General features: G+C 60.0%; 57 protein-coding genes and 1 pseudogene (1 of these 58 cut by a window edge). 26 read left to right on the top strand and 32 right to left on the bottom strand.

The window, feature by feature from the left end:
• Window positions 1-120: 120 nt before the first annotated feature.
• Window positions 121-1440: a M14 family zinc carboxypeptidase gene (locus tag QRT08_RS14530; RefSeq protein WP_286046690.1), complete on the bottom strand. Its 1320-nt coding sequence runs from the start codon at window positions 1438-1440 to the stop codon at window positions 121-123.
• 408 nt (window positions 1441-1848) lie between these two features.
• Between QRT08_RS14530 and QRT08_RS14525 the strand changes: the two are divergent.
• Window positions 1849-2046: pseudogene (locus QRT08_RS14525) on the top strand (HNH endonuclease); the annotation flags it as partial.
• A 155-nt stretch (window positions 2047-2201) separates the two neighbouring features.
• Complete coding sequence (locus QRT08_RS14520; protein ID WP_286046689.1) at window positions 2202-3029, top strand: creatininase family protein; 828 nt, start codon at window positions 2202-2204, stop codon at window positions 3027-3029.
• Window positions 3030-3267: 238 nt separating this feature from the next.
• Here QRT08_RS14520 and QRT08_RS14515 read toward each other — a convergent pair whose 3' ends face one another.
• From QRT08_RS14515 to QRT08_RS14505, 3 genes are all read right to left on the bottom strand, one after another.
• Window positions 3268-3660 (bottom strand): type II toxin-antitoxin system VapC family toxin, encoded by a 393-nt coding sequence (locus tag QRT08_RS14515; RefSeq protein ID WP_286046688.1) that lies wholly within the window; start codon window positions 3658-3660, stop codon window positions 3268-3270.
• A complete protein-coding gene (locus QRT08_RS14510) occupies window positions 3657-3899 on the bottom strand; it encodes an antitoxin VapB family protein (protein ID WP_286046687.1) in 243 nt (80 codons plus the stop codon). Before QRT08_RS14510 ends, QRT08_RS14515 begins: the two co-directional genes overlap by 4 nt.
• 344 nt (window positions 3900-4243) lie before the next feature.
• Window positions 4244-4561 carry a hypothetical protein gene (locus QRT08_RS14505; protein ID WP_286046686.1) on the bottom strand — a complete coding sequence of 106 codons (318 nt, stop codon included), beginning with the start codon at window positions 4559-4561 and terminating at the stop codon, window positions 4244-4246.
• Window positions 4562-4982: 421 nt separating this feature from the next.
• Between QRT08_RS14505 and QRT08_RS14500 the strand changes: the two genes are divergently transcribed.
• On the top strand, window positions 4983-5249 hold the full coding sequence (locus QRT08_RS14500) for a helix-turn-helix domain-containing protein (RefSeq protein ID WP_286046684.1): 267 nt from the start codon (window positions 4983-4985) through the stop codon (window positions 5247-5249).
• Window positions 5250-5573: 324 nt separating this feature from the next.
• Here QRT08_RS14500 and QRT08_RS14495 read toward each other — a convergent pair whose 3' ends face one another.
• From QRT08_RS14495 to QRT08_RS14445, 11 genes are all read right to left on the bottom strand, one after another.
• The gene (locus QRT08_RS14495; protein WP_286046683.1) at window positions 5574-5993 is read right to left on the bottom strand and encodes a universal stress protein; all 420 of its coding nucleotides are present in this window, start codon (window positions 5991-5993) and stop codon (window positions 5574-5576) included.
• Between the two features lie 74 nt (window positions 5994-6067).
• On the bottom strand, window positions 6068-6646 hold the full coding sequence (locus tag QRT08_RS14490) for a trehalase family glycosidase (RefSeq protein WP_286046682.1): 579 nt from the start codon (window positions 6644-6646) through the stop codon (window positions 6068-6070).
• A 213-nt stretch (window positions 6647-6859) separates the two neighbouring features.
• Window positions 6860-8224, bottom strand: coding sequence for a glucoamylase (locus QRT08_RS14485; RefSeq protein WP_286046681.1), 1365 nt, complete (start codon window positions 8222-8224; stop codon window positions 6860-6862).
• A gap of 21 nt (window positions 8225-8245) precedes the next feature.
• On the bottom strand, window positions 8246-9409 hold the full coding sequence (locus QRT08_RS14480; RefSeq protein ID WP_286046680.1) for an ABC transporter ATP-binding protein: 1164 nt from the start codon (window positions 9407-9409) through the stop codon (window positions 8246-8248).
• Complete coding sequence (locus QRT08_RS18890; RefSeq protein ID WP_286046679.1) at window positions 9402-11492, bottom strand: MGH1-like glycoside hydrolase domain-containing protein; 2091 nt, start codon at window positions 11490-11492, stop codon at window positions 9402-9404. The genes QRT08_RS14480 and QRT08_RS18890 overlap by 8 nt, the downstream gene beginning before the upstream one ends.
• Complete coding sequence (locus QRT08_RS14470) at window positions 11489-12604, bottom strand: ABC transporter ATP-binding protein (protein ID WP_286046678.1); 1116 nt, start codon at window positions 12602-12604, stop codon at window positions 11489-11491. The genes QRT08_RS18890 and QRT08_RS14470 overlap by 4 nt, the downstream gene beginning before the upstream one ends.
• Window position 12605: 1 nt before the next feature.
• Complete coding sequence (locus tag QRT08_RS14465) at window positions 12606-13517, bottom strand: carbohydrate ABC transporter permease (protein ID WP_286046677.1); 912 nt, start codon at window positions 13515-13517, stop codon at window positions 12606-12608.
• Window positions 13518-13521: 4 nt separating this feature from the next.
• The gene (locus QRT08_RS14460) at window positions 13522-14412 is read right to left on the bottom strand and encodes a carbohydrate ABC transporter permease (protein ID WP_286046676.1); all 891 of its coding nucleotides are present in this window, start codon (window positions 14410-14412) and stop codon (window positions 13522-13524) included.
• A 22-nt stretch (window positions 14413-14434) separates the two neighbouring features.
• Entirely contained in the window at window positions 14435-15760 is a 1326-nt protein-coding gene (locus QRT08_RS14455) for an ABC transporter substrate-binding protein (RefSeq protein WP_286046675.1), read from the bottom strand.
• 238 nt (window positions 15761-15998) lie between these two features.
• Window positions 15999-17537 carry an alpha-mannosidase gene (locus QRT08_RS14450; RefSeq protein ID WP_286046674.1) on the bottom strand — a complete coding sequence of 513 codons (1539 nt, stop codon included), beginning with the start codon at window positions 17535-17537 and terminating at the stop codon, window positions 15999-16001.
• Complete coding sequence (locus QRT08_RS14445) at window positions 17534-18808, bottom strand: glycoside hydrolase family 38 N-terminal domain-containing protein (protein ID WP_286046673.1); 1275 nt, start codon at window positions 18806-18808, stop codon at window positions 17534-17536. The genes QRT08_RS14450 and QRT08_RS14445 overlap by 4 nt, the downstream gene beginning before the upstream one ends.
• A gap of 131 nt (window positions 18809-18939) precedes the next feature.
• Here QRT08_RS14445 and QRT08_RS14440 point away from each other — a divergent pair, with 131 nt between their 5' ends.
• The 4 genes from QRT08_RS14440 to QRT08_RS18885 all read left to right on the top strand — a co-directional run bounded on the left by QRT08_RS14440 (window position 18940) and on the right by QRT08_RS18885 (window position 22802).
• Entirely contained in the window at window positions 18940-20022 is a 1083-nt protein-coding gene (locus tag QRT08_RS14440; RefSeq protein ID WP_286046672.1) for a TrmB family transcriptional regulator, read from the top strand.
• A gap of 7 nt (window positions 20023-20029) precedes the next feature.
• The gene (locus QRT08_RS14435; protein ID WP_286046671.1) at window positions 20030-20842 is read left to right on the top strand and encodes a sugar phosphate isomerase/epimerase family protein; all 813 of its coding nucleotides are present in this window, start codon (window positions 20030-20032) and stop codon (window positions 20840-20842) included.
• Window positions 20839-21855: an NAD(P)-dependent oxidoreductase gene (locus QRT08_RS14430; protein WP_286046670.1), complete on the top strand. Its 1017-nt coding sequence runs from the start codon at window positions 20839-20841 to the stop codon at window positions 21853-21855. Before QRT08_RS14435 ends, QRT08_RS14430 begins: the two co-directional genes overlap by 4 nt.
• 599 nt (window positions 21856-22454) lie before the next feature.
• Window positions 22455-22802 carry a GNAT family N-acetyltransferase gene (locus QRT08_RS18885; RefSeq protein WP_369684850.1) on the top strand — a complete coding sequence of 116 codons (348 nt, stop codon included), beginning with the start codon at window positions 22455-22457 and terminating at the stop codon, window positions 22800-22802.
• 133 nt (window positions 22803-22935) lie between these two features.
• Here the strand turns inward: QRT08_RS18885 and QRT08_RS19045 are convergent, their stop codons facing one another.
• Window positions 22936-23865 carry a WD40/YVTN/BNR-like repeat-containing protein gene (locus tag QRT08_RS19045; protein WP_483299966.1) on the bottom strand — a complete coding sequence of 310 codons (930 nt, stop codon included), beginning with the start codon at window positions 23863-23865 and terminating at the stop codon, window positions 22936-22938.
• A gap of 435 nt (window positions 23866-24300) precedes the next feature.
• On the opposite strand from QRT08_RS19045, the gene QRT08_RS14420 reads away from it, so the two are divergent.
• The 5 genes from QRT08_RS14420 (at window position 24301) to QRT08_RS14400 (ending at window position 27026) form a co-directional block, all read left to right on the top strand.
• Window positions 24301-24900 (top strand): hypothetical protein, encoded by a 600-nt coding sequence (locus QRT08_RS14420; RefSeq protein WP_286046668.1) that lies wholly within the window; start codon window positions 24301-24303, stop codon window positions 24898-24900.
• A gap of 109 nt (window positions 24901-25009) precedes the next feature.
• On the top strand, window positions 25010-25300 hold the full coding sequence (locus QRT08_RS14415; RefSeq protein WP_286046667.1) for a PadR family transcriptional regulator: 291 nt from the start codon (window positions 25010-25012) through the stop codon (window positions 25298-25300).
• A gap of 530 nt (window positions 25301-25830) precedes the next feature.
• Window positions 25831-26091 carry a TRAM domain-containing protein gene (locus QRT08_RS14410; RefSeq protein WP_286046666.1) on the top strand — a complete coding sequence of 87 codons (261 nt, stop codon included), beginning with the start codon at window positions 25831-25833 and terminating at the stop codon, window positions 26089-26091.
• Window positions 26092-26240: 149 nt separating this feature from the next.
• A complete protein-coding gene (locus QRT08_RS14405; RefSeq protein WP_286046665.1) occupies window positions 26241-26645 on the top strand; it encodes a hypothetical protein in 405 nt (134 codons plus the stop codon).
• Window positions 26646-27026 (top strand): PIN domain-containing protein, encoded by a 381-nt coding sequence (locus tag QRT08_RS14400; RefSeq protein WP_286046664.1) that lies wholly within the window; start codon window positions 26646-26648, stop codon window positions 27024-27026. It abuts the gene before it with no gap.
• A gap of 810 nt (window positions 27027-27836) precedes the next feature.
• Here the strand turns inward: QRT08_RS14400 and QRT08_RS14395 are convergent.
• Window positions 27837-28229 (bottom strand): winged helix-turn-helix domain-containing protein, encoded by a 393-nt coding sequence (locus tag QRT08_RS14395; protein WP_286046663.1) that lies wholly within the window; start codon window positions 28227-28229, stop codon window positions 27837-27839.
• 94 nt (window positions 28230-28323) lie between these two features.
• On the opposite strand from QRT08_RS14395, the gene QRT08_RS14390 reads away from it, so the two are divergent.
• Complete coding sequence (locus QRT08_RS14390) at window positions 28324-28974, top strand: DUF7509 family protein (protein ID WP_286046662.1); 651 nt, start codon at window positions 28324-28326, stop codon at window positions 28972-28974.
• Window positions 28975-29217: 243 nt separating this feature from the next.
• Here the strand turns inward: QRT08_RS14390 and QRT08_RS14385 are convergent, their stop codons facing one another.
• Complete coding sequence (locus QRT08_RS14385) at window positions 29218-30015, bottom strand: alpha/beta fold hydrolase (protein ID WP_286046661.1); 798 nt, start codon at window positions 30013-30015, stop codon at window positions 29218-29220.
• Between the two features lie 163 nt (window positions 30016-30178).
• Window positions 30179-31387 (bottom strand): hypothetical protein, encoded by a 1209-nt coding sequence (locus QRT08_RS14380; protein WP_286046660.1) that lies wholly within the window; start codon window positions 31385-31387, stop codon window positions 30179-30181.
• A 537-nt stretch (window positions 31388-31924) separates the two neighbouring features.
• Here QRT08_RS14380 and QRT08_RS14375 point away from each other — a divergent pair.
• Together QRT08_RS14375 and QRT08_RS14370 are read left to right on the top strand one after the other, a co-directional pair.
• Complete coding sequence (locus tag QRT08_RS14375) at window positions 31925-32284, top strand: hypothetical protein (protein WP_286046659.1); 360 nt, start codon at window positions 31925-31927, stop codon at window positions 32282-32284.
• A complete protein-coding gene (locus QRT08_RS14370) occupies window positions 32284-32508 on the top strand; it encodes a universal stress protein (protein ID WP_286046658.1) in 225 nt (74 codons plus the stop codon). The genes QRT08_RS14375 and QRT08_RS14370 overlap by 1 nt, the downstream gene beginning before the upstream one ends.
• Window positions 32509-32727: 219 nt before the next feature.
• On the opposite strand, the gene QRT08_RS14365 is transcribed toward QRT08_RS14370, so the two are convergent.
• On the bottom strand, window positions 32728-33639 hold the full coding sequence (locus QRT08_RS14365; protein ID WP_286046657.1) for a helix-turn-helix transcriptional regulator: 912 nt from the start codon (window positions 33637-33639) through the stop codon (window positions 32728-32730).
• Between the two features lie 149 nt (window positions 33640-33788).
• On the opposite strand from QRT08_RS14365, the gene QRT08_RS14360 reads away from it, so the two are divergent.
• From QRT08_RS14360 to QRT08_RS14325, 8 genes are all read left to right on the top strand, one after another.
• Window positions 33789-35222 carry an FAD-binding oxidoreductase gene (locus QRT08_RS14360; RefSeq protein WP_286046656.1) on the top strand — a complete coding sequence of 478 codons (1434 nt, stop codon included), beginning with the start codon at window positions 33789-33791 and terminating at the stop codon, window positions 35220-35222.
• A 70-nt stretch (window positions 35223-35292) separates the two neighbouring features.
• Window positions 35293-35460 (top strand): DUF7512 family protein, encoded by a 168-nt coding sequence (locus QRT08_RS14355; RefSeq protein ID WP_483299969.1) that lies wholly within the window; start codon window positions 35293-35295, stop codon window positions 35458-35460.
• 2 nt (window positions 35461-35462) lie between these two features.
• A complete protein-coding gene (locus tag QRT08_RS14350; protein ID WP_286046653.1) occupies window positions 35463-36476 on the top strand; it encodes a sulfite exporter TauE/SafE family protein in 1014 nt (337 codons plus the stop codon).
• A 352-nt stretch (window positions 36477-36828) separates the two neighbouring features.
• Window positions 36829-37293, top strand: a complete 465-nt coding sequence (locus tag QRT08_RS14345) for a hypothetical protein (protein ID WP_286046652.1) — start codon at window positions 36829-36831, stop codon at window positions 37291-37293.
• Window positions 37294-37711: 418 nt separating this feature from the next.
• Window positions 37712-38497, top strand: coding sequence for an alpha/beta fold hydrolase (locus tag QRT08_RS14340; protein WP_286046651.1), 786 nt, complete (start codon window positions 37712-37714; stop codon window positions 38495-38497).
• A gap of 151 nt (window positions 38498-38648) precedes the next feature.
• Window positions 38649-39017 (top strand): hypothetical protein, encoded by a 369-nt coding sequence (locus tag QRT08_RS14335; RefSeq protein ID WP_286046650.1) that lies wholly within the window; start codon window positions 38649-38651, stop codon window positions 39015-39017.
• 1058 nt (window positions 39018-40075) lie between these two features.
• Window positions 40076-40438, top strand: a complete 363-nt coding sequence (locus QRT08_RS14330) for a hypothetical protein (protein ID WP_286046649.1) — start codon at window positions 40076-40078, stop codon at window positions 40436-40438.
• 252 nt (window positions 40439-40690) lie between these two features.
• On the top strand, window positions 40691-41266 hold the full coding sequence (locus tag QRT08_RS14325) for a hypothetical protein (protein WP_286046648.1): 576 nt from the start codon (window positions 40691-40693) through the stop codon (window positions 41264-41266).
• Between the two features lie 274 nt (window positions 41267-41540).
• Here QRT08_RS14325 and QRT08_RS14320 read toward each other — a convergent pair whose 3' ends face one another.
• The 4 genes from QRT08_RS14320 to chrA all read right to left on the bottom strand — a co-directional run bounded on the left by QRT08_RS14320 (window position 41541) and on the right by chrA (window position 46181).
• On the bottom strand, window positions 41541-42629 hold the full coding sequence (locus tag QRT08_RS14320; protein ID WP_286046647.1) for a putative sulfate/molybdate transporter: 1089 nt from the start codon (window positions 42627-42629) through the stop codon (window positions 41541-41543).
• A gap of 150 nt (window positions 42630-42779) precedes the next feature.
• Entirely contained in the window at window positions 42780-43166 is a 387-nt protein-coding gene (locus QRT08_RS14315) for an arsenate-mycothiol transferase ArsC (RefSeq protein ID WP_286046646.1), read from the bottom strand.
• 176 nt (window positions 43167-43342) lie between these two features.
• Window positions 43343-44758: an MFS transporter gene (locus QRT08_RS14310; protein ID WP_286046645.1), complete on the bottom strand. Its 1416-nt coding sequence runs from the start codon at window positions 44756-44758 to the stop codon at window positions 43343-43345.
• A gap of 64 nt (window positions 44759-44822) precedes the next feature.
• Window positions 44823-46181 (bottom strand): chromate efflux transporter, encoded by a 1359-nt coding sequence (chrA, locus tag QRT08_RS14305; RefSeq protein ID WP_286046644.1) that lies wholly within the window; start codon window positions 46179-46181, stop codon window positions 44823-44825.
• Between the two features lie 192 nt (window positions 46182-46373).
• On the opposite strand from chrA, the gene QRT08_RS14300 reads away from it, so the two are divergent.
• Together QRT08_RS14300 and QRT08_RS14295 are read left to right on the top strand one after the other, a co-directional pair.
• Complete coding sequence (locus tag QRT08_RS14300; protein WP_286046643.1) at window positions 46374-46943, top strand: DUF8102 family protein; 570 nt, start codon at window positions 46374-46376, stop codon at window positions 46941-46943.
• Between the two features lie 5 nt (window positions 46944-46948).
• Window positions 46949-47431, top strand: a complete 483-nt coding sequence (locus QRT08_RS14295; protein WP_286046642.1) for a ferritin-like domain-containing protein — start codon at window positions 46949-46951, stop codon at window positions 47429-47431.
• 439 nt (window positions 47432-47870) lie between these two features.
• Here the strand turns inward: QRT08_RS14295 and QRT08_RS14290 are convergent, their stop codons facing one another.
• The 5 genes from QRT08_RS14290 to hutU form a co-directional block, all read right to left on the bottom strand.
• Window positions 47871-48302, bottom strand: a complete 432-nt coding sequence (locus tag QRT08_RS14290) for a cupredoxin domain-containing protein (RefSeq protein WP_286046641.1) — start codon at window positions 48300-48302, stop codon at window positions 47871-47873.
• A 112-nt stretch (window positions 48303-48414) separates the two neighbouring features.
• Entirely contained in the window at window positions 48415-50043 is a 1629-nt protein-coding gene (hutH, locus tag QRT08_RS14285; protein ID WP_286046640.1) for a histidine ammonia-lyase, read from the bottom strand.
• Window positions 50040-51272, bottom strand: coding sequence for an imidazolonepropionase (hutI, locus tag QRT08_RS14280; protein ID WP_286046639.1), 1233 nt, complete (start codon window positions 51270-51272; stop codon window positions 50040-50042). The genes hutH and hutI overlap by 4 nt, the downstream gene beginning before the upstream one ends.
• Window positions 51265-51477: an arginase family protein gene (locus QRT08_RS14275; protein ID WP_483299965.1), complete on the bottom strand. Its 213-nt coding sequence runs from the start codon at window positions 51475-51477 to the stop codon at window positions 51265-51267. Before QRT08_RS14275 ends, hutI begins: the two co-directional genes overlap by 8 nt.
• Window positions 51474-53213 carry a urocanate hydratase gene (gene hutU, locus QRT08_RS14270; protein WP_286046637.1) on the bottom strand — a complete coding sequence of 580 codons (1740 nt, stop codon included), beginning with the start codon at window positions 53211-53213 and terminating at the stop codon, window positions 51474-51476. Before hutU ends, QRT08_RS14275 begins: the two co-directional genes overlap by 4 nt.
• An 88-nt stretch (window positions 53214-53301) precedes the next feature.
• On the opposite strand from hutU, the gene QRT08_RS18880 reads away from it, so the two are divergent.
• Window positions 53302-53952: a helix-turn-helix domain-containing protein gene (locus tag QRT08_RS18880; RefSeq protein ID WP_286046636.1), complete on the top strand. Its 651-nt coding sequence runs from the start codon at window positions 53302-53304 to the stop codon at window positions 53950-53952.
• A 150-nt stretch (window positions 53953-54102) separates the two neighbouring features.
• Here QRT08_RS18880 and QRT08_RS18875 read toward each other — a convergent pair whose 3' ends face one another.
• The 3 genes from QRT08_RS18875 to QRT08_RS14250 all read right to left on the bottom strand — a co-directional run.
• Window positions 54103-54852 carry a RidA family protein gene (locus QRT08_RS18875; RefSeq protein WP_286046635.1) on the bottom strand — a complete coding sequence of 250 codons (750 nt, stop codon included), beginning with the start codon at window positions 54850-54852 and terminating at the stop codon, window positions 54103-54105.
• 237 nt (window positions 54853-55089) lie between these two features.
• Window positions 55090-56088, bottom strand: a complete 999-nt coding sequence (locus QRT08_RS14255; protein WP_286046634.1) for a halocyanin domain-containing protein — start codon at window positions 56086-56088, stop codon at window positions 55090-55092.
• Window positions 56085-56908: the 3' portion of a multicopper oxidase domain-containing protein gene (locus QRT08_RS14250; RefSeq protein WP_286046633.1), read on the bottom strand. It continues 325 nt past the right edge of the window; only the last 824 of its 1149 coding nucleotides appear in the window; its start codon lies beyond the right edge, outside the window; its stop codon occupies window positions 56085-56087. Before QRT08_RS14250 ends, QRT08_RS14255 begins: the two co-directional genes overlap by 4 nt.

Genomic DNA, 56908 nt, shown 5'->3' with positions numbered 1-56908 from the left:
TGCTATCGACGATAAACCGTTGGGTCGATTCACCTGCTGCGAGCGACGATCCCAGTGTGAGAGCACCGAGCGATACACCTACTGATTTCAGTACGTGTCGACGGTGAAGATGTGTCCGTGTCATCGTGATTGAATCCCCTCGCCGTACAATGGGGTGTCAAAGTACGTCTCAACGCTGTAATCAGCCAGTTCGGGGTCGTCGGCGAGTGCGTCGAACGACTCGAGAAACCCGACTTTCGTGAGTTCCATCTGCCGACCAAGGCCTTTCTGACCGAGATCATCGGTCTGATAGGCGACTTCGTAGAGCATTCCCGCGACGCTATTGGCATCGTTGGCGATATTAGGACTCAAACTGTCGAGGTACGATCCCCATAGTGGGTAGTAGCCATATCGGGTGATGCTGTCGAAGATACTGTTACCCCGCTGGGCCAGTGCGTCGATCACCAGCGAGTTCAACTTGATTGAGCGTGTGCTCGTTTCATAATCAAGAAATGGGTTGACAGCATCGGTGACGGGCTCATGAGTTGCGGGATAGAACGGTGAGCGATCGAGATAATCCTCACCGTAGGCTGCCATCACGCTCATGAGGGTCTGTTTAGCAGGCTTGTTCTCATCACCAGAGTCTGGATAAAGGTTCCCGCCCTTGTGGTGATGCGTAATCGCGTAATCGGGATCGGCGTCGATAAACGATTCCGTGACGGCTCTGACTTCAGGCGCCAACCGCAGGCCACTCCTGAAGAGCGTATGTCCCTCATACGGCATATCCAGATATTGCTCATCGGACCACCACTCCTCTTCAGCGTCCGTCCGTGGGTTGAATTCTGATGGTGGCTGGATGTTGAAATCACGGTTCATGTCGTAGCCTGGATCGCCACCGGGAGAGGTAGAGTAGTAATATGGCCGATACTGTGACTCACCCTCCGTCCAAGACTGAGTATTCTGACGACGGCCAACCCACTCGGCATCACCATCACCGTCGAAGTCATAGTGGTACATCGCACCGTCGGGATTGACCCGCGGAATAATGGTGAACGAAAGGTTATCAAGGATGTGATTGACCTGCCGTGAGTTGCTCATACCGAGGCTCTTGATTACTTTGAGCGCTACCTCAGTTCCAATCGCCTCGTCTCCGTGGATCTGTGTGATGAGATGGACCTCCGTATCGCCGTTACCAACCTGAACTTCCCAGATCGGATCATTGCGTCCGGCCGAGCGGCCGATCTCTTCTAGTGAGACACGATTGCTTTTTCGATCTATGGCTTCGAGTTCTCTCGTGAGTTCCTCATTCGTGTGGAACGCATTCAGATTGATCGATTTTGAACTGCCGAGCTTTGGCCCACCTGGTCGATAGTTATCTCGGTCCGGTTTGGCGCTTGCCGTCCCAACGGTCGCCAGCCCGAACGATGCTGCTGTTGTCTTCAAGAATGATCTTCGTTTCATAGTTGATGATATTGTCTAGGGGGTCGTTGATGCCCTTCTTGAGTACTACGCATCCATCAAATATATTAATCCCATATTATTATAAATAACTATAGATATATGATATTTCCTATCCTATTTATTGGGTATCTATCGTTCCGGCGTGATATCAGTGGTCTCATCAGCCCGATCTCGTTTCAGTTCGATCACGACGAACTGTCCTGTTTCATCTGAGGTGAAGAGACACTCAGTAGGAGTACGTATGTGATATACCCGCATTTGGGTTAGCGCGAACAATCCGTTCTCGAATCTGAGCCACAGCTCACCGAGGACAGAACCGAATGTACGACGGCCCGCCGACGAACACGCGACCGAGCTTTTCGTAAACCCGTCCTCGAGACCTACGACGGAACCTATGCTGTCTGTGGTGCGAACCGTCGCCCACCCGCTGGAACACCGGTGGTTGAAGCTGCGCATATCTATCCACGCAGTAAGAACGGTCGTGACGATATCCGGACTGGAATCGCACTGTGTCGATTGCACCACTGGACGTTCGATACCGGGTGGATCGAAATCTCAACTGGGTACGAAATCGTCGTGTTTGAGAACCCGGAGTGTGACGAGTAGCACGAGTTCGAGCACGTAGATGGCCAGGAACTGCGGACGCCCGGTAACCATATACCCCATATAGATTAGTTAGCTGCCGGACGGCGGTCGTAAGCGGATTCAGTAAAATGGGATTGGAGGAATGATTTATCGAATAGCTTGGCCTACACGACACCATGCCGGACACTCACAGACTTGATGAGATGAGACATCCCGAGGTCGAATCGTACTTAGACCGCGCAGAGACACCAACGGCGTTGATTCCAGTCGGAACAACCGAACAGCACGGCGAGCACCTTGCGATGGGGACTGATGCTTTCATTCCAACGGAAATCTGCGAACGCATTGCAGAGGACGTTGACGCGCTTGTCGGTCCACCGATAAACTATGGCGCATCGGACATGCACGCCGGATACGCGGGCATCACATACCTCACGTACAGAACCCTAGCAACGGTAGTACACGATATCGCATATTCGTTGGCCGAAGCCGGATTCACTGATATCGTGTTTCTGTCCGGCCACCTCACTAATGACTGGGCAGCAAAAGTCGGGGCCAATCAGGCGTCACACGACTTGCCCGAAGAGAACTACGTGTATGCATTCCCCTATTGGGATGCGTTAAGTAGTGAAGACATGGAAGAGTACCTATCATTCGATGCCGGCTGGCACGCGAATATCGGGGAAACGGCGGCGGTACTGGCTATTGATGAGGACCTTGTCGATCTCGAAAATACGGCCTTTGACGCTCCTGATCTGCCGATGGACATCGAGAACCCTGCAGCACTATTGGATCATTTACTCATTGGCAAGGGCGCGTACTACCGGATTAGTGAAACTGGCGTCTGGGGCGATCCAAGTGATGCAACTGCAGAACTCGGCGAAGACTACTTCGAGACGATCACCCACGCTGTCGCCGAACTCATCAACACGTTCCAAGACGTTCGCGACGAGATCTACCAGCGCCAACGCCCAGACCGTGCACAAGAGCAGTGGGATACTTGAGGCCAGATCGGTTCAACACATAGTTGCGACGTTGGTGTCGATCGCAACTAGACTCCCCGAAAAGGAGTACTTCGTTCCCAATGCCGGCCACTACGGTGGCGGACGACTTATCTACCACACCGAAGACGGGACCTTGATTGGCGGCTCGAACTCCGGCGAGACGGTCAGGCAATCGGGTTCTAATACTCACCGTTAGAACCCTTATACGGTGGTGACTTCACGGGGTACTCACTAGAGATCAGTATGTTCGTACGTCGAGACCATCGATGCGTTCGAAGTGGTCAACGTTCCGGGTGACAATGGGCTCGTCGTGGAGAAGAGCGGTAGCGGCGATGATGCAGTCTTCGCGGTCGATTTCTTGTCCGGATGTGATAAGTTCGCCTGAGAGTTTCCCAGCCTTTCGCATTACCTTTGCGTCACCGGGGATGGCGTGGCGGGAGTCGAGGACAGCGAGTATCTTCTGGCGGCGCTCTTTCGGGGCATCCAACTGCGGGACGGCCTCGTAAAGTTCGAGTACGGTAATGCTGGCAAGGCGTTCTGGTCGGTGTTCGGACTCGATGATATCGAGAAATCGGACGGCCTCGGAGTCATCATGAAGGATATCGATGATAAACGAGGTGTCCTCGATCATTCCTTGCCCCGAAGGTCGTCAGCGAGGCGGTTACGGCGGTCGCGGGAGCGTTCCCGTCCATCCTCGATGATTGCTTCGAGGTCGTCCGCCTCGTCCTCAGAGAGGATGCCTGCGACCTCGGCCCAAGACCGTTCGCCTGCGATTCGTTTGACGACCTCCGAGAAGGATTCTCCCTCCCGTTTGCGGGCTTTGAGCCGTTCGTAGGCCTCCTCGTCAAGCGAGATCGTTTTGGTCGCCATTCCAATACACAGTTGTGTGTGCAGACTAATAAAGAATGGGAGGAAATAGCACGATCGTACGAAGGGTTCAGAAAACGGTCTGATTGCAGGGGAGTGAGGAAGTAGAATCGGCCCCAGATCCCATCTCGCCGCGATCGTCAGAGAAACTCGGACGAGCCACCAGCGTTCGTCGACGGGTACGCCCACACGATGCCCCCACAGAACGCTTTCTTCACGACGTGAATTGCAGAACTGCCGATACTCCTGGTGGACGTCTTCTGCTGTCAGCGTTGCACAGTAACTCGCGTATTTGATCGCCTGCAGATCGGTTGTTTCGTCGGCTGCTGAATACTCCCGCTCCGAACTCAGCCTGTCGTGATGCGGTCGAATCCCTCGTGCAAGTCGTGTATCGAGACACGCCCAGTCCCCAACGTCGATGCCTTTTCGCGCAACCGTTGGAGGAGGTCCTCACCAGGGTCGCCGTACACATCGATCGCCTCAAGCTCAAGGAGTTCACCAACCGGGGAGAATTTTGGACCGGCAGCGTCCACGTGATATTCAAGCGTCGCTGGATCGGAGTGCATGTGGACGACTGTCATTCGGTCCCCGTCACCGCTGAAGTAGACTTCGTACGAGAGGATGTCTGACTCGTTGGCTTCGACGAAGTCGGTCAGCCCCGACATGGCCGCCTTGAGTTCATCCAGTTTCCCGTCGCGTATCGCTGATCGGTCGACGGAGAGGATGAGATCAGTCGCGCGGGCACCACCGGCGGTCGACGATCCGTGAGTCGAAACGAGTCATACACGACCATCCATCATGCTTCGTCGACCTAACTACTAATTCCTCCTCATCTCCCAGGAAACTACTAGCTGAACAGTCTTATTCGCGAACTCGCTCCCCGATCTACCACGCCGTAATGAGAGGGGACCTGAGCTGTCTTCTAGATGCTATTGATATCTCCGGAGCGGAGCCAACTGCTCTATCCCCCTCGTGTTGAATATTATAAGAGGCTAAGTGGTCGTCGCTTGAGAACATAGTTGAGACAAGAGTAGTACCCAGCCCCATCAAACCATCCCACACGTCTCCTACCCAAATTCCAACGCCATGAACTCCCAACAGCCCACTCTCAAACAGTCAGTAGCGACTGTCGAACCGATACCACCTCGTCTGGACTCAAGTACCTCTAAGCTCGTGTACCTGTACTTGTGGACCAGCGAGTCGGCAACGATTGACGAACTCCACGCAGTACTTGGCCTCGAGAAACTGACGCTGTATCCCGTCCTGAACACTCTCATAGCGGCGGATCTCGTTACCCAATCCGAGGACAGCTACCGCTGTCAGAAACGCCTGCCAAACGAGACGAGAGCATGACCGCTGACACACTCTGTGTCGTCGTGCGTCTGCGGACGCTCGTTCCCAACGGACTCAACCGGAATCAAGCCGAGCAAGTCTCGGCAAGGCAGAAGGATCGAACGCGGTCCAGTCGCACTGTTCGCGGTGGGACCACGCGGCTGCTCGTTGCTGGGACGGGCCAACGGCCACCTTGTCCCCGGAATCGGGGACGATGACCACACCATGTCCGAGACGGTCGTCGTGAAACCCTACACGGGCGCGTAACAGGGATGGCTTTTGATGCCGTCTCGATGTTGCCCACGGTTCGAAACCGTCCTTGAGAACGGAGCCAACATTCCACTGTCACCGGACGATCGTTACCGGAATCGATGACCGCCGCGTAACAGCCTCAGCAACGCTCCCCAACAGCAGTCGCGAAATGCCACCTCTACCGCGACTCCCAAGCACGATCTGGTCAGCCTGCTGTTCGTCTGCATATTGTAGAATAGTTGTTGGCGTATGCCCCGTTAGTTGCTCGGTTGTAATCGTTACTCCGTGACTCGCTGCGATTTCCGTTGCTTTCCCAAAGAGCTCGTTAGCTTTTCGGCGTTCTTGCTCCATGATCTGCTCGTAGCCGACATACCCCTCTACTCCGTATTGATATCCCGGATTGATCACGTGAATAACTGTGAATTCTGCATCCGGGAAATTCGTGATCGCATACTCTAATGCTTTATCCGATTCCTCGGCATGGGTCATCGGCACAAGGATGTGTTTTTCCATACGTAATCCATGCGTTTGTACATGATTAATTTTTATAGATATGACCAACACACCGTTGCGCGGTTGAGATCAAGCTACCGGCCCGCAATTATCTCTGCGAGTCGGTCATGGCCATACCGATAGAGACCGACGACTGCCATCCAGTGAAGTGGGACCCACCCATTCGGGTAATCCCACTGTTCGCCTGACTCCGCCAGCGTCGTTGCCAACCCGCCGGGGTGCAAAAAGCGTTCTTCAAGACGGGTTGCGATCGCAGCTGCTTGGTCTTCCGTTGCCATCCCGCAAAACAGCGGCGCAACTGCTGCAAGCGACCATGTCTTGGTCCGTTGACCCTCAGACCAGCAGTAATCGAAGTAAAAACCCGCTTTGTCGTCCCAACATAGTTCCTCAACTGCACGTTGTCGTTTCTCTCCGGCTTGAGTGTACTGTTGGGCACGTTTTTGATTCTCAACCGCTCGTTCCCACTGTGAGAGTTCAGACTCTAGTGCATAATAGAACGTATTCAGGTCGTCCGGGGGATCGTTGACATTGCAGGTGATCACCTGCTCACGGATGCACAAACACGGAAAGGCCTCGTAATCCTCGATAACGACTCTTCGCTCCTCTAGACGGGTATCTTGACCTGTTTGAGAGAGGTCAAGAGTATCCGTCACTTGTCAGATCCACAGTTTCCACTAATAAAAATAGGATCAAGAACGCCAGAAGAAAATTATCACTCCCATTAATCACCCGTAAATAAGAGAAACCTGATTCGTGTGTCGTGCTCGTCGATGATCTACTGCCCTTGTGGCGCGCCAGTCGCGATTGCCAGTGCGGAGAGATCCGAGTACATGCTCATTGTCGAACGCGCATATCGAACCCCCTGCTTAAGCGCACTCGTCGCGCTTCAGCAGAGCGGTTAGGAACTCCGCATGGCACCACGCGAGCGGCGCCGCAAAGGCGATCACCTCTCGGTCCTCGAGCGCGGTCGCCATCTCGTCGTAGGCCCGGCGCATGTGACCGAGTTCCTCGGCGATCCGGTCGAACGGGACGTCTCGGAGCACGTCGGCGTCGAACTCCTTCTCGAAATCGACGCCGGTATTCCACTCCTTCTCGATGAACTGCTCGAACCGGTCGCGCGTCGAGAGGTGTTCCGGAATGTGGCCGTCCGCGTCGGCGTGGCCGGTGACCGTCGAGAGTACCTCGTCGCCGCGTTCCCGCTCGCCGAGGTCGTAGCGGAACTGCGCGTGCCAGGCCGTGTACTGCATCCAGGGGCCATTGCCACCATGCTGGTGGACGTCGTGGTCGCGGTGGAAGCCCCAGAACCGTTGGAGGCCACCCAGCCGCGGGTCCTCGAGGCTCGCCGTCGCCCGCTCGGCGGCGCGTACGGCATGATCGCCAAACACGTCGTCGAGTTCGAAGTAGGCCGGAGCCAGCAACGTAATGTCCGGACGATCGTCGCGTTCGCCCTCGAGAGTGTACCGACGCGGGACGGTCGTTCCGTCGACGGCAAAACAGCGTTCGACACCCGGCTTCAACAGCGAGCGCAGTTCGTCGACCTGCTGGATAGCATCATCGACAACGATCGGCTCGTCGTTGGGTCGGTCGCCAGCCTCTATCCGGTCGAGCGCGTCAGCCGTCTGTGTCAGCGCGGCGAGAAACGCGCAGTTAACCCATAGCGTGTAGCCGGACTCGATCGCACCCTCGTGGATGCTCGTCGTGCTCTCGATCAGGTGGGCGTTGGCGTCGTACAGTTCCGATCGGATGACCGTTACCGCCGCCTCGATACAGTCGACGACATCCATCAGGAATGCCGTCTCCGCCGATTCGAGATCGTCGGACTCGTCGAGCGCGAGTACCGCGTGCGAGAGGATCCTGATCCCGTGAGCGACGTTGTCTTCTTGCTGATAGATCGATTGGTCCTCTCCATCGAGTCCGTACCGCTGATACCACCAGCCGTTGTCCTGCGCGGCGATCAGAAAGCGGGCCACCTCGACGATCCGGTCCCGACACTCGTCCGGTCGGACGCCGCAGCGGAGCGCTGTAAGCCAGGCCCGGGTGATCGAGGCGACGTCGCGGGGGTAGACGTAGGGGTACCGGTTGTCAGGGTTACTGGCTAGTGGTACCGCGCCGTCGACGTCGGCGTCGTAGCTGAGTTCCGCCAGCACGTCGAGGTGGAAGGCCGGATCGTCGATCGGCGCGTCAACGTGCTGTGGGACGATGCTCGTTGTCGTCTGTTGAGAGTGAGTCATCAGTAGGGGAAAGCGGGGGAGTTAGCCGTGAGTGATCGGTTGTGTATCGGTGCATTCGCCGCTGACGCCGCGAGTTTTGATCGACGCCGTCGTGTCGGGGTCGAACAGGAAAACGTCCTCCGCAGCGACGCCAACGGGCAACTCGTCGCCGGGATCGGGATATACGCGTGGCGGCACGCGCGCCGTGAGCGATCGCCCGGCGACGTCGAGATAAACGAAGTTGTCGTTGCCCTGGTACTCGGTGACCGTGACGGCGGCCCGGAACTGGCACGATTCCGATGCTCTGGCCGACGGATCGTCGAGACGGAGGTCCTCCGGCCGTACGCCGAAGCGAACCGCCTCGCCATCGAGGTCGTCGTCGACAGCGTCCCGCGGGATTCGGCCGAGCGTCGTGCCGTCAACGTCGATCGCGTAGGCGTCACCATCCTCGCGGGCGACGGCGTCAAGGACGTTCATCGACGGACTGCCGAGGAACGCCCCAACGAACTCGTTGTTCGGGTGGTCGTAAGCGACCTCCGGTGGATCGACCTGCTGGACGACGCCGTCATCCATGATCGCGATCCGATCGGCCATCGTCATCGCCTCGGTCTGGTCGTGCGTGACGTACACGGCGGTCACGCCTAGATCCTCCTGGATACGCTGGAGTTCGGTCCGCATGTGCGATCGGAGCTTCGCATCGAGGTTGCTCAGTGGCTCGTCGAGCAGGAACACGTCCGGGTCACGGACGATCGCCCGCCCGAGCGCGACGCGTTGTTTCTGCCCGCCGCTCATCTCCGCGGGCTTGTCGTCGAGCAGTTCCTCGATTCCGAGCAGCTCCGCGCTCTCGCGGACTCGTCGGTCGCGCTCATCGCTCGACATATCGGTCGAATGTTTGAGCCCGTAGCCCATGTTCTCGCGTGCAGTCATGCGCTTATACAGCGCGTAGCTCTGGAACACCATCGCGACGTCCCGCTCGCTGGGCGCGAGGTGGTGGACCGCTCGATCTCCGATCTCGATCTCGCCGTCGGTCACCGTCTCCAGCCCGGCGATCATCCGCAGCGTCGTCGACTTGCCACAGCCCGAGGGGCCGACGAGGACGAGAAATTCGCCGTTCCTGACCGTTAGGGATGCCTCGTCAACCGCGGTCTCGGTTCCATCGGCGTCGTCGTAAACTTTCGTAACATTCTGGAGCGTGAGTTCAGCCATCGATGGTCACCTCAGGGTGGTCACTGTCGCGCTCTGGATCATCGGTCGCGGTCGCCGACGGACTGCACGATGGTGCGACAACCGCCGAGCCGTCGCCATACCGAACCGTGTATCGCCGTCCGCGGCAGTGCAGTGTTGCCTCCATCGTACCGTCGAGGGATGCTGCCGGGTCCGCGACTGGGGTGCCGTTCTCCACGTCGAGGCCGAGCGCGGCCTGCGCGAAGCCGAAGGCGCTTCCGGCACTCCAAGCGGCCGGTTCGCACGAGTCGGGGTGCTGGACTCGGCCGGCGTCGACATCAGTGCCGTCGAGGCCGACCAGCAGCTCGGGAAATCCCCACCGGCCGGGATCGGTAGCACCGGTCGCCAGCACGTCGAGGCCGCGGTCGACGAGCGCGCTCGCGGCGTCCTCGCGGCCGTAACGCGCACACCCCATTGCAGCGATGCTGGTGTCGTGGGGCCAGACGCTACCGCGGTGGTACGACAGCGGATCGAACGCGTCATGGGACGCCGAGAACGTGCGGAGTCCGGCGTCGGTCAGCATGTCGGGACGCAGCAGCCTGTCGATCACGTTGTCGGCGCGCTCCGCCGGGACGATCCCGCCCCAGAGCGCGTGGCCCTGGTTCGACGCGACGGCATCGACCGTGCCATCGGCGTCGAGCGCGAGCGCGTAGCAGTTCTCGTCAGGGAGCCAGAACTCGCGGTCGAACGCCCCGCGGAGCCTCGTCGCCCGCTCGTCGAGTCGGGCTCCGAACTCGTCGTCGCCGCGGCCTGCCGCGAGCTCCGAGACGCCACGGAGTGCACGATAGGCGTACCCCTGTACTTCCGCGAGGGCGATCGGCGGCGCCGCCGCGGTTCCGTCGGGTCGGGCGATCGCTCTGGCGCTGTCTTTCCACCCCTGGTGGGTGAGCCCGTGCTCGTGATCGTGGGGTTCGTACCACAGTACCCCGTCCTCGTCGCCGACCGCGATCGTCCACTCGACGGCGTCGACTGCGGCGGCGTACAGCTCGTCGGTGATCGCTTGCTCGCCCGCCCACTCGCCGTAGGCGGCGACGAGCGCCGCGAACAGCGGCGTCGCGTCGACGGTGCCGTAGTAGGGCGAGCGGATCGACCGGCCGAGCGCCGGCAGGTCGCCGCGGCGCCCTTCGTGGGGGATCTTGCCGGGTTTGGCGAGCGTGTCGGGGTCGGCCGTCGACGCCTGCCGCCCAGCGAAGTACGTCAGCGCGCTCCGGGTCAGGTCGGGCGCGAACGGCAGCGTCTGGAGGCCGACCAGCAGCGCGTCCCGTCCGAACGGCGCGACGAAGCGCGGCGCGCCGGCCCCGGGAACGCCCTCGGGGAGCATCAGCGCTCGAAGTGTGTCCTCGGCGGCCGCGAACAGGTTCGGGACCGACGCCATCGACACCGAGGGGTCGAACTCCAGATCTACCCGCTCCCGAGTCGGTCGAAGCTTCGCCGTCGCGACGACGGACACGCTTTCGCCCGACGGGATCTGCAGCGTGCGCTCGGCGGTCGTCTTCGCGATCTCACAATCCGCCTCGACCGCCGCCGTTCGGGCGCCGTCCAGTTGGATCGTCGCGCTCCGGGTCGTCCCGTCCGGGGACGTCCCCGCCAGCCTTGCGCCGCTCTCGCGGTCCGCGGCGGTGACTTCGCGCTCGACCGGGTCGCGCGCGACGAAGTATCCTGGACACTCGAAGACGTGTCGAAACGCGGACGCGGCGGTCAGTTCGACGTCGACGGCGCGCTCGTCGGACGTGTAGTTCCGGAGCGTCGTCTCGACGATCACTCCATTTCCGTCCACGGAGACGGCTTTCTGCAGCAGGAATCGTCGGGCGTCGCCGCGACCCTCGCCGGGTGCGCCGCCGACCAGTACGGTCGCGACGCCGTCGCTCCCGACGCGGCGGTCGAGCCGGTCCCAGCCGCTCTCGGGCGCGTCCCGATCGGTCACACGGACCGAGAACTCCTCTAGGTATTGTGTATCGTTGGCGTAGAGGCCGGTTTTCAACCGATCGGGGCGAACGTCGCCCGCCTCCCCGACGACGCAGACGACGCCGTCGCGAACCGCTAGCGCGCAGCCGTCGGGAATCACCCGTCGATCACCTCGCCGTCGGCAGCGAACCTGTGGATCGCGTCGGCCGGCAGCCGAAGCGTCACGGCCGAGTTTCGACTGATCGTCTCCGGCCGGTCACGCAGGCGCGCGGTGATCCGGTCGCCGCCGTAGTCGACCTCTACCTCGTAGGCGTTGCCCAGCGGCTCGACGACGAGTACCTCGCCATCGAGTTCGTACGTCCGGCCGCCGTCGGCCGTCTCGTCGGTCTCTTCAGCGATTACGACGTCCTCCGGACGGACGCCGACGGTTGCCGCCTTCGTGAACCGGTCGTCGCCCTCGTCCTCCGCCAGTCGATCGGGGTCGAGGAAGTTCATCGCCGGCTCTCCGAGGAAGCCGGCGACGAACTCGTTGACCGGATTCTCGTAGACCTCCTTCGGTGTGCCGACCTGCTGGAGTTTGCCGTCGTTCATCACCGCGATCCGGTCGGCCAGGCTCATCGCCTCTTGCTGGTCGTGCGTGACGTAGACCGTCGTCGTGCCGAGTCGCTGCTGGAGACTGCGCAGCTCCGATCGAGTCTGGACGCGCAGCTTCGCGTCGAGGTTCGAGAGGGGCTCGTCCATCAGGAACGCCTTGGGTTCGCGGACGATGGTCCTGCCAAGCGCGACGCGCTGGCGCTGGCCGCCGCTGAGCTGCCCCGGCTTGTTGTCCAGCAGGTCGTCGATCTCCAGCAGTTCGGCGGTGCGGCGGATCCGGTCCTCGGTCTCGTCCTCCTCGACGTCCATCTTCCCGAGCGGGAACGCCAGGTTCCCCCGAACGGTCTTGTGAGGGTACAGCGCGTAGCTCTGGAACACCATCGAGAGATCCCGCTTCTGGGGGAGCGTTTCGGTGACTTCCTCGTCGCCGATCTCGATACGCCCCTCGGAGGGCACCTCTAGCCCGGCGATCATCCGCAGCGTCGTCGACTTGCCACAGCCCGAGGGACCCAGCAGAACGAGCAACTCGCCGTCCCGAATCGTCAGGTCGAGGGCCTCGACGGCCACGAGGTCGCCGAACCGCTTGGTGACCCCGCGGAGCCGGATCGATGAACTCTCGTCCGAACCGAGCGCGTCGGCGTCGACACCGTCGGTCGTGGAGGAGTGATCGACCGCCATGTTACCCCTCCACCGCCCCGAAGGTCAGTCCTTCGACCATGAACTTCTCCAGGTAGGTGAACATCACGATCAGCGGGATGCTGGTCAGCAGCGACGCCGCCATGATCTGGCCCCAGACCTGCCGGAAGCTCGAGGCCAGTGCCTCGATACCGATCGGCAGCGTGTACACGCCCTGGGACTGGAGGAAGATGCTGGCGAACAGGTACTCGTTCCACGCGATCATGAACGTGAAGAAGAACACGGCCACGATCGCGGGCGCCGACAGCGGGAGCGTGATCTTCCAGATCACTTCGAGCCGGGAGTAGCCGTCCATGATCGCCGCTTCTTCGATCTCCTCGGGGATCGATCGGAAGTAGTTGCCCAGCATGTACAGCGACACCGGGAGCGTCTGCACCAGGTACGTGATGAACAGGCTCGCCAGCGAGTCGACGAATCCGAGCCAGACGATCACCTGAAACATCGGGACTACCAGCAGGATCCCCGAGAACATGTACACCATCAGCACGCCCCGGGAGATAATCCCGCGGCCCCTGTAGTCGAGCCGTGAGAAGCTGTACGCCCCGAACGTGGCGACGAGCACGGACGCGCCCGCGGTCGTCGTCGCGATGACGAAGCTGTTCTTGAAGTACGTCAGGAACGGGAACGTCTCCGGCCCGAACACGATCCGGTAGTGCTCAAGCGTCAGATCCTGCGGGAGCAGCGTCGGTGGCAGCGTGTACAGGCTCGACTCGGGCAACAGGCTCGCCAGGGCCATGTAGTAGAACGGAAACAGCGTGACGAGCAGCGTCAGACCGAGCGCGACGTAGAACACGACGCGTTCGGCCAGCGACGTCTCGAGCGTGTTCTCGCCGACGCCGAGCGCGGTCTTGAATGAGTCGACGACGTATCGGTGTGTGGATTGTTTCGTGCTCATCGTATCACCAGTCCAGCGCCCAGGCGACGTACGCGAGGACGAACACGATGAGCGCCAGGAATAGCACCATCGAGATCGCGGCCGCCTGTCCGTGCTGGTAGTTTGCGAACGCTACTTTGTACGCATAGATCGGCAGCGTGTCGACCCGGCGGGTCAGCAACCAGATGTCCGCGAACTTATTGAAGTTCCAGATCCACCGCAGCAGGAACACCGTCGCCAGGATGTACTTGAGCTCCGGTAGCGTGATGTCCTTGAACTGCGCGAACTTCGAGGCGCCGTCGATCTTCGCGGCCTCGTACATGTCGCCGGGGATCGCCTGGACCCGCGCGATCAGCATCAGGAACGCAAACGGGAAGTACCGCCAGGCGTCGATCAGAATTACCGTCCAGATCGCGGTGTCGCCGTTGCTCAGCAGGTCGATGTTGCCACTGTACAGTCCCAAGAGGTCGCTGCCGATGTACGGGAAGATCCCGTACAGCGGGTCGAGCATGAACCGCCAGACGAACGCGACCGAGATCAGTGGTGCGACGTACGGCAGCAGGACCATCCCCCGAAGGTACCGTCGACCGCGAAACGAGCGGTTGAACAGCAATGCCGTCCCGAGACCGCCCAGTGTCGCGAGCGTCGTGCTGAAGAACGTAAACACGATCGTCGTCCGGAGCGCCGACCAGAACTGGCTGCTCTCGAACAGGCTGTAGTAGTGGCCCAGACCGATCCACTCGGGCGACTGGTCCGGACTCAGCGGCACGACGGTGAAACTCAAGTAGACGTTGTACAACACCGGATAGAGGATCACCGCCCCGATCAACAGCAGCGCGGGGGCGATCAGCGCGTAGCCTAGCAGCGCCTCCTTCTCCTCGATCGTCCGATCGCCGCTACGGGTGAGTGTGGCCATTGTGCGAAATACTCCTGAGAGGTCAGTTGACCACGTCGCGCATCTGGCCGGCCACGTCGTCGGCGACCGACTGGGCATCCTCCCCTTCCGACACTCGTCTGACGGCCTGCGCGATGAGGTTGCGGCTCGTGATCTCCCCGAATACAGGGATCATTTGACCGTCGACGTAGCCGAACCGCTCGATGTTGTCGAACGCACCGGAGATGTTGCTCAGCGTCTCCTGGCCCCACTCCTGAAGCGTTTCATTGTCGCGGTAGGCTTCGCTCTCGACCGTCGACTGGAGCACCGGGTTCATCCCACCGGGCGCCATGTGCAGGAAGTCGACGTATTGGTCGCCGGTGAGCACGTGTTCGATGAACGCCTCGGCGGTCTCGCGGTCCGAATCCGAGGCCGAGTCGAGAACGTTGAACAGCACGAGCTGCCCGAACGAGCTGCGCCGATCGCGTTCGATGTACGGTGCGAACGACGTGTCGCCGGCCATTCCCTCGGCGTTGCTGGAGATGTCGCCCATGATGTACGACGAGTACATGACCAGGTGGCATTGCTCGTTGAGGTACGTGTTATTGGCAGTGTCGAACGTGTCGGCACCCGGCGGACTGTACTGCGCCAGCGAGCCGTAGAACTCGAGCGCCTCGACCATCTCTGGGCTGTCGAACACGACCTCCCCATCACCGTTCAGCACCCGTGCGCCGTTCGAGCGCGCGTAGGGAGTGAAACACTGGCGAGCGAACGGTGTCTCGTCGGAGCCGACGACGACGCCGTACTGGTCGTTGTCGGGGTCGTGTAGCGTCCGGGCGGCCTCGAGGATGGCGTCCCAGGTCGTCGGTGCGGACAGTCCGGCGTCATCAAACGCGCTCTGGCGGTACCAGAACCCCTGCACCCAGCCGTGGGCTGGCACGGCGAGCAGGTCGTCCTCCGAGGACGTTGCCAGCGACAGCGCGCCCTCGTAGAAGTCGTCGCGACCGACGCTGTCGACGACTGCCTCCGCGGATTCCGTCGAGAGTAGGCCCTCGCTACCAAGGTTCTGCATCGGGTCGAGTCCCCACTCACCGAAGGCCGGAAGCGTCCCGGAGGCCCGGGCCGAGGAGATCTGCGTCGGTAGGTCCCCTTCCTCGACAGGGACCATGTCAATCGTGCCGTCCCCGTCGGATTCGTAGCTGTCGATCAGGCTCTCCAATACTTTCTGACGGTCCTGTTCGACGTTCGTGGTCCAGTACGTCGTTCCCTCGCTGTCACCTCCGCCGTCCCCTCCACCACCCATACAGCCCGCGATACCGCCAGCGAGCATCGTCGTGCCGATACCTTTCAGCACTGTCCGCCGTTCGTGCCCGATCTCCGGATCTGTCATGGTAATCCATCTCACTATGGATAAATATAATACTTAAATCTTTCCTACTGGATTTTCACTGGAGTAACTATACTATCTCACCGCCGTGCTGGCGGCGCTTTCCAAGGGGGTTGTCCGGTGCGGAGCTATAGCTGGAGCGAAACGAGAACCGTTACGTACCCGCTCGTCAACACCGTCAACTGACGGTTGCGTCTCGATCGGAGTGCTGTCCTCCGATTCCTTGGCCCCGTCGGGGTCGCTACCGGGTGGCGCCGGACGAACAGCGCAGTCGGACGGTTCGTAACTCCCGCGGGGAGAGTGTTAGTTCGGCGACGCCGTCGGACAGTTCGACCATTGCGGACGATCCGTCCGCATCGGCGCTATCGATCGAGAGGATACCGGGGCCGATCGTCGCTCGTCGCTGCGTGTCGCTGGCGTTACGGAGCACGATGGCCATCCGATCAGACTTGCCCTCGTTTCGATTTCCGTGGCATCCGATCGGGGCAGCATCCTCCGGTCGGACGTGGTGGACCAGCACCGGCGGTCCTGGAAGGTCGAGAAAACTCCCTGTGGTCGGGGCGTCCGCACGCTCGCGGGATCTCGCTTCACTGGTCGTCTGTACCAGCGGTTCGTGGTGTTTAGCCGTCAGTCCGACGCGGTGGGCGACCGCCTCGTCGAACGGGTTCTCGTGGAGGTGGACGTGGTACCGCGCCCGGACGAGCCCCGGCTGGCGAGCCCTGAAGTTGGTGTCCCAGTAATTGCTCGTGACCCAACCCAGCAGCGACGCCCGGTCCATGTTTACGGTCGACCGGTTGGCCGCGAAGGTGAAGTCACCGAACTGCCAGAGCGGGTTGATCGGACAGCCGACCGTGACGCTCCGCACGTCGCCACCGAGTCCGGCCCAGGACTGGGCCGTGTAGTAGTCGTGACATGACCCCAACAGTTGGTCGGACCCCGGGCGCATCGCTTGCCCGCCGACGTCGACGTACGGCGTCGGATCGTCGAGCGCGAACGGGAACGTCACGTACGTCGACTCCGGGCGGGTATTTAGCCCCATCTCCCAGGCGGCCTCGACGACCATCGACGCGCCGGACTCATCGAGGACCATTCGCAGCGAGACGGGCGAGGGCAACGACGGCACCGAGAGCCGCTGGCTGACCTCGTACCCGCCCGGGAGCTCGGCGACGCGGTGATCGAGCACGTCGGTCGGACGCTGACGACGCGCGCACCAGTCCGACTGGAAGCCGTCGTACGGCTCGAACGCGCCAGTCGCGACGAGACGCCGGTCCACGTCGTCGCCGTAGCGGTACAGCAACTGCCGCGGTCGGTCGTGATCTTCGTCGGCGACTCGCTCGTGGACGACCCCCGCGAACTGGTTTTCGTCCGAACCATCCACCCATTCGCGACCCCGGGCGACGTTGTACCAGCTCGCGACGCCGCCGCGGTCCAGGTCGAACTCGACTCGGTAGTCGCCGGTCCCGACGACGTGCCGCTTGTCGAATCGGCTGTCATCGAGCGTCCGAAGGTCGGCGGCGCTCACGATGGCGTAGCCAAATCCCGGCAGCTCCGTCGGGGGGAGCCAGTAGCCATTCGTCCCGAAGACGGTCGACTCATCGCCATTGTCGAACGCCGCAGGGGTTGATCGCGAGCGATCCCGATCCTGGAAGTGCCGCGCTGCGGTCGGGTCGTCGTCGACGCCGCGGGGCCGAACGACGTGCTGGGGCACCGGCCCGGACTGGGTTCGACGCCACGGCAGCGGGTTCACGACGAGCAGGTCTGTCTCCGGATCATCGCTCATTTCTCGTCCTCCATCGTCCCCTCTCGGTCAGGGACTCTCGCATCGCCCATGACGACGTGTCGCGCGATCTCCGCGACGGCGTCCCGCCGCAGCGCGTTGCTGTGGGTTCTGGCGGCGTGGGCGCAGTGTGCTTTGTGGCTCCACTGCGTTCGCGTGTCGTCGCCCTCGGGGACGCTGATGGACGTGTCGGCGCCCCATGTGTGTTCGTCGTAGAGCGCGAGCCGGCGCCACGCACGCCGGCGGGTTCCCGGTTTAGTCCGCCGTTCCGGCGGTCGCTCTTCCTTGCCGTCACCAAGCGCGTCCAGTACCGCCTCCATCGCGTCGGCAGTCAAGAGTCGTCGGCGACTCTCGCGACTAGTCGCGGTTTCGCGGGCGCTGCTCAGGCACCCGAAGTTCCAGTAGTCCGTCCAGTCGCCGCGCCGGATCGGCGCGTCGTCGATCCGCTCGTCGATCGACCCCCACCAGAGTGACGGCGTCGACAACCGTAGCATCGGGAGGTCACCACTCGACACCGCGGGCTGGGCGTTCCACGTCTCGACGAACTCGCAGTACCGATCGAACGGCGGCCCGTTGTCTCCAAACGGGTGGTACGTCGGTACGGGTAGTGTCGGGAGATCGTACCCGACATCATCGAGTCGGTTCTCAAGACTCCTCCAGTGCTCGCGGAATTCGTTGACGTCCCGCCCGACGCCAAGGTTCCAGCCGGCGGAGTAGTGGTAGCCATCCAGCGTCGGGATCGTCCGTCCGCTCGGACCCTCCCAGCGAAACAGCGTCGGCCGATCGGTCGGTGCCGCGCCGAAGTGATTGTTGATCCCCATCCAGAACCCCTCGATATCGGTGTCGAGCAGCGCGTCAACGAGGGACCAGTTCTGGCCATTGACGTCGAAGTTCATCGCGTACCGGATGTCGAGGCCGTACTCATCCCGAAGGTGTTCGACGGGACGAAGCGACTCGATCGTCTCGGCGGGACCGTACAGCGGGGTAATGTTCGCAAGCATCGCCGTAATCTCGATTCGGCCGGCCACCGACAACCGTCGTAGCGTCTCGACGCGCTCCGGCGGAGCGGACTCGAGCCAGGCCAGCAGCGGCGCGGTTGTCTCCACGGTCCAATGGAACGCCGAGGATCCGTTATCGTCGGCGTCCCGCTCCGCTAGGTCGATCGCTCGATCGAGAAATCGTCGCTGCAGGTCCCACAACGTCGGTTGATCGTGGGTGTACCCGATATCGGTGTGACAGAAGTGAATCAGGTGGATCTCGGAGACACTGCTCATACGGGCGCTACCTAACGAAAATATATAAGTATTTGCTAGTAGTTATTCACTACAGTGAATTCTACAAACGAACCCCTGCGGGCCGTGAACGGGACGGCACCTACGCTCCCAGGCGGAGGTAAACGGCGAGTATGAACGAAGACGAATTGCGAGCCGGGTTGCAAGATGCCGGGCTCTCGCAGTACGAGGCCGACGCGTACCTTGCCGTACTAGAGCGGGGTACCGCGCCGGCCGTCAAGATCGCCGAGCAAACGGGCATCCCGAAGTCTCGGATCTACGACGTTCTCGAGGATCTCGAACGGGACGACTACGTCGAGACGTTCGAGCAAGACTCCACGCTGGCGGCCCGTCCGCGCGACCCGACGGAGGTGATGACGGACCTACAGCAGCGCGCGAATAGGCTCGCGACGACCGCGGAAGCGATCGAAGACCGCTGGGAGCGCCCCGAGATACGGGGGCACAAAATCTCGATCGTCAAGCGGTTCGACTCCGTTGTCGAACAGTTCCGGGCCGCTGCCGCGGACGCGACCAACCGGATCCAGATCGCAGTCTCACCCTCCCAGTTCGAGACCGTCCGACCGGCGCTCGAAGACGCCGTCGATCGCGGCGTGTTCGTCAAGCTCTGTGTGGTGACGGGGCTCGAAGATCCTCACGTCGTGGATGATATGTCGTTCGGGGACGTCGCGACCGAGGTTCGACACCGGACGCTCCCTGCCCCGTTCACCGCGCTCATCGACCGATCTCACACGTTCTTCTCGTCACAGTCCCACCCGAGCGACCAGTACGGGATCATCATCGACGATCTTACGCTGACGTACGTGTTCCACTGGTACTTCCAGGGTGCGCTCTGGGGGACTTGGCCGTCCGTGTACGACTCGATCGGGGAGGGTACCAAGCTAGAGTACGTCGACGTCCGCGAGTGCGTCCAGGACATCGCGCCGATCGTCAACGACGGGACGGCGATCCCAGCTACCGTCCGCGGGTTCAACGTCCGGACGGGCGAGGATATCACGTTGTCTGGCGATATCACGGAGATCATCTCGGTGAGCACGCCCGACGACGACGGGGCGCTGACGCTGACCCAGCTCGCGGGCCAGGCGACGATCGTGCTCGAATCCGACGGCCAGGAGTACGGTATCGGCGGCCGAGGCGCGACGCTGGAAGACATCGAGGCGACTCGGATCGTGCTCGATCAACCCGACGACTGGGGGTGAACTGACGATGCGCTACGGACTCAACCAGTGTGGATTTCCCGTCGACGAGTTCGAGCATACGTGCGCGATCCTCGCGGAAATCGGCTACGATGGCGTCGAACCGAACGTCGAGCGTGGAGGCCCCCTGACGACCGAACAAGGACGTCTAGAGGCCGCCGAGATAGTCGAGGAACACGACCTACGCGTTCCCGCCGTCTCGACGATTAGCCACTGGGAGTATCCGCTCTCGAGCAGTGATGATGAACTGCGTCGGATCGGACTGACTATTAGTCGCGACATGATCGACGCCGCTGCGATGCTGGACGCTGAAGACGTCCTGATCGTCCCTGCCGTGATTACTGACGGTGCAACCTACGACGCCGACTACGAACGCGCCGTCGAGGCGGTCCGCGAGATCGCGAGCTACGCTGCCGAGCGCGATGTCCGCGTGTCGATCGAGAACGTTCAAAACAACTTCCTGCCCTCGCCCGACGAGTTCGCAGCGTTTCTCGACGACGTCGAGGACGCCGACCCCATCGGGGCGTACTTCGATGTCGTGAACGCGCTCCGCTCGGGACTGCCGAGCCGGTGGCTGCATGTGCTCGACGGCCGCATTTCGAAGATCCACGTCAAAGACTGGCTCACGGACGCCCACTGCGTGACGTACCCGCCCCAAGGCGACGTGAACTGGGAACGCGTGCTTGATGCCGTCGACGCAATCGGCTACGACGGCTGGATCACCGCTGAGGTACCGGCCTACCAGTCGTTCCCCACGCGGATGCCCGTGGACATGCTCGGGACCATGCAGTTCCTCTTCGAAGACGGAGGTGACCAGCAATGACCCAGGTGATCGTCGTCGGCCCGCTGTTCGAGGATGTCTGGCCGCTCGCGGCCGACCACCTTCGGGAACTGTGGGCCGAACACGGCTCCGTCGAGTTTCGGCGTCTCAACGAGATGCCGGATCGGCTCCTCGACGCACTGGACAATCCGAGCGAAGTAACCGAACTCGCCGCGCTCGGCGTTCCGGTCACTGACGAGTGTGCCGACCGGCTGACGGCCCTCGAATCGGCGTTCGTGATGACTGACTCGATGTACGCGGTCGATGCTGCCGCCCACGAGCGCCTCGACGAGCGCGACGTCGCCGTCCACGACCACACCAACGAAGGGTTCTGGGCGCAGTCGGTCGCCGAGTTCGGCCTCGGTCTGACAATCGATGCTCTCCGGCAAATCCCCCAGAAGCACACCGGGATGATTGAGAGCCACGATCCGCGGGATCTTGATAAGCTGGATAACGAGGTGCCGGGCGCGAACGGCCACCAGTTCGCCGACGACCCGAACTTCACGAACGGCACCGTCGCCGGCACACGTGTGCGGGTAGCTGGCGTCGGCAACATCGGCAGTACGTACGCCGACGCCGTCGGCTCGTTGGGTGCGGACGTCGTGGCCTACGACCCCTACGCCGACGAGCCGTGCTTCCACCGATCGGGCGCCGATCGAGTGTGGTCGCTAGAGGCGCTTGTCGAGGACGCCGAGGTGTTCGCGCCGACGGTACCCCTAACCGACGCCACCGAGGGACTGATCACGGACGATCATATCCATGCGCTGCCGGACGGGTGTATCGTGGTCCTGATCACCCGCGCGGGCGTGGTCGACATGGACGCCGTCCGTGAGCGCGTCCTCGCCAACGAGATCGCTCTAGCCGCGGACGTCTGGGATGAGGAGCCCCTGCCGCTCGATGACCCGCTGCTCAACCGACACAACGTCGTTCACACCCCCCATATCGCAGGGCGGACGCGTGACGCCAACGAGGCGTGGGCTGAACACCTCAACGCTCACTTTAGAGCGGCCGAGTAACGTCAGTCCCGACAGTCATCTGATTTATTCCCCTCCGTGAGGAGGAGTGAGATGGGTGAGTGTAAACTTCCTCACGTAGTCTCGCTACCAGTAGTGGAACACTCACTAATACCCCCATATACTGACTGTGCCAGCGAAATTTGACTGTCCATCTCTTCAGCGGGGCGTTCTTAGCAGGCCTTCCTGACGCCTCGGATCGACGCTCCTTGGTTCGTGAGGCGATGTTGGACGGCTATCGAACAGTGACATCGGACCGCGTTGACGTGCTCTCGACTTCAGAACCACTCTACGAGGCGTTAGCAATGACCCGCATCATGAACGGCTTCCAACTTGGACATCCCTGCTGAGCCTGAGCCAGCCGTGATAACGCGCATCAGTAACGATCTACGAGATCTCCTTGACTGAGACCCTGTACTCGAGTGGGCTTAGTACCAAACTCACTGATACAACTGTCATAACCTCTCTATATGTCCTATCCAGCTCACATCTAGTACCATACGTGAGGCAACACTCTTGGATACAGATTCCATTCGAGAAGTCCATCAGGAATCGATCAGAGGACTCGGACAAGAAGCGCACAAGCCAGAGCAAGTCGATGCATGGGCAATCGCTGTAAGTCTGCTGATTACACGGCACCGGTCAAAGCAGGAGAAGTGGAAGCAATTGTTGCCGAGCGCGATGGTACGATTGTCGGATTCGGGATGGTAAAGATCGCGCCTCCTGATGAGTACGAAGCTGCCATTGATGCGGAGGTGACGGCCGTCTACGTACACCAAGCAGTCGCACGACAAGGAATCGGGGCACGCATCTACACAGCCGTAGAGCAGCATGCACGAACGCACGACGTTCAACCATGGTCTCTGGGCGTCCCTGAATGCGGGTCCATTTTACGAGACACAGGGATACGAACGAATCACAGACCACAGCCACGAATGTTCGAGTTATGAATCAACCAGAGTAACTGGGACCGTTGTTGAGATGTAAAAAAGAGCTGTAGATCTGGTAGTGTTTTGTTCCGGATAATCTACCAACATAAATGGCGATTTAGTTTTTATTCTCCACTAGAGAGCATACGATGGCTTACACCATACAAAGTGAGTGGATACCCGATGGAACGCTCCCACTCTTCGCCCACTCGCCGTCTACGCGGCAAAGTACATGACCACCGCGTGTCCCCGCAAAGACGTCACCGGCGTCATCACTTACCGTCCATGCAAGGATGAATTCCTCCGGCTGTCCAGGATATGACACGGATTCGAGTGTGTTTCCACCATCGGGTGACTCGAATAGCGCTGCGTCCGGACCGTGTTCGCCACCCCACGATGGTGGCGACGAACGCGCCGCTGCCGCGTATAATCGTCCACCAGTGGCAAACGACTCTCGGAAATAGGTATGATCCACATCGACGTCGAGGCGTGTCCACGACCGGCCAGCGTCATGCGTGCGGTATAGTCCGCCGCCACACGACGCGATGAACGTTTCACTATCTTGAACGAGGACATGGTGAACGTCATCATGCAGTCCATCGCGTCGTTCAGTCCATGTGTCTCCGTTATCATTGCTGACGTGGACACCACCGACTTCGATGCCCGCGATAACCCGTTCAGGAGCATCAGAGTGTGCACCCAGACTGCGGACGTGGGCTTCATTCCGATGGCGGGGAAGACGCCACTCCTCGCGCGAGGGCAGGTCTTGCAAGCCCTCCAGTTCGCGCCACGAATTGCCCTCATCAGTGGAGATGTACAGATGAGCAGGATGCGTGCCCGCGTAGAGCCGCTCACCATCGGGGCTCATTAGGACGGAGTAGACCTCATCTCGAGGGACACTGAGATCAGTCCATGTCGCGCCACCGTCGGTTGAGCGGAACAGCCCCGATTGCGTGGCTGCGAAGACTGTGCCACCGAATTTACGGATCCGTAGGACGCGCTTGCTATCGAGGACGCGCGTTGCGTCGTCAATTTCGTCTATCGGTGCACGGTAAATTCCCTCAGTCGTTCCAATTAGGAGCATACCCGTCCTCCATGGGGTAGTTGGTTTTCCCCGATCAGTCGTTTGAGGATCACGCCACCAACGGAACTGCTGTCGTCTGTGCGGTCGTTCTCGATGGTAGAGTCACGAAGAGGCGTGTCTGTCACTATCATCCACTTCATGAATTCTCTTCGGCAGAATCAGCCATAAAGGTTCACTGAAACGAATTTTGGTAGAGTAACCGGCCAGATAACGGCCGCCTCGAAAGGGCTCTCCGGCCCGATATACTGGACTGGTCCGGCAAAGTAGACTACATCGACTTCCTCGAGAAGGACTGCTTCGTTCGCATCAGATTCGATCGTCATTGACAGTGAGAGAACGAGCGAAGGCTGGGCCGATTTCGGTCTTGGTGATCTACCGAGAATTATTCTGCTTGCAGGGAGTTTTGCGATCGAGATCCCAGCTCCGGTGACGTGGTTGATCGAGGAATACGGGATAGCAATCACCTGTGTTCGAACCGAAGCCTGCGTAGACGATAGCCGAATGTTATTGAACAGCCAGCAGGAGCTCTCCATTCCGAAAGCCGAGGAACTCGGCTCGTCGACGGGAGAACCAAGAGGTGCCGCCAGCAGCGTGATCGCCAGGCAGCGACAGTTCGACCGGTTCAAGGCGAACACAGCCTCTGGTGGAATCCACGCCATATTCGCGTTCGGTGATCACCTCGAAATCCCGACACCGACTGGTTCTTTTTCACCGTATCACTGGGGGCCACCTCCGATGGCTGACCACCCACGAACGAGCGTCCTCCTATCAGTGACAAGGTGGACCGACGTCTGTAGGGAGCTGGCCGCCCAACCTGGGGACCACGACGACCTCGTTAAGCAGGATCTCATCGAGAAAAGCGAACAAACCAGTACGAACTCACCGATGAGGGCTACGACCTCCTCCTTGGAGAGTTCAATTGGCGTTTCTCGAAACTCGTATCCGGCAACGATCGAGCACGCGCTATCGAAGCTCTCGTTGAGTAGTCTTGCTCACGAGCCATGCAAAGTGGGTAACCCTGTAGTTCGGAAATGAAATTGCGGTCGCTGTTTTCGGTGGCACGAGTCGATCTGGTATTAAATCCGATACTCTCGTCGGGTATACCATGCAATAAGTTGACAACCACACTGACTAATATACTGGTATGTATGATCTCACCGGCTTCCAGCGGGATCTGCTCTACATCATCGGGGGATTAGACGATCCTCACGGCCTCGCACTCAAAGACGAACTCGAGGAGTACTACGAGACAGAGATTCATCACGGCCGACTGTATCCAAACCTCGATACGCTCGTCGACAAGGGACTCGTCGAGAAATCGGCGATGGATCGACGAACGAACCTCTACACGCTCACGGCGCGTGGCCAGCGGGAACTCGAGGCACGACAAGAGTGGGAACAGCAGTACCTCCGTGATACGCTGAGCGCGGCTTAGTCACGAGAGGGCTATCGGTCGGGAGACCCCACAGCACTCGCTGACGCTGCCTCGTCGGTGAACATCAGCGCGAGCTGGTCCATCCGCGTCGAATCGTACGCGGTGAGGTCGTATCGATTGCAATTGCTTCGATGAGCATGTACCCGTAGGATCCCGAGATCCGCAGCGGTACTGAGAAGCTGACCGAGAGTCTGTGGCGGGAACGGCGGGTCGTCCCACGTCGAATACAGCTGTTTCGCCGAGACGTATGGGTTGACTGTTCAAGCGAGATAACGGAGATACGCAGAACACGCGGTAGCAGACACAGTTGCCGAGAGGCTCCGTGGAGTCACGTGTAGTCGCCTCTGTAGGACACCCATCAATGGTTTCGATTCCAGACCGTCTTCAAGCGATGAGTACGTGTCAGACAGCCGAGAAAGGCGGAAGACTGCAGATCGAGATTCCAAAAGAGTTGGTCGAACGAGCGACGGTTGACCCAGGAGTGGTCTATCGAGTTGCCGTGCTTCCGACTGAGACAGAGGACGCAGCAGATGACCGCCGCGACACAGCATCCTCTGACGCTTCAGCGTCTTCCTCAACGGGGGGAGAGGCCAGAACCACCCGTCAAAGAAGGCGAGGTCCGAACGGTGACGATCGATACACTCGGCGGGCAAGGGGATGGAATCACCCGTGTTGAGCGTGGATTCGTCGTGATCGTGGCGGATGCCGAACTCGATGACGAAGTAACGGTCGAGATCGATACCGTTCAATCGAACGTCGCCTTTGCGAGTATCACTGAACGAGACGAATAGACGAGACCGGCAGTTAGCGATTCCGTAAACTAACTAGAGTACATTATTTATCGATGTAGATCCCGATATTGGCCATCTTGCCGCAGTAGAACGAGATTTGTGCCGCCAACGGCAGTAGATACTTATCCGTTCGTGCCGTCCTAGGCAGTATGAGCGGGCACTCAACATCCGGACGAAAACCGCGGGTCACGGACGACGAGGTCCTCGCCGTTTTTCGACGCACCGATGACCCGGTGCTGTCGACGGTAGACGTCGCTGATGAGCTCCCGATCAAGCGTCGTGCAACGCTCACCCGCCTCCAGCGCCTCGCCGACAGTGGATCCCTGAAGCGAAAGGAAGCTGGTGGCCGGAATACGGTCTGGTGGCTTGCCGACGACGAACGACTCCGAGGAGGTTCAGCGGAGCCACTCCGAGAAGTAGTCGGGCTTGTCGACAAAGACGGTGCCCAGCGAGTCAAAGAGCGCTCGAAAGCGTTCCGTGAAGCATTTTCCGACCGAATGGACCGACGGCGAGATGCCCGTACAGAACGGGAGACGAGCGGAGAGTCGGAGTGAATGATACTCGACTCAACGTTCCTAATTGACCTCCTTGATCGTCTGGATGCGGCGGAACATACGCTTGAGGAGCTCATCGAGACGGAGACTCCGGTTGCTGTGTCTCCACTCTCAGTCTATGAGACGGGTCTTGGTCTCCGTGAAGACGAATACGAAGCGTTTCATGAGATACTCGCATCGATCACCATTCTTCCACTTGGCCTCGCTGAATCACAACGCGCGCTTGGAATTCAACGAACGCTCTATGGGCAGGGGACACCGATCGGTGACCTTGACGCGTTGATTGCGGCAACGGCGATCGAGAGCCCGGACCCAAGAGTACTCACACGGAACGTCGATGAGTTTGACCGCATCGAAGCGATTGAGGTCGAATCTTACTGAGTAGCTGACTAGGTGACTGCTGCTCGGGTTCGTCCGGTAAAGTAAAGTTAAGTAGAATTGTGTACATAACTATATCCCATTTCAGTTCTATTTTTGGGAACGCCGCTAATCAACTACCTCTATATCGAACTTCCCATGCCACCGATAGCGACGTCCACCCCAGACAAAGGTTCGGCGGATAATCCCATAGCTTAAGAGTGGGACTTGGGCAAGCGTTCCTGGATAGGCCAGTAAAAACGTCCATCGGCGGACTCCGAACGCCGTATAAACCCCCAACTGAAGAAGTGTCAAGAGTATCAGCGCTGGAAGGGGGTAGAGAAGAGCGCCAATCGCAGACAAAGTTGCGATGGCGCACATACCTGCGAACCCCGCAGGATCGTGCCGCCGCACGATCTGTGTAAACCGGACATGACCCTCTCCGGCGAACACGAGTCCGACCCCACGTAACGTATTATCACATTGGTCTATCACAGGATCAGAGTCGTCGTCACAAACTACAAGGAGTTCATCTACCTGGCTGAGCTGTTCAGCGATTTCCTCACAAGCGGTGGTCCACTGCGTCGTAGGGAGAATAACAGTCGTCGGTGGGGGCTCGCCCATGTTAGTCCATCATCTACCAAATATATGAATCGTCTGAGTAGACCCAACTCACCACTCAATCGAGGGGTTATCGACACTGATCGGTAGCTTCTCTGTACGTAGGCTCGAATTTGAGCGCACCCGATACAGAGATCATGCTGCATATGTGCCTTCTATTCAGCACGGCACGTGAGACACATCTTTCTTCATGGACGGAAACGCACGTTCCTGCTAGTCGCTATACGCGTCAAGGAGATCCCACTCCTCGCGTATCAGTTCTCTGACGCCGTGTTCGAGTATCCCCTCTCCGAGTGAGGTGGCCTGATAGTACGAATAGAGGCCTCCGCTGTCGGGCGTCTTCCGTTTTCTATTCTCGACGAGTCCCACGGTAACGAGTGCGTCGAGGTGGTAGTGGAGCGTGTTCGACGGGAGGTATAGTCCCTGTTCGAGTTCTTTCGCACTTTGGGCTCCCTTTTCGGTGAGGAAATGGAGAATCCGAAAGCGGGTTTCGTTACCGATCGCTCGCTGCATGTCCAGATACTGTTCGAGAGAGAGGAGACTGTGTTCCGGCAGGAGTCCTGCCAAATCGTCCGCATCGGGGGACGAACGATCGGTTTCGGACATACTCAGAACTTACGCAAGCAGACCCATAAGTGCTTGCTGACTCAGTACTCACAGAAAAGCAGCTTATTTATATATGGGCGCGGATGCTGGTGTAATGCGCGACCGACTAATCGGCGAACTCGGCGAGCTCGCCCATTCACGCTTTCTCGTCTATCTGATGGGGCCATACAAGACGTTCGACGTCGATGCACTGCTTGACGCGGCGGAGAACGACGACCGCGAGACCCTGAGTTCGATCCCCGAGACGGTGAATTTCGGTACACTTGTCGGGTCGGATATCGATCTCGACCGGCAGGAGGCAGTCCTCGATCTCCTGCTGTACGCCCGTGATCGACTCCGAACTGATCCGGGCGTCAACGCGTTTCTGGCCATCGATATCGACATCCCGTTGGAGGAGATGGACGCTGCAACACAGAGCATCGAATTCGCGCTCGCAAGCAACGCCGTCGTCTATATCGTCCCGAGGATCGGGGATAACCTCGGTGTCGGCATCGAAACCGGATCCGTTCTCGAGGCGATCTTTCGTCAACGCGATGAGCGAACGCCGACGACCGCACATCAAGAACGGGTCCTGTTCATCCACGAATCCGGTGTCAGGAGTGCAATGATCGCTGCAGTGCAAGACCGGTGGGACGCTCGCGTCTACTCGTATGACGACCGCGATGATCTCGTCCATCAGCTCCGGTTGTTCGTCCGTGATCTCGCACGACGAGAACAACGTGGCGACCTCCCACAGCTCGATTGACAGCCTCCCCGCCCTACTCGCTCCCTCCCCTCTTGCGACAGTCGATCACTCTGCTGTTGGCGCTTGTGTTTCTCCCGCTGACGGGCCATGTACTGCTCGGCTTCTGGAACGGGGATCTACTATCCAACACCGGTGCCGCTTGTTAGATAAGAACCGTGTGCGAGATACAGAGGCTGTATTTAGCATGGTGAATACGTTATTTATTTAATCAGAGTCGACCGTTTGAGAGGTCGTGGGTCGTCGTCAGATCGCATTGAGAAACTCGGTCAAGACGCGATTGAAACGCTCGGGTTCCTCAATGGTTATACAGTGTCCGCTCTGTTCGAAGAGTTCGAATCGAGCGTCCGGAATCAGCTCAGACGCGTATTTCACGTTGGCAACGCCCCGCCATTTCTCGTCCGCCCCCGCACAGACGAGGGTTGGGACATCGACCTTGGGAAGCACCTCTCGATAATCTCGCATCAAATCGAGGAGCATTGACCCCCGCACCGACGGTGGCGTTCGGGTTTCTTCGTCGAACATCATGTTCCGGAGTTTCCTCGACGGTGGGTCTTTGAGTAGTGCCTCGATCGATTCATCGGTGAGTTCCACTGGGTTTGATTGTATCCCGTCGAGAACCTCGCGCATCCCCTCTATCGTGTACGTCCCGAAGTCGTACCCCTCCCGCTGAAACGGCGACGGTTCCATGTCGATATCAACCAATGCCCGTATCCTCTCGGTGCCGAACTGATCGACGTACTCCCACGAGACGAGCGCCCCCATCGACCAGCCGACGACCGCGACGTCTGTCAGGTCGAGCTGTTCGAGAAAGGCTCGCAGATCGCGGGCATGTTGCGCGAGCGTGTGACCCCGTTCCGTCTTCTCCGATCGCCCGTGTCCCCGAAAATCGAGCGCCACCGTATGGAAATCCTCGTCGAATCCGACCAACTGTGGTTCGAAGTACCTGAGACCGGCAAACGCGCCGTGGAGAAACACGATCGTTTGTCCTGCTCCCTGCTCCTCGTAATACAGATCGGCTCCGTTACACTGAATGACTGGCATGGTCCTACAGAAACCGATCACAGATAAATAGGCTCTGGGCACCATCGGCTTTCGGACGATACGTTGGCGACCGATACGCGCCCTCTATTCAGCAGGTGAAGGGTTCGTTATCGGCGACCTGATACGAATGCCCAGAGTAAGCGCCCCCGACCGTAAGAGGCAATCAAGACGGGGTTTCCGCTTCGTGCCACCGCTGCAGGTGCTCGGCGTGGGTATCGAGGTACGCACCGGCTTTGAAATGCGCGTCGTAGTAGTCCGTGTCAATATGGTGTGCCTGGACGCAACCGGGCAGCACCATCGTCGGTACCGTCCCCGGGAACTTCCCGTGCTTGTCGTAGACGTACTGGGCGATCTCACCGAGGCACTCGACCGTCTCGTCGGCGTATGGCTCGATCGAGCGCTTCACCGCCTCGCTGTCCTTCCACGGGCCCGGTGTTAACGGGTCGTAGGTGCCGCCCGGACCGAACTTCCGCTCGACCAGTTCATCGACTGCCGCGTGCATGTCCGGGTAGTACGGCGGACAGAGACCCTCGTACTGGTCGTCGAGACCCACCGGGTTTGGTGCGGTCCAGTCCTCATTGTCGACGAACCGGAATCCGAGCCCGTCAAGGTCGTCGCGCATCGGAGCGCCAACCAGGCTCAGCTCGTTGATCCCGGCGAAGTACAACCCGCCCAACCCCATCGCCTGCATCGTGAGCACCATGTTGTGTGCCATGAACGCCAGCTCGGCACAGTTCTGTTCCAGGGTGGCGCGTTCGAGGAAGGACAGCGGGAACGCCTTATCGGCGTCCAACAACCCCGATTCGATGTACGGCCCGAGGTCGCCGGCCGGTTCACCGATCTCGTCATCCATGATCACGTAGCCGTTCTCGACGAACAGACAGAGGAGCGCCAGCATCTCTTCGCTGGCGTCGCCGACGGGCATGAACAGCGTCGACCCCGGCGTGTTGGTCCACCAGTGGTTCGGTTCGAGGATGTGGCCGGATTCGGCGGGGATGTCCACCCGCTCGTCGGAGAGTTTCTCAGTATGCGCTCCGGCCGCTGCCATAATGCGTTCGGCGTCGTCTTCGAGGTCCATTGCCTCGCGGAGCCGACTCAGTTCGACGCTCCGGGTGTTCGTCAGGTATGTGCCGTCGTCGTCGGTATAGAAGAGGACCGGTGTGCCGATCCCGGCCGCCGTCGGTGCCGTTCGACCGGTCAACCGGACCGAGAAGTCGGTGTGCTCGTCCGGCCGATGCGGGCCGAACGGAATCCCGTAGTGCCACCCACTCACCCCGGTCCCGGCGGCGACGAGGACCGATTGCTCGAGGTCGGATAACGGAAGCGGGTCAGCGTCCGATTCGAACGCCAGCGGCCCCGAAGGGATCGACAAGCCACGACCGAACCGACGAGATCGTCGCCCAAAAATGGCCTGAAGCAGTGGATACTCGAACAGTTCGGTAAGGGGTTGTGCGGTGTCAGGCATGGTGACCCCTCGATGTGTCACCAGACATCGACCGTGGTGAGAGCACTTGCAGGTGTGGCGATGTTCTGTCTGCCATGGGTTGGTTGATCCCGTTCTACTATGGGAGCGGGTCACATAACGTCACCCCGTGAAACAACTGCAGGAATTGAACGAAATGCACTCTTTGGCCTGGAAACGGTGTGCTACGGGTCGGTCCGTTGGTGAACGATATGCGCGCTGTATTCAGCACGGCAAATGAAACATATCTTTCTTTGAGGATTTCAACAGAGCCTGGGGATCAATAGATTCCATCTCGTTGTGAGAAAAAACCTTGTGCAACTGTATCCTACGGAAGACACGGCGTTGCACAAGGGTTTGTCTAACTGATCACATTGTGGTGTGTTACAACCCTCAGTTGAGAGATGAACAGATCGCTCAGGGGGGATCTGAGAAGGAGATAACACCATGAACGTTCAAAGAGAGTCTATGGGATTGGACACACTCTTGGTAGCTATTGGAGAAGAGGACGAGAACCGCATCGACGCATTCGCCAAAGCGATAATCGATGTCGCCGCTCCAGCGAAAGCAACAGTCACAGTCGCCCATATTCTCCCTGAAAAGACGTATCAGGATGCTCTTGAGGAGGCAGATGAGGAGACAAGATCGGTTCTCGAAACCCGATTCAAGGAGGGGGTACCCACTCAGCCAGGAATCGAGGGTGATGTACCCGACTGGATTCAGCGCCGTTACCGGGTGAGGGAGGCTGACCGGCCGGAGGTAATCGAACGGGTCCTCAACAGAAAAACCTCATTCAAAATCTCGTGATGACCCTTGATGAGGCTGGTATCGAGTATGAAGTCCGGGGTGCTGTCGGTGATCCGGCTGACCGCGTCACCGCGATGGCTGAGGACCACGATGCTGATTTCGTCGTGGTAGGCGGGCGAAACCAGTCATCGGCTCGGCGAACACTCTTCGGGAGCGTTTCACAGGAGATCCTTGAATCGGTGCGCTGTCCCGTGATCTCTGTTCGTGAAGGCGTCTACGAGTGAGGACAAACACAGTCATCACCGCTCAGTGGCGCCGACATCTCTCGCGCCATATTTATTCGGTGGTTGTTGGAAGGAGACGAGAACAGAAGACAAATAGAGAACTCCAGGTGCCGTTCGCCACCGTGATATTGTCCCACTTTGAGACATTCCTGAGATCCCCAACAAGGGTTCTGATGGAGCCGAGAAATAACAGGGATTGTCCGTCCTGCCGAGAGCGTGTCACGAGGACAAATCGTTTTGCTCGTTGAGCGGGTCTGAGTCCGCTCTAACTGCAGTGTAGACGCGCTCGGCCCACTCACACGCAATCGGGGCATCTGTATCGACGAACACCTGCATGAGACCAGTAGTCTCGTCGTAGCCCCCGATCCCGGCGCGGTCGTCGAACAGCGCGAGACCGTACGGCAGGTCCTCGCGTGTCCGGAGAGTCAAGTGTCCGCGCTCGATCGCCTCCCGGGCGCGTTCGGGGTACGTTTCGAAGAGTTTCTCAACAATGTGTGGCAGGTAGATGATTTCGGTATCGGTTTCGTCGAACACCCGCTGGTGGAACTCGCCGAGGACCAGCGGTGCCATGTGCGTCGTGTTGAATCCCCGGAAGGACTCCGATTCGTTGACGAGTGCGATGAACCGCTCGACCGGCCGGTAGGGATCGTCGGGTTCGGCGACAGTGACCATCGCATCCACAAACGGTTCGACGACAAACTCCCTGTGGTCCTCACAGATGGCCTCGAGAAGTGGGGTCAGTCTGTGGGCGGTCCGCACGTTCGCCTCGAACCGGAGGACCTCCTCGGCGATGACTGCGCCACGCCAGGTCAACTGAAATCGGCCATCGACCTTCTCGACGAATCCTTGCTCATCGAGCCATTGCGTGTAGCGGTGACTCGTCGCCCGCGAGACGTCGAGGCACGCTTCAATTTCCCGGCGATCTAGTGGCTCCTCCAACAGTACTTCGAGGATCGGGCCGTGCCGGACGATGTCGCCAAGCAGGTCCGTGTCGATGCGGTCGCCCGCAGCGTCCAGACGCTCGCCGAGATAGCGGCGGTTCCGTTCGTTTTCCAAAATGGCCTCGAAGACCGGAGAGCCGGGTGGGGGACGACCATCGTCATCCAATCGATCGTCTGGATCAGGCACCATGTGACTTACTCGCTAGACAGAGGCTGTCATCGATAGTAACTCTATCCCGTACACGTTCTGAAAATCTTCTCACTGCCTGAAACGGTGCTCTCGACACCGACCACTGCTCGATAGGTGAGGCCAACACCCGCGCTGTCGTACGTTTTTGTATGGCACAACACGTCCTTCCCGCCGAACAGATCGAACAGTTCGAAGTCGGATTCCACGGCGACCTGATTCGTCCCGATGACGTCGACTACGACGACGCGCGCGGGGTGTGGAACGGGATGATCGACAAGCATCCGGCCCTAATTGCCCGATGTCGAGGCGTCGGAGACGTCATCAGCGCTGTGAACTTCGCGCGCGAGAACGGCCTCCTCGTTGCGGTACGTGGTGGCGGCCACAACGTCGCCGGGACTGCGGTCTGCGATGACGGGCTCGTCATCGATCTCTCGGAGATGCGGGGTGTGCGGATCGACCCCGACGCACAGAGGGCGTGGGTCCAGGCCGGTGCCACGTGGGCAGACGTGGATCACGAGACTCAGGCCTTCGGTCTCGCAACGCCAGGCGGGGCCGTCTCGGAGACGGGCGTCGCAGGACTCACGCTCGGCGGCGGCATCGGTCACCTTCGTTGTAAGTACGGACTGACTTGCGACAACCTCAGGTCAGTCGATTTAGTCACCGCGGACGGCACGTTCGTGACCGCCAGCGAGGACGAGGCTCCGGACCTCTTCTGGGGCCTTCGCGGTGGTGGCGGCAACTTCGGGGTGGTTACCGGCTTCGAGTTCGACCTCCACCCGGTCGGACCCGAGGTGGCGACCTGCCTCGTGTTCTATTCAGGAGACCGGATGGCCGAGTGTCTGCGGGCGTATCGCGAGTACGTCGCGTCAGCGTCCGTGGAAGTCAGCACACTCACGTTGTCTGGCGTGATGCCCGACGAGGAACTCTTCCCCTCGGACGTGGTGGACGACACCAAAATCGCCATCACGGGCTGTTACGCGGGATCGGTCGAGGACGGTGAGCGTGCGCTCGCACCCTTGGAGGAGATCGCCGAACCGATCGCCGACTTCAGCGGCCCGATGCCGTACGTAGACTATCAACAGCTCTTCGATGAGGACTACCCCGATGGAATGCGCTACTACTGGAAGTCGCTGTACCTCGACGGCCTGTCGGAGTCCGCCATCGATCGCATCGTGTACTGGACCGACGTGGCACCCTCACCGCTCTCGACGGTCGACGTCTGGCAGTTAGGGGGCGCAATCGAACGGGCTGACACCGAGGACAGCGCGTTCGCCGGACGACACGCGCCCTTCCTGCTTGGCGTCGAAGCGAACTGGGAGCGCCCGGAAGACGACGACGAGAACGTCGAGTGGGTGCGCGGCTGTCTCGACGATATGCGCCAGTTTTCGGACGGTTCGGTGTATCTGAACTTCCCGGGATTCCTCGAAGAGGGCGACGACATGATGCGGACCACGTTCGGACCGACGTACGAACGATTGGTCGCCCTGAAAGACGAGTACGACCCGGCGAATCTGTTCAGCCTCAACCAAAACATCACACCGTCCGAAAGCGCTGAGGCTGACGGCGGGGCATGCCATGAGTGACTGGGACGCTGAGTTCTCAGCAGGTGGGTGTCAGTCATCGATAGCCTGGATCGTTCCATTGAGCATACTGATGATACCGCTGAGTGTCCTGCTGGTCGCTCCCGTATTCAGTGAGTCCGGGCAGGCTGTTGCCACAGTCGGTTACGTTCTGGCGGAGGCGCTCGTGTTGTACGTCGGATACGGGGCACTGGTACGAATTGCTAGCCCGGCCGCCCGTGAAATACTCGAGAGTACCTGACCATGGAACTCTTCGGTCTTGGTATCGTGATGATTGGTTTCTTCGTCGGGTTCGGCCTGCTCATCGGTATCCTTTTTGGATTTTTCGGGATGGGGGGATCGTTTCTCGTGACGCCAGCGCTGTTGGTGCTCGGATATCCGGCACCGGTGGCTGTCGGGAGCGCATTCGCGTTCGTCTTCGGCACCAGTGTCATCGGTGCGCTCAGACACCGTGATCACGGCCAGATCAGCTACACACTGGCGGCGGTGATGATTCTCGGAATGACGTTCGGTATCGAAGTCGGTACCCGAGTCGTGTTCGTGCTTGCGAATCTCGGTAACGCTGACTTCGTCATCAGCGTGGTGTACGTCGGCCTTCTTGGAGCGGTCGGGCTCATCGTCCTCCGAGATACCAGTACCGACGGTATCGATGTGGGAACGGGCCGAGTCGCTACCAAGGTTCAGGCCATCACGCTCCCACCACTGGTGTCGCTACCTGGCGGTGCTACTGTATCAGTGTGGGTTATCCTTGTTGTTGGGTCGGGCATCGGCATTCTCTCTGGCAGTCTCGGTGTCGGTGGAGGATTCCTTCTACTCCCCGTCATGGTCTATGGATTCGGCATTCCCACTGCAATTGCTGCTGGGACCAGCATCCTCCAGATCTCGGTTTCGGGCGTGTTCGGGACGTTCGTCTACGCCCAGTCGAACGCCGTCAATGTATCCGTTGTCGCCGCGCTGCTCGGCGGGAGCGCTCTCGGCGCTCGCATCGGTGCAAGTGCGACACGGCTGGTAGACGAGGCTGACGTCAAGGGATACTTCGCTGTAATGCTGCTCGCGGGGGGTATCGCCACCGCAAGTAAGCAGGTAGGTGTCGCATTCGGCGTTGAGATGCTTGAGACCATGAGTACACGTCTCATCTTCGGAACCGCAGTCCTGGTCAGTGGTGCGATCATCTACATGTCGATCGCTGCACTCAGAGAGAATCGAGAGCATAGATCGCCACTGATCCGCAAACTACCGGTACGGCTTCGACAGTAGCTGCTGGGATCCAAACGGTAGACTGTCCTCTGGTCTTGGGGTTTTCTCTTGAATCCGTTTCGATTGCCGTGTTGAATAGCGATCCGCGAGTAGGCGAGGCCACTTGGATTCTGAGACTACTAGTTAACCCCTCATGATGGTGGTCGGATTTCGACTATTGATGAGGACATCGCTATTCAAGACATCAGTTTCGACAGTAGTGGTGTGAGTTGCTCGAACATATCCAGAGTTGTCTTCGGCCATTTGTACAACGGTAACGGCTAACGTGATGCGCGACGTAGCCAAATAGTGGCGCCTGCTCCGCCGTCTCGGTACTCAAGGACGTACTGTTGTGTTGGACGCAACGACTGGAGTGACCGATGACATCAACAGTAACGACCAACACAAGCGATACAGCGTGGTCACCACGTCACACATCGGATGCGGGATGACTGACTTCGTCGTGTACATCGACCAATCTACGGTGCGCGACGGAACGTTGAAAGAACTCAAATCGGCGATGCGGGAGTTAGTGGACTTCGTCGAGGCCAACGAGCCGGAGGCACTGGCATACAACGTCTACTTCAGCGCCGATGGAGATCGGATAGCCGTGATACACATGCACACCTATCAAGCCCCTTTGGAGTTTCACATGGCGGTTGCGGGTCCGAAGTTCCCGCCGATTGGCGAGTTCATCGACCTCGAATCTATCGACGTGTATAGCCACATGAGCGAGGATCTCAACCAGTGCTTGAAGGACAAAGCGTCGGGGTTGGGAAGTGGACGTGTGTTAGTCCATGAACGTCACCGAGGTATCGATCGAGTTACGGACAATTGAGGCGAAAAGAAGGTCGGACGGTTGGCGAGGTACGGTTCGATTGCGCGGAACGAATCCAACGATGTCAGCAGCTCATCCGGACCACCGAGCGTCGGGGCGACCAGCACAATACCCAGTAGAACCTGCGCGAAGAGTAGGACGCGCTTGAGGAACTCTCACAACCCGGCGAGCAGTTCGATTGCGGCCGCCTCGAAGCGTAACATCCGCAGATAATCGAATATTTTCCGGACTGAACCAGGTTCACGTACTAGGCCGCACTCAACACCAGGCGTTGGAATTATGAGACGCCCTTATACGACTTATCGTTACTGTGAGTTGACAGTAATGACCATGTTTTGCGCTGTGTTGGGACTTTAGACATGGTAATCAATCACACGCCAGCACAGTATCTAAGGATGTTCTCACCGTTGATCATGCTATGAGTCAGATCAGCGAAGAAGCCGCGCTTCACGGAGTCGATATTGTTGGACCCACAGACGGGCAACCAGTCGTCTTCGTTCATGGGGCGATGTTTACCCGTAAGCTGTGGGCCCCTCAGCGCGATGCGCTTTCAGACGAGTACCGGGTAATCGCACCGGATCTTCCGGGGCACGGTACGCGGTTGGATGAGACGTTCCGTCTGGAGCCAGCGATAGAGCTGCTTGACGATCTTATCGAGACGCAAGCCGATGGCCACGCGATTCTAGTCGGTCTCTCTCTGGGTGGATACGTCTCAACTGAGTACGCCAGTCGGTATCCTGAGAAGGTTGATGGACTCGTTGTCGTAGGAAGTAGCGCGAACCCGGTTGGCCGGATGGAGGCCGTTACACGAGTAGTAGGCACAGTATCGAGGCTCGCGACCAGAAGTGACCGTGTTGAACAGGGTATTCGACGTGCCGGTGAGAAATGGGTTCGAGAGCGTGATCTCTCCCCAGAGATTAAAGAGGAGATCATCGATTCCGGAATCTATCCACGACAGTTTGGGGAAGCTGGCCCAGATCTGAGAGGGAAAGATTTCCGAAGCGCCTTATCAACGTATCCCGGCCCGACGCTTGTTATTAATGGGGCACGGGACCTCATCATGCAGAGAGGTGCAGAGGACCACGCTGCAGCCACGAACAATGCCTATATAGCCACTATGGATGGGGCCGGTCATATTTGCAACCTTCATCGACCGGATGCATTCAGTGCGGTCATACGGAAGTTTAGCAGTGAGATCGTCTAAGCAGAGAGTGTTCGCTGATTCTGCGCGGCTAGATTTAACGGGGGTAGATGAATCGAGGTTCGATGGTGATCGAGATTCTCTCTTCGAATATCCCAACCGGAGCGTTATCCAATTCACAGACGTCATCCGGTCGCTAAAGGAGACAGACGGCATGGACTCAGAAATCGACGAGGACGAACTCAACGAACGTCTTAACCTGTACTTCGAACACGACAGGCTGATTCGGCAGGTCGAGAAGGCAAACTGGCAATTCGAGAGCGATTTCGAGGATCTGAGCACCTACCTGAAGGTATCGTCTCTAGACGCACGCTTCTCGATACGATCAGTGGAGCCCGGAGTTGGGAAACGAACGGCTACGTTCAGCGGGCACGCTCACTGCTTGCTGATTCGTGACGTCGCAAGTGCTGATCTATACCTCGCTACGGACGGAGACGATAGCAGTCGTTTCCAGAGCCGTCTCAGAGACCATCTGGCGATCCACTTGTGCTTCACTTTCACCACGGTTGGCGCGTGCTTTTGACGATAGGGGACCTCTAGTCAGGTGGAGCCCGTCACACGCTCCATGATCCTTCGATACCAGCGCCAGAGCTGCCCTCAGAGGACTGAACGGCCCAGTCTGTGAACGGAAATCCAGAGCGGAATTCACCGGCTACGTACGGACGGTAGTGACGTAAATTGAGAAGGCGATGGAACGATGCTCCGCCGTCCAGCACACGAGGAGAGATACACGGACGGTGGTTGCTGTTGCTGCGCGCCACGAGCGGTTTACCACTGATCAGAGATGAGCACGAACGCGAAATTCACACCATCCAGAGAACAGACGCGCGATCACAACCATAGGGTCTGCCGTGCCCCTAGCTGCTTTAGCTGCGAGGACGTGCAGCTTGTTCGGGCGTTTGGCGAATCAGCCCCGCTTTGTCGCTCCTGCCGACGGGCCTATTTGAGGGTAAGTTCATGAGCTCAAAAGAGCTGCCGTCCGAGCGAACGTCGCTTGAGCGCTTTCCGCAGTGGGAGCAACAAGCAGATCGACGCCCAGCGGACTGTGATTGTCTCCCGACGTTCGACGAACTCCCTTGTTGGCCCTGCTACCGAGACGGCTTCAGGACGCCGAATCCTAACGCCAAATCGGATGAGTAAGGGGCCGTGTTCAGTTCTCGTCTCGATCGCTGCGTACTCATAGTGATTGACATCCTCCCACCCTAACGGGGCAAGATTCCTCCGATGGGGGTTTGGGCTCCTGGCTCACGGAGACAACTTGCGGCCTCTCACTCTGTTCGTTGAGATAAGCGCGTGATGACGTCTCCAGAAATCGAAGATTTCTAGTGTGCAGACGAGACGCGTCTCGTTCCTTGGCCCGATCACAACGATCGTGATACCGATCGGCCGCTTCGGGCTTGATAACGACGAGCTACTACGACTGTACGGTCGAGGAGCACCTCCGTCACCGCCGAGCCATTTCGGCGCTCCCTTCGAAACCGGGCTTCGAGGGAGACTCGTGGTACTCGACAAGAATTACCACTGGAAATGGATATTGGGCCGGTGAAAAGCTATACGTACCTCCGTATATCATAATAAATCATGTTTAACGGACCGAGCCAGCCACGACTGCCGGACGAACCGCCCGAACGGGGCGAGAGCGCCCACCCCGACGTCGTAGACGGGCCCGTGACGGGCGTCCCGACTGCGATCGAGATCGACCTCGGGCTCGATCCCGTCGCCTACCGATACGAGAGCTGGTCCGGGATGGCCGACGGGTGGGTGGAGTTGCTCCGATCGACGGCCGCGACCGTGCCGGATCCCGATCACGAACGCATCCAGAACGTCACCCCGTTGGTACCGCTCTCGGACGTCGAGGCCCTAGTGGAACGGATGATGCTGTCCGGGGAGGTCACCGCGCCTCGCGAACGCATCGACGCCACGAAGGACTCCCCGCCGCCGTGAACGAGCGGAGACAGCAAGCCGCGGCCCGGGAATCGGTCTCGCCTGCCGGACGGGTGAGCCACCAGAGAACTCGACTCTCAGGATCGAGATACGAATCGGACGACTGATTCGCTATTGACAGCGGCATCCCGACGCAGTCGCTCATTCTCACCCGTCACGCTGTCAGTTCAGGCGCGCGTGTGCGAGGCGGGATCTCGGCGATCACACTACCCTATCAACCCCATAAGAGAGGGGACAGAGGAGGGAGGGTAGATGTCCTCGCCCTCGTCCGTCGCGACCTCCGCGTTCATCTTGACGGCTGCGTACCGACGTGATCTCCTCCCGCTCATCGCTGTCGTCCTGCTCCTAGTCCTGAATCTGATCGTCCTGCTGGGCGTGGTCGGAACCAGTCGATCGAGAGGAGGTCCGTATCCGTGTCTGTTGGGTGGAACCCCCCGATTTGTCAAGGATATTCTTACCGCCTACCGTGTTGCAGAACCCGAATCCGTCCTGGTTGACGATCTCGTTAGTGAGATCACGAACGTGACTTATCGAGTAGGCGTCGTCGAGAACCGAGGACTGAATCTCGGAGGCGGACATAGCAGTCCGAGCGCCACCTATCAGGACGGCGCGTGCAAGCACCAGCGCCGCGTCGAGATGGCACTCGGCCAGCGCGACGTGCCCGACCTCGACGAGGAGACGGACGTCGAGATGATGATCGCCGCTCGCGAGCAGTACCGCGGGCTGGGTGATTCGACCGTCGAGCACCGACCGGCCGACGATGCCGTGGTCGTGACCGACGGTATGTTGCGACCGAGACCGCCACGTAGGACGACAATGAGACGCTGATCACCGGCCCGCACATCGAGCCGCCGGAGCAGGGTGGCGCAACGTAGTACCGGGGCGAGGATTGCGGCCGCGAGTCGCTCCGTCGCGGGGACGGAGAGCGCTCGGAGTTCCACGCCGAGGGATGCGCGCTCCGATGAGTCCCCAGGGCGACGACTGAGAGGAAGTAGCGAACGTGTCCAGCCAGTGGTTCTCTTTACTCGCCGGCAACTGTCAGAAACGTCGTGCGAGATACAGGGCACGCATCTCAGACAGAGGGACGTGACCCGAGAAGGGCCTACGACATGTGTTCAAGGAGAAGGTACCCTAGGGCACCCACCACAAACGCAATACCGATGTTTGTCACCACGCCAAGCACGCCGATTCCAAGCGTGAGTGGCAGGTGGTCCGTCTCAAGACCTGCCCGTCCGAGTTCAATAGCGATCAGACCGAGGACAACCCCGAGCATTGGCAGGGGGAACGCAGCCACAATACCGACCGCCAGTACGGCGGCAACCGCGTAAATCACTCCGAGAATCACGTTCGATCCGGCGGTACGGGCACCGAAGGCATACTTTCCAGCGACGCCCCCACTCCCGTGACACATTGGCATCGCCCCAAGTGGGATGGCGAACAGATTCATCACGCCCATACTCGTCGAGAGCTCGTCGGCAGACACGTTTGCGTCGTAGTAGTCCGAGAGAAGTAACGAGGTGGCGACGGCAGCGTTTCCGACAGTCATTGCGAGTTGTGCGACCGTTCCTTCAAGCGCCGCCACAGAGACCGACGACAGACTCGGAAGACGAACTGTAAACGCAGGAAGCTGCGGTGTTGGAACGCCAACCTGTGTAATTGTGAAGACGACCCCGAGACAGAGGACAACGAGCGCGCTCGCCTTCTGGTAGCCCGCGACGATCACAACCGCTGCGATGCCCATCGATAGGAGTGCGAGCGTCAGCCCGTCGAGACTCAGTTGGATACCGGTTTCAAGGAGAATGAGCCCTACCCCGAGTTGAACGCCTCGAATCACTGGCTGACCCACGTACTGCTCGATTCGGCCGAGCGTACCCGTCCATCCAACCACGAGAAGAACAATGCCGGCGAGGAGACCGGCGACCGCGAGTTCGCTCGCTGTGAGAGCGCCTGCGATCACGAGCGCGGCGAGTGCCTTCATCGGCTCGACCGATACCGGAAGGCCGTAGTAGAGCCCCCAGACGATCTGGAACACTGCGAACCCGAGAAGGAGATGGGCCAGCGAGAGTTCCGTGAGGGCAGCGATAGCGACGACCATCGGAAACACCGTGACCGAATCCCCTATCGCCCCAGTAAATTCACCTGTGGAGAATTTGGCCGAATGCTTACGCCAATGATCGCTTGAGAACGCCACTAGTTCGGCTCAAGCGCTCAAAGGCCATTAAACTGTCCAGCAACGATATATGGCTATTCTACGGGTTGTCAGTAACCGATATCAGTTTCGCGTAATACAGCTGTGACTCGTCAAATTGGAAAGAGAGGCACACTACAGTACTCGTTCGTGTCATTCGAGATCGTCAAAGAACTGTTCAATGCGGTGACTGAGTTCAGCCCGCTGCTCACAGGTATCACCAGCCTCCAGTTCCCAGACGAAACTTTCGCCGTCCCAATCGTCTGGGCGGAATTGCTCAACCGAACAGCCCATCGTCACGACATAGTCCACGTCCTCGATGTCCTCGGGCGTGATCTGCCGTGGCGTCCGGTCACTGATGTCGATACTGATCTCGTCCATCGCTTTGATAACCTCGTCATGGACGCTTTCAGCCGGATCAACCCCGCCGGTGATGATCTCGACATCCATACCCCGCTCAGCCCGCTCGCGCTCTGCAAGAGCGCTTGCCATCTGGCTTCGACCTGCGTTACCAACACAGATGAACGCGATTTTCGTCATCGTGGCATCCGTATGGTATGGATGCACAAGAGCGTACGGCTCGCCACCCATATGTTACGTACAGCCGTTCTGTTTTACGGACCGACACTGACAGTTTCTGGAGAGTTCGGGCCAGGATTACGAGTTGGTTGGAACCTGCCTTGGGCCAAGAGTACGTGCTGTGTTCACTGTCTTGCTCATACGTATGCCTCGAATTCCTCGCCGAAGACGAGGAAGTAGCCGGTCCCGACAACGCCAATCACTGCTGCGAGTGTGAACGCGATTTCCGGACTCACGAACTCCCAGAGGTAGCCGCCGAGAGCGGCACTCGGGATGACGATCGTGTTCCGCAGAAGATAGTACGTGCCTGTGACGCGCCCGCCGGCCTCTTGCTCGGCAGGACCGACAATCAACGCCTTGTGCGAGGGAAGGCCCGCGAAGCGGAGTCCAGAGACCGCGAAGATGAGAATCATCGCCCACGAGAGTGACATCAGTGGTGCGAGGACTTCCGGTCCACTGATGAGTACGACGGGAAAGAGGGCATAGACTGCAAAACCCAGCGCGACGACTGGCTTGAGACCGACGCGCTCGGCGGCTTTCGCAGCGGGTGCCATCGTGAGGAGCGCGATCAGCATCTCGACACCGAGTAGATAGCCGAAAAACGCCTCCGGCGAGAGATCGATGCCATATGAGAAGCCGGCCAGCGAAACCGTCGTCTCGAATCCGACCTCGTAGAACTGCGTGATCACCAGCACGAAGAAGACGTAGACCATTCCGTTCGCGAATCGGACGAGCGTATCACCCACCAGGAGTGGGCGAAGTGGCTCGGGCATCTCACGCAGGTCCCGTCTAACTTGAGCAAGCTCCTCGAACGAACCCCCGATAGAATCCTCGCTTGCGTCATCAGAACTCTCTGAGTTCTGATTGTCCGACGAGCTCCGCTCGTCGACGTCATAGAGGACGTGCTGGGCGACGGTGCCGACAACCCCAAAGATGACCGCCACGGCAAGGACGTACTGGAAGCTTACCGTGAAGTCTGGATGGAAGCCGATCAGGACCGCTGCGAGCACTGGACCGATGAGGAACGCCGTCCGGCGGAACGTCTCGGTGCTGGCGAAGCCGGCAGCCAATCGTGAGGGATCAGTCGCTTGTTTGACGACCGCAAACGTCGCGCCCAGCCCGAACGACTTCCAGCCCTGTGCGAGCAGCAGGCCGACGAAGATCCAGATCCAGGGTTGGACCGTGACGCCGGCGACGGTAATCACGCCGAGGTTCGGCGCGACCAGCCAGACCCCGAATCCGACCGTCGAGATCAACCCGAACAGCGTGAGTGCATACCGCGAGCCGATGCGGTCCGAAATAGCGCCGCCGGGATACGGGAATACCGCCGAGATGATGTTGCTGACAGTCCCAAAGAGGCCAACGACGAATCCCGACGCGCCCAGTGCAACCATGTACTCCGGGAGGAACCGATTGGTCATCTGGAAGCCGAGGCTGAACGCGAACATCGCCAGCGACAGTACCAGTACGTCCCGTTCAAGGGCGAAGAACTGCCGAAACGTATCTAACGGTCCCGATTCGTCCGTCTCAACCGTAACTTGCTCCTGACTCATAATCAAATTCTTTCCGAACTCAGTCGTGCGTTTCCGTTGCCGTGTTTGGTGGGCTGTGCTTGCGTCATAGGACGAGGAAGTACCACGCCATGCCGATCCCGCCGCCGCCCAGAATCAGATATGCAGCGTGTGTTCCACGGACGAACAGTCCGAATGTGACGACGGCGAGGACGACGGTGAAGACGTCGACGAACGATTCCACTGCGAGGGTGACGGTTGCACCGAGGATGGCTCCGACGACGGCGGCGTTGACGCCGGTGAGAGCCGTTTGGATGACGTCGTTCTCACGAACTCGGGCGAAGTACGGGAAGAAGCCCATAATGAAGACGAACGACGGGCCGAAGGCGCCGATCATCGCGACCAACGCACCCACGACGGCGACCCATACCAGTCCCCCGGAGACGTCAAGCAGGAGTTTGTAGCCGACGAATGCCGTCGTCATCACGACGGGACCGGGCGAGAGCTGGCCGATCGCGATACCGTCGACGAACTCACGGGCGGTCAACCACGCGAACTCGTTGACGACGTACTTCTCGATGAACGGGATGAGGACGAGGCCGCCACCATAGATGAACGAGCCTGTGTAAACCATGAACAGAAACAGCTTCACCCACGGGTTTGCCCAGAGAGCTAGGGCGATACCCCAGAGGGGGCTCGCTTCGATGGCCGCCCGAATTCGGGGGCCGACCAGATCGAGAAACCGACCTCGGAGCGTGTAGAGGCTGCCGATGCCAGCAGTCACGATACCCGCGGCAGCGATCCGTTTCGCATTCGCTCGTACCCAGTCTGACCGATAGATGCCAACGGCGATCAGGCCTGCAACGATGAATTCGAGGACGGGGTTCGGGTTCAGGGTGGCCGTCGCGACGGTTGCGGCAACGAGGAGCGCAACCAAGAGGAAATCAACCGACCACGTGTCAGATCCGATGTCGAACTCGGCGTGTGATCGCCCATCGGCGAGGGCACTCTGTGCCATTGAGTATGTCGCGCCGACGATGAGACCGATGACGACCGGATTGATCCCGTAGAACGCGGCTTCGACGGCCGGGAGCGTCTGATACGCGAAGTATAGCCACGAGAAAAACACCACGAGGATGAACGTTGGAAGCATGAAGAAGAAGCCGGCGACGAGGGCACCGGGATTGCCCGCGCGAATCCAGCCCATGAAAATTCCCAGTTGCGTGGATGCGGGACCGGGAAGCATATTGCAAATCGCCAGTCCTTCCATGAAGATTGACTCGTCAGTCCAGTTGCGAGAGTCCTCTCCGACGAGATCGTCCTCCATCATGGCGATGTGGACGAGTGGCCCGCCGAACCCGACGATTCCGATAAAGAGGAAGTAGCGGGCGATTTCGACGAGCTTTGCAGGGCTCGATCGTCCGCTGTATTCCTCTCCAACGCCGGTGGCTTCGGCGTCAGCCATCGTACTGACAGAGGCCATCTGATTTTCTGGCAGCTGGGAGTGGTACTGTGGACACGATACAATGCATACGCAACTATCCTTCCTTGGGGTAAATAATATTTCTATACCCGTGTACCTTTTCCGATATACTTCCGACCTGTTTTTACCACTCGGCCATCCATCGAGGTGTATATGACTGGTCGAAAAAACGCGATGCTGACGACTGAAGATCGTCGGTGGTTGACCGGAGAGAAGGTATACGATGGGCAACATGCCAAACAACAACGATATCAGCGGCGAAAGGACATTCGTGAGCGGATCTATAATTCGATGTTGGATTTTTCCATCCTTCTAGAAGAACTCGATGAAGATGAACGGCGAGAAATATTCGGGGAGGTAACCGATGATGGACAGCAATGGCGGAACGGGGATGAAGACCTCCAGGCTGGTGTTCGAGACGGACTCGCCTTCCTCCTCCGAACCATCGGTATCGTCTCGCTGATGCGAGAAGCAACTTCGACGGACAGTATGATTCCCGTGCGGATGTTTACGACAGCGCTCTGTCGAGCCGGGCATCATGACGGGCTGCTCGTCGAGTCGGTATCCTTGGATATCGACGCGACTGATGTGGGTGTTCCCGAACTTCTCGCCAATCTCGAATCAGGTGAGACCATCTCCCCGGGAGGACTCTATTTGCTCATGGAATGCGGGGCCTTCGATAGTGGTGTCGTACAGGATTGCCTTCGCGAGCAACTACTGGATGAGCAGCCCGAGGAGGTGTAACAACGATGTCGATCACATCGAAACGCGAGTTATTCGACCGAGAGCTACAGAAACTCTATCACGCCGAGATCGAAATTCTGGATCTGCATGGTGATCTCGCGGACGCAGCAGCGAGCGACGAGGTACGAACGATTTTCGCCGGCCATGAAGGCGACACGGTCGATCAGATCGACCGCATCGAAGAGATTTTCGCAGTTCTCGATATGGAACCCCGTGAACAGGGGAGTCCAATTATGGAAGGCTTGATCGCCGAGAAAGACCAGTTCGTGGTTGAGGTAGAGGATGATGATCTCCGAGATCTTGACGTAATCAATATCGGGATGATCAACGAGCGGCTCGAAATTACTCTCCTTGACCGGCTGATTCTCTTGGCAAACGAACTCGGTTTTCCGGAATCCACGACGATGAACTTGGAAGAGAACCGATCGGAGGCGCAGACCGCTCTCGAACGTATGCAAGAGTTCCTTGAATACCAACACGTTAGTTAGATCTAGATTCGGCGGGAACAAGAGTTCTACATCGAATTTAGCGTTCAATCGGTATGAGTGACGGACCTGTTCACTCTGAGACCGACCCATGATTGTGGGATCGACTATCAGGTGGGTATATCGTATGCCGAGGGTGTTTCAGAAACCGGGGTACCCGGAAACACTCACTAACACTGTTCCAAATACCGTTCCTACTAACGGTGTTGCAGTAGGTGCCTCAAACCACTCGAATCACAGTCAACCAAAACGGACGATATCAAACCACGGTTCCCAAGGCGCTCGGTCTCGACGGCAAACACATCGAATGGAAGGTATCAACCGGGTTGGTCCACGATTTCGGCCGTATCACTATCTATGTGCGAGGCAATTACTGAGACAGTGGCGCAGATTATGGACGTGGAGGAGAATCTACAACGCTATCTCGTTACCGATGATACGTTCATTCGTGAGAGTTATGCGATACAGGCTCCTCGCCGCCGCGAATCTCGATGAGGAGCTGCTTGCTCTCGTCAGCCACGCCGTCCCACGATACTGAGCCCTCTTCGACGATCCGCTCGGGATCCAACGCTTCGTCGCTAAGCACAAGTGCCGCAGTGAGCGTTGGTGGCCGGGCTTGCTCGTCTTCGCTCTCCATATCGATCGGCTCCGCACCAGGTCCCGTAGCTGAACCAGCGACGATTCGACCTGCCATCCCGAAGGCTTCGTGCGGCGAGCAAACGTAATCGTAAACGCCCTCCTCCTCGAACGTGTAGAGCCAGTACGTTCCGCCTGCTAATACCGGAGATGAGAACGGCGGTACGTCCTCCGGTACTCGCTGCTGGTAGCCAAACGCCGTGTGAATAGCGTTGATGTTGTGATGCGGCGTTGCCATCGTAAAGGAGTGCGCCTCCCTATTGGACAACCATTCAACGGTTGTTTGATCGCGTCGGCTGTCCAGCCACTCAAGCCTGCCAGAACTCCGTCGGTGGATCGATTTGCCACTTTTAGACGATTGGTTCATTAGCTCCCCTCTCAACCCGGGCTTCGAGCGTTCCTGTGGCTATCAACTCTGCTGCGATCTCGATTTCGGCGTGGAGTGGTCGATCGTCGTCGAGTGGTGGTATCACATCTCGAATCGTATCGTAGGCCACGCCGGTACCGCTGCCGGGTGCGAGTCCGTCGTCGACGAACTCCATCGCCTGTGCGCCACACAGTAGTTCGATACCAACCACCGTCAGCGCGTTCTCGACGGCAGTACGGGCGTTGAGTGCGCTCTGGGCGCTCATGCTCACGTGATCCTCCTGTCCGCCGCTCACGGGCGTGTTGTCGATCGATGGCGCACCGAGCGATCGATTCTCGTTGACGAGCGCGGCAGCACTGTACTGGGCGATCATGTAGCCCGAGCAGACGCCGCTGTCGGGGGTGAGAAACGGTGGGAGATGGTCCTCCTGGAGGTTCGGGTTGAGCAGCCGATCGACGCGGCGCTCGGCGATGGCGGCGAGGTCTGCGAGTGCGTTCGTGGCATAATCGAGCCGGAGCGCGAGCGGCGCCCCGTGGAAGTTCCCGCCCGAGAGCACGCCCACGTTCTCGGTGCCGCTCGCGCGGTCGTCGACGGAGTCGCCCGCGAAGATGAGAGGATTGTCGGTTGCGCTGTTGAGTTCGATCTCGACTGCCTCACGGAGATGAGAAACTGCATCACGTGCCGCGCCGTGGACTTGCGGAAGACAGCGGATCGAGTAGGCGTCCTGAACGCGATCGCAGTTGCGGTGGGACTCGACGATTTCAGACCCGGCAGTGAGGTTTCGAACGTTGCGCGCACTCGTGGCCTGTCCCGAATGCGGGCGCACGTCCTGGATCGCCGGGTCACAGGCGGCGGTGGTGCCCATCAGGACCTCGGTCGTGAGTGCGCCGGCGATGTCGGCGCCCCTGAGCGCGCGTTCGGCATCGACGACGCAGAGTGCTCCCAGTCCGACGGAGAGTTGCGTTCCGTTGATGAGCGCCAGCCCCTCCTTCGCGGCGAGCGAGAGTGGCTCGAGACCCGCCTTCGCGAGTGCGGCCTCTCCGTCGAGCCGTTCGCCGTCCTCGTCTCGCGGGCTTCGCCCGCTCGACCGTTCCGTGTCGCGTGGCGACACGCGGGCCTCACCCTCACCCAGCAGCACGAGCGCCTGGTGGGCCAGCGGCGCGAGATCGCCGCTCGCGCCGAGGCTGCCGCGGGATTTGACGACCGGGTGGACCTCCCGATTGAGCATCGTCACGAGGTGGTCGACGACGACCTCGCGGATGCCCGAATACCCCTTCACGAGCGCGTTGATCCGTGTGAGCATCATCGCGCGCACTTCTTCGCGTTCGAGTTCGCGGCCCACACCCGAGGCGTGGCTCCGGACGAGGTTGGTCTGGAGCCGCTCACGATCGCGTGCGGGGATCCGTTCGGTCACGAGCTGGCCGAAACCGGTGTTCAGCCCGTAGACCGCTTCGTCGCCGTCGAGGACCTCCTCGACGCGTTCCCTGGACTCCCTGACGGCCTCGCGCGCGGAATCGCTGATCGCCACCGGGCGACCGTCGCGGGCGACCGCGGCCACGTCTTCGGGAGTGAGCGACGCGCCGTCGAGTACGACCGGTTCGCTCTCGCTCATCGCTGCCCTCTCTGGACGGGTTCGCCGCCCTTGAGCACCGTCTCGACGGTGTTCACGCCGAAGTTGTAGGGAACGTGGACGTGCGATGGCGCGTCAACGATCGCCACGTCGGCGGGCATCCCCTCACGGAGCGTACCCGCCTTGTCCGTACGATCGAGAGCGCGTGCGCCGCCGTGCGTGCCGGCGATCAGCGCCTCGGCGGGCGTCATCTTCATCCCGACGCAGGCGAGCGCGATGGCGAAGCCCATGCTTTGTGAGTAACAGTTCGGGTTGAAATCGGTGGCGACGGCGACCCACCCGCCGTCGTCGAGGAAGGCCCGCGCATCCGCATAGTCAGCCCCGAGCGAGAGGGCCGTCCCGGGGAGGAGCACCGGCGTGACGCCCGCCTCGGCGAGCGCCGCGCGGTCGTCCTCGTTCGCGTGGAGGAGGTGGTCGGCGCTCGTCGCACCCACCTCGGCTGCGAGCTGTGCGCCGCCGAGCCGGACGAACTCCTCGGCGTGGACTTTCGGAGTGAGCCCGTGTTCTAATCCGGCTTCGAGCACCCGTCGGGACTGCTCGACCGAAAAGACGTCCTCCTCGCAGAAGACGTCACAGAACTCGGCGACCCCTTGATCGGCGACCGCGGGGAGCTGCTCGTCGATCACCCGGTCGGTGTACGCGTCGGCGTCTGTTTCCTCGGGCACGGCGTGGGCACCCATAAACGTCGGCACCACGTCCACGGGATGGGATTCGCCGGCTCGACGGATCACGTCGAGCATCCGCAGCTCGGTCTCGGTATCGAGACCGTACCCGGATTTGATCTCGACGGTCGTGGTGCCGTGGGCGAGCATCGTGTCGAGGTGGGAGAGGACGTTCGCGAGGAGTTCGTCGTCGCTCGCCTCGCGGACGGCGCGCACGGTCCGGAGAATGCCGCCGCCCTCGGCCAGGATCTCCTGATACCGTTCGCCACCGAGTTTCGCCGCGAACTCGTCCGAGCGGTCGCCCGCGAACAGAGCGTGGGTATGGGAATCGACGAATCCGGGGATCACGCTCCGTCCGTTCGCGTCGATTGCGTGCGTGGCGTTCTCCACCGGATACTCGTCGGTGATCTCTCCAGTCGGGCCGACCGCGGCCACGCGGCCGTCGGTGACGGCGATGGCGGCGTTTTCGTACCGTTCGAGCGGTGCGTCCGTTCCCGGTCCGACGACGATCTCGCTCGCGTCGTGGACGATAGTCGTGAGTTCAGTCATGATGGATCTCCGTTGTTACTACTGAGTGGGTGATCGTCCGTGTGCCCGCGGCAGTTCGTCCATCGGTGTCGAGTAGCGGCGCACGCTCGACGGCCTCGAAGCCCGCCACCTGGTCGTCAGTTGCGACCGCCCGAAGCATCTGAACCGGTTCACGCGTCGGGACACCGGCGGGAATGGGTGCGATTACACCCGCACGCGGGCTCATCGCCGGTCCCACATTGGCACGGGCACGTCAGATCGATCGGCTTCGTCGAGGGCGTCCTCGTAGCCCGCGTCGGCATGGCGGATCACGCCCATCCCCGGGTCCGTCGTGAACACTCTCTTTGCCTTCTCGGCGGCGAGTTCGCTCCCATCGAGGACGACGTGATTGTTCGAGTGGAGCGCGTTCCCGATGCCGACGCCGCCGCCGTCGTGGACGCTGACGATGTCGGCGCCCGCCGCGCAGTTCAGTAGCGCGTTGAGGATCGGCCAGTCGGCGACCGCGTCGGTTCCGTCCCGCATCGCCTCGGTTTCGCGGTTCGGGCTGGCGACGCTGCCGGCGTCGAGGTGGTCCCGAGTCACGACGATGGGCGCGGCGATCTCGCCCGAGGCGACCAACTCGTTGATCCGAAGCGCGAATCGGGCACGTTCCGTGAGTTCGTCGTCGCCTTCGCCCTCCGTGTTGTAGCCGAGCCAGCACACCCGGCTCGGAAGCCCCTGGAACTGGATCCGCTCCTGTGCGAGGTCGATCCAGCGCCGGAGATGGTCCTTCTCGGGAAACAGTTCGAGTACGGCCTCGTCGGTCCGATGGATGTCGTCGGGATCGCCGGACAGCGCGACCCAACGGAACGGTCCCTTGCCGCGACAGAACTGCGGGCGGATGTACGCCGGGACGAATCCCGGGAACTCGAACGCGTCGGACCGCCCACGGTGTTCCTCGACCTGTCCGCGGATGTTGTTCCCGTACTCGAACGCGATCGCACCGCGATCCTGCAACTCGAGAATCGCATCGATGTGTCGCTCCATCGTGTCGAGACTCTCCGTCCGATACTGCTCGGGGTCCTCCGCGCGGAGTTCGTCGGCTTCGGCCACGGAGTAGCCGGACGGGTAGTATCCCTCGAGCGCGTCGTGGGCGCTCGTCTGGTCAGTGACGACGTCAGGGACGAACCCGCGGTCGAGCAACGTCTCGAGCAGGTCCGCCGCGTTCATGTGAACGCCGACGCTGTAGGGTTCCCCCGCTTGTGCCGCCTCCGTAGCGCGTTCGATCGCGTCGTCGACGCGATCGGTTTTCTCCATGCAGTAGCCCGTCTCGATGCGCCGATCGATACGTGCTTCGTCGACCTCGGCGGCGATGCAGACGCCCTCGTTCATCGTGACCGCGAGCGGCTGGGCGCCGCCCATCCCGCCGAGTCCCGCCGTGACGACGACCTTGCCGGCAAGGTCGCCCTCGAAGTGCTGGCGAGCCAGTTCCGCGAGCGTCTCGAACGTTCCCTGAACGATCCCCTGGGTGCCGATGTACGCCCACGAGCCGGCGGTCATCTGGCCGTACATGATCTTGCCTTCGGCCTCGAGTTCGTGGAAGTGCTCCCAGTTGTCCCACTTGCCGACGAGGTTGGAGTTCGCGATCAACACGCGCGGCGCACGCTCGTGCGTGGCGAATCGACCGACCGGCTTTCCGGACTGGACCAACAGCGTCTCGTCGTCCTCGAGCGTTCGAAGCTCCGATAGGATCGCGTCGTACGCGTCCCACGATCGAGCGGCGCGACCCGTGCCGCCGTACACGACGAGGTTCTCCGGATCTTCGGCGACCTCCGGATCGAGATTGTTGTTGAGCAGTCGAAGTGCGGCCTCCTGTCGCCACCCTTCGCACTCGAGGTCGGTACCCGTCGGTGCGCCGCGGTACTCGCGCCACTGTTCGCTCGGTTCGCCTCGTCCGAGGACTGGTTGTTGGTCACTTCCCATGCGCGTGCCAACAACCCCCAGCACCAATATCGAGGTTGTTCCGTTCGGAAACTGATTTATAACCCAACGGGCTGTGTAGTGATACCGCGTGTACGAAGCTACCATCGCGATTTCGGACTCGAGCGCGTACACCAAACCGACCGACGGCACCGACTGTCGGATCGAACTCTGGTGTAACGAGCACGCCGATCTCCTGTACGTCACCGGGTCGACGATCGAGCCGGTCATCTCGCAGGTGGTGACGGATATCGGAATCGACGAACTGGTTCGCGGGGACGGGGAAGCCGTCGTTATCACGAGTTCGTGTCTGAAACGCCACGAAACGACGTACATCGAACGCTACCTCGAGTCGCACAACAGTCTGCTTTTGCCCCCGCTGCGGTACGAAAACGGGGCGAAACACTGCCGAATCCTCGCGATCGAGTCGGAGAGTCTGTCGAATCTCTACGCCGAATTAGTCGACGATGGGTTCACCATCGACGTCCGGAGTAAACGCGAAATCGACGCACCGACCCGGTCGTCGCCCCTGTTGACCCTCGATCAGGTGCTCCCGGAACTCACGGCTCGACAACGAGAGACGATGGTGCTCGCCGTCGAGAACGGCTACTACGAACTGCCCAGGGAAACGACGACCGAAACGCTCGCCGACGAACTAGGAGTGAGTCGACGCACGGCGGAGGATCACCTTCGCCGGGCCGAGCGCAAGATCATCACGTCGCTCGTTTCGTATCTCTACTGACGGTCTGCGCCACCTCTCGATCCGGAACGGTATGTTCGTCGCGTCGACGATCGAACAACACGAGCGAATCGTTGCCGTCGAACTGCCCTCTGCGGCTCGACGGTCACTTCCGACGCGGAGTCCGGACTTCCCTCGCCTCTCGAGGCCCCGTCAGATCTCTCGAATCGCGTCGCCGTCCGGCTCGAGTGAGGCAATATCCTCGTCGGTAAGGGGCACTTCGATTTCGATCTCCAGAAGGTAGTCTTCGTGGGCGAGTTGATGCGCGCCGAGTACCGTGTGGCACGGATACGGCTCGTCGAACGTCTCGAGGTACACCTCCTTGTACCCGTCGTAGTAGCGCTCGTGCGGTTCGATGATGTGTGTGGTGACCTTCACGATGTCGTCGTACGATTTGCCGATCGTCTCGAGCAGCGTCCCGACGTTTTCGTAGGCTTTGCGTGCCTGCGCCTCGATATCGTCACCGACGATATTCGAATCGGCGTCCATCGCGACCTGGCCGGCCATGTAGAAGGTGCCGCCCGCAATGATCGCGTGATTGTATCCGATCTCTCGTGCGTCCTTGAGCTCCGGCGGATTGATCGCGAGTCGTTCCATAGGGGAAGAGACACCGTCAACAGCAAAAGTAGCCCCGCTCCGGATGGTGCCCGGTTCATTACATCCTCGGGATGCTACGCCGGCGACGATTCGCTGATTCCGTCCGTACCTGACTCGAAATCCCGCTATGAGCGGGGATTTACACCATGGACGACGTGGCGAGTTGAGCGGTCGTTTCCGCGAGGACGCGCGTCGCGGTCGCACAGCCATCCCAACCCGGTCCACCTCCTCGGCGCCGACGGTACGGTCGGCGATTTTGGCGGTCCGTCCTTCGCTGGTTCCGTAGAAAAAGAGGATCGATGACACGGCAGTCTCTATGATGGGACAGCACTCAAACGGCTATAATCGGGCGTCTCAATCCTCACGTCGAGAGAACTGTGTCTGACGTGAAAATGAGTTATCAGGAGTCTACGGCACACCCGGACGGATTCCCCATTCCAGAGATCCGGCGGAGGAGTCCATATCCATCCGAGACGCTGTGCCCTATGTCATCTCCTCGGTTGAAGTCCGGTTCAACAACAGGACACTGGACGGCGACTCCACTCAGCGGGCGTACTGAGTCGTATCTTGAATGTGTAGACGGAGGCCGTAGAGCGGCGGGAGAGCAATCAGTGCCCCACCACCACCGATGATAGCAAGTCCCAGCGTCGATAACACGGAGACAGGGCCCTCTCCGACGAGAACGACCCCGCGCATTCCTTGTTCGCCGTAGGTCGTGCACTCGTACGTGCTGAGTCCGTCGCCGTCGAATTCCATGGCAAACCTGTGGCCAGGCCCGGAGATCAGATCGCTGTGGTAGCCCAGATCCGTGTCCGTCACATCGTACTCCTTGTCCCCCACCCACTCCCAGACGACGGTCGTGTCTGGGTCGATATGGATCGCCGCAGGCTCGAAGGCGAATGCACCGCCGTTGCCGTCGGCACCGACCTTCACTGTCACCTCCGACTCCCCTCGCAGGTCGACGACGCCGTCGTAGTTGTCCGTGCCGGCCAACCAACCATCGAACGTCTCGACAGGAGTTGACTCGCCCGGCGATTTCGCACCGGCGGCAGTGCTGAGGGATGCTTCAACGTCACCGACGACGAGCACACCTTTCATTCCCGTCGACTCGTGGGGTGCGCAGGCGTACCGGATGACGCCCTCCGCGTCGGGCGCGAACTCGAACGACTCGGCGGCCTCGGCGTAGTACTCCGATTCGAATGAGCCGTCCTTCGCAACGACGTTGTGGACTCCACCCTGTCCGCTCCACGTCCAGACGACGGTCGTTCCGGGATCGACGCGTATCGCAGCGGGCTCGAACGCGAGCGCGCCGCCGTTACCCGTCGCGCCGACGGTCACCTCGACGCGTGATTGTCCTCGCCAGTCGACGATTTCTGTCGCGTTGTCGGTGTTCGCGAACCACGTCGAGAGGTCGCTCTCGGAACTCGCGACAGCGGATCGAGCGAGCTGGCTGACGCCGAGCGCTGTCCCAGCAGTGACGCCAGCCGTCGTCGCGAGGAAGCGCCGCCGGCTCAGATCCACGTCCTGGTCTCTTGCGCTCATGCTTCGTACCCCGCATACTGCATCACGCTCCGGAAGACGTCCGTGTCCATCGCGTCCGTGTAGACGAGCGCCGTCATCATCCCGCCCGGGTAACTGTCGCCGTTGCGGACGTGGTCGACCTTGTGGCAGTGGACGAGGTAGATACCGGGATCGGCGTCGGCTTCGAACTCGACGGTGTACCGCTCCGCCGGGGCTACGTTCACGACGTCCTGCAGGAACTGGAGTGGCTCGGGCATCGGACTCCCGTCCTTCTCGACGATCTTGAACCGGTGGTTGTGGATGTGCAGCGGGTGACTCATGAACCCCGCGTTCACCCAGTGAACGCGCACCGTGTCGCCAGGGTCGACGACGAGTGGCGATCCCGTCTCGGGATGCAACGTCGCTGGCGCGGACTTGCCGTTGATGGTGAACGCGTCGGCGTGTCTCGAGCCGAGGGAGTACTGGACGTCCTGACCGCCGTGCTGGCGCGAGAGGCGGGTGTCCCACTCCTTTACCGTCATGAAATACTCCTTGTCGGCCTCTTCGTACCCTTCCGGGTCGACACGGAGGATGCCGTACATGCCCATCTCCATGTGCATCGGCGTCTGGTAGTGGCAGTGGTAGAGGTGGGTACCGGGAACGTTCGCGGGGATGGTGTACGTGTGCGTCTCGCCGGGCATCACCGTGACCCCCGTGGTCGTCGGCACGCCGTCGTTTTCCCAGGACTTGCGTACGCCGTGGAAGTGGAGCGTGTGCGGGACCTGCATCTCGGAGTTGTCGAGGGTGATCTTCAGTTCGGCTCCCTCGGTGCACCGGAGGACCGGGCCCGGAACGCTCGGGA

Origin of the sequence: Halalkalicoccus sp. NIPERK01 (genome assembly GCF_030287405.1) — an archaeon.
Classification (GTDB): domain Archaea; phylum Halobacteriota; class Halobacteria; order Halobacteriales; family Halalkalicoccaceae; genus Halalkalicoccus.
This window is presented reverse-complemented; position numbering and strand designations above follow the sequence as displayed.

What these genes read in the sequence shown, in the direction of transcription:
- QRT08_RS14530 (WP_286046690.1), bottom strand. Translation starts at nt 1,440, where the DNA reads ATGAAACGAAGATCATTCTTGAAGACAACAGCAGCATCGTTCGGGCTG.
- QRT08_RS14520 (WP_286046689.1), top strand. Translation starts at nt 2,202, where the DNA reads ATGCCGGACACTCACAGACTTGATGAGATGAGACATCCCGAGGTCGAA.
- QRT08_RS14515 (WP_286046688.1), bottom strand. Translation starts at nt 3,660, where the DNA reads ATGATCGAGGACACCTCGTTTATCATCGATATCCTTCATGATGACTCC.
- QRT08_RS14510 (WP_286046687.1), bottom strand. Translation starts at nt 3,899, where the DNA reads ATGGCGACCAAAACGATCTCGCTTGACGAGGAGGCCTACGAACGGCTC.
- QRT08_RS14505 (WP_286046686.1), bottom strand. Translation starts at nt 4,561, where the DNA reads ATGTCGGGGCTGACCGACTTCGTCGAAGCCAACGAGTCAGACATCCTC.
- QRT08_RS14500 (WP_286046684.1), top strand. Translation starts at nt 4,983, where the DNA reads ATGAACTCCCAACAGCCCACTCTCAAACAGTCAGTAGCGACTGTCGAA.
- QRT08_RS14495 (WP_286046683.1), bottom strand. Translation starts at nt 5,993, where the DNA reads ATGGAAAAACACATCCTTGTGCCGATGACCCATGCCGAGGAATCGGAT.
- QRT08_RS14485 (WP_286046681.1), bottom strand. Translation starts at nt 8,224, where the DNA reads ATGACTCACTCTCAACAGACGACAACGAGCATCGTCCCACAGCACGTT.
- QRT08_RS14480 (WP_286046680.1), bottom strand. Translation starts at nt 9,409, where the DNA reads ATGGCTGAACTCACGCTCCAGAATGTTACGAAAGTTTACGACGACGCC.
- QRT08_RS14470 (WP_286046678.1), bottom strand. Translation starts at nt 12,604, where the DNA reads ATGGCGGTCGATCACTCCTCCACGACCGACGGTGTCGACGCCGACGCG.
- QRT08_RS14465 (WP_286046677.1), bottom strand. Translation starts at nt 13,517, where the DNA reads ATGAGCACGAAACAATCCACACACCGATACGTCGTCGACTCATTCAAG.
- QRT08_RS14460 (WP_286046676.1), bottom strand. Translation starts at nt 14,412, where the DNA reads ATGGCCACACTCACCCGTAGCGGCGATCGGACGATCGAGGAGAAGGAG.
- QRT08_RS14455 (WP_286046675.1), bottom strand. Translation starts at nt 15,760, where the DNA reads ATGACAGATCCGGAGATCGGGCACGAACGGCGGACAGTGCTGAAAGGT.
- QRT08_RS14450 (WP_286046674.1), bottom strand. Translation starts at nt 17,537, where the DNA reads ATGAGCGATGATCCGGAGACAGACCTGCTCGTCGTGAACCCGCTGCCG.
- QRT08_RS14445 (WP_286046673.1), bottom strand. Translation starts at nt 18,808, where the DNA reads ATGAGCAGTGTCTCCGAGATCCACCTGATTCACTTCTGTCACACCGAT.
- QRT08_RS14440 (WP_286046672.1), top strand. Translation starts at nt 18,940, where the DNA reads ATGAACGAAGACGAATTGCGAGCCGGGTTGCAAGATGCCGGGCTCTCG.
- QRT08_RS14435 (WP_286046671.1), top strand. Translation starts at nt 20,030, where the DNA reads ATGCGCTACGGACTCAACCAGTGTGGATTTCCCGTCGACGAGTTCGAG.
- QRT08_RS14430 (WP_286046670.1), top strand. Translation starts at nt 20,839, where the DNA reads ATGACCCAGGTGATCGTCGTCGGCCCGCTGTTCGAGGATGTCTGGCCG.
- QRT08_RS18885 (WP_369684850.1), top strand. Translation starts at nt 22,455, where the DNA reads ATGGGCAATCGCTGTAAGTCTGCTGATTACACGGCACCGGTCAAAGCA.
- QRT08_RS19045 (WP_483299966.1), bottom strand. Translation starts at nt 23,865, where the DNA reads ATGCTCCTAATTGGAACGACTGAGGGAATTTACCGTGCACCGATAGAC.
- QRT08_RS14415 (WP_286046667.1), top strand. Translation starts at nt 25,010, where the DNA reads ATGTATGATCTCACCGGCTTCCAGCGGGATCTGCTCTACATCATCGGG.
- QRT08_RS14410 (WP_286046666.1), top strand. Translation starts at nt 25,831, where the DNA reads ATGACCGCCGCGACACAGCATCCTCTGACGCTTCAGCGTCTTCCTCAA.
- QRT08_RS14405 (WP_286046665.1), top strand. Translation starts at nt 26,241, where the DNA reads ATGAGCGGGCACTCAACATCCGGACGAAAACCGCGGGTCACGGACGAC.
- QRT08_RS14400 (WP_286046664.1), top strand. Translation starts at nt 26,646, where the DNA reads ATGATACTCGACTCAACGTTCCTAATTGACCTCCTTGATCGTCTGGAT.
- QRT08_RS14395 (WP_286046663.1), bottom strand. Translation starts at nt 28,229, where the DNA reads ATGTCCGAAACCGATCGTTCGTCCCCCGATGCGGACGATTTGGCAGGA.
- QRT08_RS14390 (WP_286046662.1), top strand. Translation starts at nt 28,324, where the DNA reads ATGCGCGACCGACTAATCGGCGAACTCGGCGAGCTCGCCCATTCACGC.
- QRT08_RS14385 (WP_286046661.1), bottom strand. Translation starts at nt 30,015, where the DNA reads ATGCCAGTCATTCAGTGTAACGGAGCCGATCTGTATTACGAGGAGCAG.
- QRT08_RS14375 (WP_286046659.1), top strand. Translation starts at nt 31,925, where the DNA reads ATGAACGTTCAAAGAGAGTCTATGGGATTGGACACACTCTTGGTAGCT.
- QRT08_RS14370 (WP_286046658.1), top strand. Translation starts at nt 32,284, where the DNA reads ATGACCCTTGATGAGGCTGGTATCGAGTATGAAGTCCGGGGTGCTGTC.
- QRT08_RS14365 (WP_286046657.1), bottom strand. Translation starts at nt 33,639, where the DNA reads ATGGTGCCTGATCCAGACGATCGATTGGATGACGATGGTCGTCCCCCA.
- QRT08_RS14360 (WP_286046656.1), top strand. Translation starts at nt 33,789, where the DNA reads ATGGCACAACACGTCCTTCCCGCCGAACAGATCGAACAGTTCGAAGTC.
- QRT08_RS14355 (WP_483299969.1), top strand. Translation starts at nt 35,293, where the DNA reads ATGATACCGCTGAGTGTCCTGCTGGTCGCTCCCGTATTCAGTGAGTCC.
- QRT08_RS14350 (WP_286046653.1), top strand. Translation starts at nt 35,463, where the DNA reads ATGGAACTCTTCGGTCTTGGTATCGTGATGATTGGTTTCTTCGTCGGG.
- QRT08_RS14340 (WP_286046651.1), top strand. Translation starts at nt 37,712, where the DNA reads ATGAGTCAGATCAGCGAAGAAGCCGCGCTTCACGGAGTCGATATTGTT.
- QRT08_RS14335 (WP_286046650.1), top strand. Translation starts at nt 38,649, where the DNA reads ATGGACTCAGAAATCGACGAGGACGAACTCAACGAACGTCTTAACCTG.
- QRT08_RS14330 (WP_286046649.1), top strand. Translation starts at nt 40,076, where the DNA reads ATGTTTAACGGACCGAGCCAGCCACGACTGCCGGACGAACCGCCCGAA.
- QRT08_RS14325 (WP_286046648.1), top strand. Translation starts at nt 40,691, where the DNA reads ATGTCCTCGCCCTCGTCCGTCGCGACCTCCGCGTTCATCTTGACGGCT.
- QRT08_RS14315 (WP_286046646.1), bottom strand. Translation starts at nt 43,166, where the DNA reads ATGACGAAAATCGCGTTCATCTGTGTTGGTAACGCAGGTCGAAGCCAG.
- QRT08_RS14310 (WP_286046645.1), bottom strand. Translation starts at nt 44,758, where the DNA reads ATGAGTCAGGAGCAAGTTACGGTTGAGACGGACGAATCGGGACCGTTA.
- chrA (WP_286046644.1), bottom strand. Translation starts at nt 46,181, where the DNA reads ATGGCTGACGCCGAAGCCACCGGCGTTGGAGAGGAATACAGCGGACGA.
- QRT08_RS14300 (WP_286046643.1), top strand. Translation starts at nt 46,374, where the DNA reads ATGCTGACGACTGAAGATCGTCGGTGGTTGACCGGAGAGAAGGTATAC.
- QRT08_RS14295 (WP_286046642.1), top strand. Translation starts at nt 46,949, where the DNA reads ATGTCGATCACATCGAAACGCGAGTTATTCGACCGAGAGCTACAGAAA.
- QRT08_RS14290 (WP_286046641.1), bottom strand. Translation starts at nt 48,302, where the DNA reads ATGGCAACGCCGCATCACAACATCAACGCTATTCACACGGCGTTTGGC.
- hutH (WP_286046640.1), bottom strand. Translation starts at nt 50,043, where the DNA reads ATGAGCGAGAGCGAACCGGTCGTACTCGACGGCGCGTCGCTCACTCCC.
- hutI (WP_286046639.1), bottom strand. Translation starts at nt 51,272, where the DNA reads ATGACTGAACTCACGACTATCGTCCACGACGCGAGCGAGATCGTCGTC.
- QRT08_RS14275 (WP_483299965.1), bottom strand. Translation starts at nt 51,477, where the DNA reads ATGAGCCCGCGTGCGGGTGTAATCGCACCCATTCCCGCCGGTGTCCCG.
- hutU (WP_286046637.1), bottom strand. Translation starts at nt 53,213, where the DNA reads ATGGGAAGTGACCAACAACCAGTCCTCGGACGAGGCGAACCGAGCGAA.
- QRT08_RS14255 (WP_286046634.1), bottom strand. Translation starts at nt 56,088, where the DNA reads ATGAGCGCAAGAGACCAGGACGTGGATCTGAGCCGGCGGCGCTTCCTC.